The sequence below is a fragment of the Cryobacterium suzukii genome (genome assembly GCF_004403185.1).
In the GTDB taxonomy this organism is placed as follows: Bacteria; Actinomycetota; Actinomycetes; order Actinomycetales; family Microbacteriaceae; genus Cryobacterium; species Cryobacterium suzukii.
The window spans coordinates 228146-285209 of sequence record NZ_SOHJ01000011.1; the positions used below are offsets into that span (position 1 = coordinate 228146).

Sequence of the window (57064 nt, forward strand, 5' to 3'; positions counted from 1 at the left end):
CGATGTACACCGGGAGGAGGCTGTCCAAAACCGTTTCAACGTCGGGCTCGAACTCGTAGAGCGGAAGAACCTTGTTGTCGCCGGGTTCTTCCACCCCCTCAACGACCTCGAGGGGAAGCAGCCGAACAACTTCGGGGACCTGCGTGACCATGCTGACGAAACGGTTGTAAACGATGTGAATCTCGTCGACGCCGCCGTCGGAGTAGTCCGTGAGGAATGACTCCAGCAGTGCTTCGCCAATTTCCTTGGCCGTTTCAAACTGCGGCTGATCGGTTCCGCCGGTCCAGACTCGCTCCGACGTGCGGTTGCGAAAGCTGAAGTAGGCGATGGCCTTGCGGCCGATCAGGAAATAGGAGATCTCCTTGCCCTGGCCACGGAGCAGCTCGCTGAGCGACTCTGCCTCCCGCAAAACCTGTGAGCTGAACGCGCCGGCCAAACCTCGGTCGGAGGCGAAGATAACGACCGCTGCGCGCTCGATCTTCTCCGGCTCAGTGGTGAGCACGTGCTCAACGTTCGAGTACGTGGCCACCGCTGAGACGGCTCGCGTCACCGCTCGCGAATACGGGGTCGACGCAGCGACTCGCGCCTGCGCTTTCTGGATGCGCGAGGCGGAGATCAGCTCCATGGCCCGAGTGATCTTCTTGGTCGTCTGGGCAGACTTGATCTTCTGCCGGTAGACCCGAAGTTGCGCTCCCATGTGTCTGCTTCCTTGTCTTTCAGTTTGGTGTCGTCAGTTGTACTGCAGGTCGCAATCAGCGACTAGCGGCGGTGCTTGACGATCTTTTCCTGGTTGACGTCTTCAACGGCAATGGCTTCAAACTTTTCTTTGCCCACCGACGCGAGCGGCTTGCCCTCACCGGTCTGGAATTCGAGTTTGAACTTGTCCACGCCGGCGGTGAGAGCGGTAACGGTCTCATCGGAGAGGACGTTGGTCTCGCGCAGGGTCTTCAGGATTTCGGTGCTGCGCCCCAGGAAGTCGAGCAACTCGCGCTCGAAGCGCAGCACGTCGGCAACGGGAACCTCGTCGAGCTTGCCGTTGATGCCGGCCCAGATAGAGACGACCTGGTCCTCGACGGGGTACGGCGAGTACTGCGGCTGACGCAGCAGCTCAGTGAGGCGGGCTCCGCGGGCGAGCTGACGACGGCTGGCCGCGTCGAGGTCGGAGGCGAACATGGCGAAGGCTTCGAGTGAACGGTACTGGGCCAACTCGAGCTTCAGCGTGCCGGAAACCTTCTTGATCGACTTGACCTGCGCGTCGCCACCGACGCGGGAGACCGAGATACCAACGTCAACAGCGGGACGCTGGTTAGCGTTGAACAGGTCGGACTGCAGGAAGATCTGACCGTCGGTAATCGAAATCACGTTGGTCGGAATGTAGGCGGCAACGTCGTTGGCCTTGGTTTCGATGATCGGAAGACCGGTCATCGAGCCGGCGCCGAGCTCGTCGGAGAGCTTGGCACAACGCTCAAGCAGACGGGAGTGCAGGTAGAACACGTCTCCGGGGTACGCTTCGCGTCCCGGCGGGCGACGCAGCAGGAGTGACACGGCACGGTAGGCCTCGGCCTGCTTGGACAGGTCATCGAAGACGATGAGAACGTGCTTGCCGGCGTACATCCAGTGCTGGCCGATGGCCGAGCCGGTGTACGGGGCCAGGTACTTGAAGCCCGCCGGGTCAGAAGCGGGAGCGGCGACGATGGTGGTGTACTCCATCGCTCCGGCATCCTCGAGGGCACCCTTCACCGAAGCGATGGTGGAGCCCTTCTGTCCGATGGCGACGTAGATGCAACGAACCTGCTTGTTCGTGTCGCCGGACTCCCAGTTGGCCTTCTGGTTGATGATGGTGTCGATCGCGATCGCCGTCTTGCCGGTCTGGCGGTCACCGATGATCAGTTGACGCTGGCCACGGCCGATCGGGATCATGGCGTCGATGGCCTTGATGCCGGTCTGCATCGGCTCATGAACCGACTTGCGGCTCATGACGCCGGGCGCCTGCAGCTCGAGGGCACGACGGCCTTCGGTTGCGATGTCGCCGAGTCCGTCAATGGGCGCGCCGAGCGGGTCGACGACACGGCCGAGGTAGCCGTCACCAACGGGAACGGAGAGTACCTCGCCAGTGCGGTGCACCTCCATGCCCTCAACGATGCCGCCGAACTCGCCGAGCACGACGACGCCGATCTCATCCTCGTCGAGGTTCTGGGCCAGGCCCAGGGTGCCATCGGCAAACTTGATGAGTTCGTTTGCCATCACGCCGGGCAAGCCCTCAACGTGGGCGATACCGTCGCCGGCCGTGGTGACGTAGCCAACCTCGGTCGTTGATGTCTTGTTCGGCTCGTAGGACTTGACGAAGTCCTGGAGAGCGCCACGGATCTCATCGGGGCTGATCGTTAGTTCTGCCATCATCTTCCCTTTTCTGTACGGCTGTACAGGTTCTGTCTGTTCGAGGACGCTGCCGTCCTGAGTCATCTGGTACTGCTGGGTTTATGGTGCTGCTGAGGTGACTCAGCGAGCGAGCTGGAGTCTCAAGTCCGCCAGGCGGGTTGCAATGCTGCCGTCGATGACCAAATCACCGATTTGTACGCGAACGCCACCGACCAATTCCGGGTCAACGACCTGGTTGATGGTGAGTGCTCGTCCGTGACGCACTTGGAGGTTCTTCTGCAAGCGGGCGACCTGGTCGGCTGTGAGAACACTTGCCGACGTGATGGTAGCGATCGACGTGCCAGACTCGTCCGCGACGACGGCTGCTGCGTGTCGCAGCAGCTCACCGATGCGGCGGCCGCGAGGCTGCTGCACCAGGTGACGAACAATGGCGAGCGTCTGACCGGAGACTTTGCCCGCCAGAAGCTTTTCAACCAGGGCTGCTTTGGCGCCCGGCTTTCCGAGCTTGCTGGCCAGTGCCAGCTCGAGGTCAGCGTCGGAGGACACCGTCGTACCAAAGGCGAATAGTTCACCTTCGATCGACGTGCCGGCGAGTGAAGCCCCACCGGACGAAACAGACAGGGCCATAGCCCGCAGGCCCAATTCCTCGATCCCGGCTAGCAGGTCGTCGTGGCTGGACCAGCGTTCGGACACTGCCGCGGCGAGCAGGTCGAGCGCCCGAGGCGTCACACTTGCGCCGAAAACCGCGCGCACGAGGGTGACTTTGGCCGCAGCATCCGCCGACGCATCGCCGAGTGCCGACAACAGCTGGGACGACGAACCAATGACGCGACCGGCGCCGAATAGGCTTTCGCCCGTCGCCAGATCAGTCGTGCCGCCGGGAACGGACAATGCCGCCCTCGATGTGGCGAGTGCTTCTCTGGTGGCGCTTCCCATTTGCTAGATCTTTCCTGCTGCTGGAGCTGCTGCTTGAGCTGGTACTTCGCTGGCTTCGAGTTCGGCCAGGAAACGATCGACGATGGCACTGGCCTTCGCGTCGTCGGACAGGCTTTCACCGATGACACCCGAGGCGAGGTCAATGGCAAGGGTGCCGACCTCGCTGCGAAGAGACACGACGGCGGCCTGACGTTCGGCTTCGATCTGCGCCTTGGCACTGGCCGCGATGCGACCCGCTTCGGCAGCTGCTTGTTCCTTGTGCTCAGCGACAATGCGCTGGCCATCGGTGCGGGCCTGGTCACGAATCTGACCGGCTTCGGCGCGAGCGTCAGCAAGCTGGGCCGTGTACTGCACGAGTGCAGCTTCGGCCTTGCGCTGCGCGTCATCGGCCTTGGCGATGTTGCCCTCGATGGCTTCTGCACGATCGTCAAGAAGCTTCTGCATCTTGGGAAGCACAAGCTTCCAGAAGAAGAAGAAAATCACGACAAAGCAAACCGCCGACCAAATGATGTCGTACCACTCCGGAATGAGCGGGTTCTTAGCCGCTTCTTCAGTTGCGGCTGCAATTACTGCGTGAAGCATCATGCCTCCTAACTAGATAGTGAAGAGGTTTAGACGCCGGTGAAAATAAAGTACGTGGCGATGCCAATGAAGGCGAGCGCCTCGGTGAAGGCGATACCGATGTACATCAGCACCTGCAGGCGGCCGGCCAGTTCAGGCTGACGCGCGACACCTTCGATGGTCTTGCCAACGACGATACCGATACCAATTGCCGGGCCGATGGCTGCGAGGCCATAACCGACGGTCGCGATGTTTCCGTTGATTTCCGCGAGAACGGTTGTTGCGTCCACGTATGTTTCCTTCCGTGATGGTGAATTCGGCGAGTGCCGGATTCCTAAAGTGTCTAGTGTTCCTCAGCCAGCGCGAGCTGGATGTAGACGGCGGTGAGTAGGGCAAAAATGTAAGCCTGGAGGACGGCAATCAGCACTTCGAAGAGCGTGAAGGCGAAGCCGAAGACGAGGGTGCCAGCGCCGAAGAGCTTGAACCCGCCATCCGCAGTGAAGAAGAAGAACTGAGTTGCGCTGAAGAACAGCACGAGCAGAAGGTGTCCGACGATCATGTTCATCATCAGTCGGAGCGTGAGGGTGAAAGGTCGCACCAGGAACGTCGAGATGAACTCGATCGGCGTCACGATGATGTACAGGAATACCGGTACCCCGGGCGGGAACAGCGAGTTCCGGAAGAATTTCGCCGGGCTCTTCTTGACGCCGGCATAAATAAACGTTGCGTAGGCGATGACACCGAGAAGCAGCGGAACCCCGACCACCGAGGTACCGGCAATGTTGAGGAAGGGAATGATTCCCGTGAGGTTCATGAACAACACCATGAAGAAGATGGTGGTCAGAAGCGGCAGAAAACGCTTGCCATCTTTCTTACCGAGCAGGTCTTCAGCGATGTTGACGCGAACGAAGTCGAGTCCCATTTCGGCCAGACTCTGGCCGCGGGTCGGAATGATCTTCATTCGGCGAGTGCCAAGCCAGAAGACCAGCATCAGAACGGCGACCGCAATGAAGCGAATCAGAATTATGCGGTTGATCTCGAACGGAGTATTAGCAAAAAATATTACGTCGGGGAAGAACTCATTGATGGAGGGACCGTGGAATTCACCGTCGCCGGTGGCAGACGGGACCATCAGGTTTACGGCGATTTCTAGCAGCGCTTTCTCCTGTTTCGGGGCGGTGAGCTCTGCTCGCGCAACGACGAATGGGGCAGGTTTACGCCGCTGAAAAGCATGTGCAAACCGGGGTGGGATCGGTGTTTACTCTAGCAAAGATCAGGCGCGGAGCCGAATCGAGAGCAGGATCAGTGGGCGAATGGGTCGAAGGGTTACTCATCGACCGGGGCGGGGGGCAGTTTGACGTCGCCGACGTAGGGCATCCGGCTCTTCAGAACCACGACAGCGTCCACGACAAGGGAACCCACGACGCCGGCGACGATGCAGAAGAACAGCACCATCGGTTGAATCCACTCGCGATCCTGCAGCACCACGAGCAGCACCAGAAAGACGACGAATTTGAGCAACCAGCCGCCCATGATGATGCCGAAGAAGCCGCCGATGGCGGATTCGTTACCGGCGACGCGATTGGCCAGGAGGATACTGCCAGCCGTGATGCCCATGAAGGCTACCGACATGATCGTGCCGATCAGGGCACTGAGCACACCGGTGCCGCCGGCGACGAGGAAGCCGATGATCGAGCCCACCACGGCGATGGCGAGGGCGACATATCCCCCGTAGATCAGGATGCGGCGCAGCACGGGGATCGAGGTGGGCTGCGTGGAAACGGGTGGGGTGGCGCTGGTCATACGTTCTCCTCGGCAGGCGCCGCCGCGGAGGCGGTCGCTCGTGTCGTCGTTGGGGCTGATAGTTCTGTCGTGGGCGCAGCGGCCTCGTCCAGCGGGTCAAATTTGTCCAGCACTGCCATCTGCGCCGGTGCCGACTGGCTGATCCATTCACCGGTCTTGCGGCGGCCGAGCGGAGCGAGCGTGACGATGGTGCAGATCAGCAGCGACGTGACCACAAAGATGGTCGCGTACCAGGTCGGCAGCCCGAAGTAGACCGGCAGGATGTAGTAGAGCAGGCATCCGATGGATGCTGCTGCTGTCCACCCATAAAAGATCAGCACGGCGTGCAGGTGGGAGTGTCCCATGTCGAGCAGCCGGTGGTGCAGGTGTTTTCGGTCGGCGCTGAAAGGTGATTTGCCGGCGTGCACGCGACGGATCACGGCCAGCCCGAAGTCGAGCAGCGGGATGATCATGATCGCCACCGGCAGCAGGAGGGGGATGAAGGCCGGAAACAGCTGGGAGCGATTGATCGCCGTCAGATCGATCTGTCCGGTGATGGCGATCGCGCTCGTTGCCATGAGCAGGCCAACCAGAAGCGCACCGGCGTCACCCATGAACATCTTGGCCGGGTGCCAGTTCAAGGGGAGAAAACCGACACAGGCGCCGACCAGGATGGCGGCAATGAGCGAGGCAAGGTTGAAGTAGTTGGTCGGTGAGGTGTCTCGCACGAGCAGGTAGCTGTAGAGAAAGAAGACCCCGTTGGCGATCAGGGCCACGCCGGTGACGAGGCCGTCCAGGCCGTCGATGAAGTTGATCATGTTCATGACGACGACGATGGCGACGACCGTGACTATGATCGACGTCCGGCCGCTCCAGAGCGTCAGTCCGCCGATCGGCAGGGAATAGATTTGTACGCCTTGCCAAGCAACGAGCCCGGCGGCAATGAATTGCCCAGCGAGCTTCGTCATCCAGTCGAGGTCCCAGATGTCGTCGGCGACGCCGACCAGCACAATCAGAAGGGCAGCGCCGAGGATCGCGAGAATCTGTTGTGGATTGGCAAAGACCAGGCGGAGCGGGGCAAAGGGAGCCGAAATGAGATACGCGACGCCGAAAGCCACGAGAATTCCGAGGAACATGGCGATGCCGCCGAGGCGCGGGGTGGGCCGGGTGTGCACGTCGCGTTCGCGAATTTTCGGGTACAGGCGGTACTTGTGGCTGAGTTTGTAGACCACGATCGACAGCACGAAGGTGACGATCGCCGAAACGAGCGCGAGTAGAACGAAAAGGGTCATGGGCTACCGGCTGGCATCCGTTCCATCGTGCGCGCCGTCCGTGCTGTCATCCTGAGACGGGGCAACGATGGTTGGCGCAGCATCCGTTTCAGCCGGCTCCGCCGGTGTCCCGGGAATAACCGGCACGGCCGCGAGCACGTCACCCAGGACGTCCGCGATGGCCTCGCGAGAGATAACGCCGCTCCGCACGATGTGCAGAAAACCACCGTTGTTCTCGAAACCGGAGGCGTCCACGATCGTCGACGACACGTCGCTGGTCTGACTAAACACGCTGTCATAGGTGCTGCCGGCGGTTCCACCGTCGAGGTACATTTCGACGCTCTCGCCGAGCGCGGCTGCGGCAGCCTGGGCGTCGACGGTGGCCGGCATGCCGCTGAGGTTTGCGCTGGACACGGCGAGCGGGCCGGTCTCCGCGAGCAGGTCGAGGGCGACCTGGTTGCTCGGCATGCGCAGTGCCACGGTGCCACGGGTCTCACCGAGATCCCAGACCAGCGAGGGCTGGGCATTGACGATGACCGTGAGTCCGCCTGGCCAGAACGCCGCGACCAGGTCGCGTACCGGCTGCGGCACGTCCACGGCGAGAGCGTCGAGGGTGGGGATGCCCGGAATGAGCACCGGCGGCGGCGACTGCCGACTTCGGCCCTTCGCGTCGAGGAGCAGCTGAACCGCTTCGGCGTTGAATGCGTCAGCGGCAACGCCATAGACCGTGTCGGTCGGGATGACGACGAGCGCCCCGCGTCCGATGGCCGTGCGCGCCAGTGCAATGTGCGCTTGGTAGTCTTCGCTCGCGTGCGAGTCGCTCGTGCAATCGTAGATGCGTGTCATTTCCGGCAATTCTAACCCAGTGCGGTTGTGAAGAGCGGATTCGCGGGCTGTGCGTTTGAACGACGGTGTGGGCGCGTGCTCTTTAGGGCCGAAGTGCTGTCGTAGCCCGGTCTCGGCTGGTGTAGTCGCGGTGGGTGGCGGGGGCGCGCCACCCATCGAACGCCAGCAACTCCCTGATCGCGGCACCCTGCAGCTCGCCGTGCTCGATCACGAGCACCCCGCCGGGGCGTAGCAGCCGCAACCCGGTCGCCGACACGCTGCGCACAACGTCGAGGCCGTCCGGGCCGCCGAACAGGGCGTGGGCGGGGTCGAACAGACGCACCTCTGGGTCGCGGGGAATCGCATCGGCTGGAATGTACGGTGGATTGGAGATAACGACGGCAACCGTACCGTCGAGTTCCACGAACGCGTCCGCGAGATCACCGAAGGCGAGAACTGCGTTTTCGGCGGCCACTTCCGTAAAGTTTCGAGTGGTCCACGAAAATGCCTCCGGCGAGTTCTCAATCGCGAAGATGCGCGCGTGCGGCACCTCGGTGGCCAGAGCCAACGCGATCGCGCCGCTCCCTGTGCCCAGGTCGACGCCAATCGGCTCCGGATCGGGCATCGACCGCAGGGCGTCGATGGCGAACTGGGCGACCTGTTCGGTTTCGGGCCGTGGCACGAAGACACCTGGACCCACGTTCAACGACAACGACCGGAACGGGGCCCGCCCAGTGATGTGCTGCAGTGGTTCGCGCCTGCCACGGCGGGCGAGCATGGTCTCAATGGTGGCGGCATCCGCTTGGCTGACCGGTCGATTCAGGATGCTGCCGGCCTGCACTTCGCCGCGGCTCTGGCCGAGAACGTGGCCGATCAGCAGGTCGGCGTCAACTTCGGGGTCGGTGATGCCGGCCGCGGCGAGCAGGCTGATCGCTCGGTTACGCAGGGAGGTCAGGGTGGCAAGCGGGGCAGAATCTGAAGAAGGCACGTAGTGAAATGTAACGCACCCGGACGTTAGTAGCCGTGGGCCATAGGCTGGAGACGGCCCGCCCACCCAATTGCATGGGATTTAGCCGAATTTCACCGAACGAAAGTTGATCACGTGCCCAAGATCTATTCCGACATCACCGAAGCCGTCGGTGGGACCCCCCTCGTCAAGCTGAACCGTTTGACCGAGGGCCTCGGCGCCACCGTGCTTGCGAAGCTTGAGTTTTACAACCCCTCGAGCAGCGTGAAGGATCGCATCGGTGTTGCAATCATCAACGCAGCTGAGAAGGACGGTTCGCTCAAGCCGGGTGGAACCATCGTTGAAGCGACCAGCGGCAACACGGGCATCGCCCTCGCCATGGTCGGCGCGGCCCGCGGTTACACCGTCATTCTGGCCATGCCCGAAACGATGAGTAAGGAACGCCGCGTCATGATGCGGGCGTACGGCGCGGAGATCGTACTGACCGCCGGGGCCGACGGCATGCGCGGAGCGGTCGAAAAGGCCGCCGAGATCGTAGCGAACACCCCGGGCGCTGTACTGGCGAGCCAATTCACAAACCCGGCCAACCCGGCCGTCCACCGCGCGACCACCGGTGTGGAGATTTGGAACGACACCGAGGGTACGGTCGACATTCTCGTCGCTGGCATCGGTACCGGCGGCACTCTCTCGGGCGCTGGCGGCTACCTCAAGGAGCAGAAGCCGGGTCTCAAGGTCGTCGGCGTCGAGCCGATCGACTCCCCTATTCTCACCGGCGGCAAGCCTGGCCCGCACAAGATTCAGGGCCTCGGCGCCAACTTCGTTCCGGAAACCCTCGACCGCAGCGTTTACGACTCGATCACCGACGTGACCCTGGCCAACTCGCTCGCCACAGCGCGCTCACTCGGCACCGATGAGGGAATCCTCGGCGGCATCTCCGGCGGCGCCGCTGTCTGGGCTGCGCTCGAGCAGGCAAAACTCCCCGAGAACGCTGGTAAGACCATTGTCGTCATCGTTCCCGGCTTCGGCGAGCGGTACATCTCGACCGTGCTCTACGAAGACCTGCTGGACTAAGAGAACGCTGCCTGCCCTTCAATGAATTCTTTCCTGCGCCTACGCGAAGACGTCGCGGCTGCGCGCACCCACGACCCCGCCGCGCGCAGCAACACCGAGGTGTTCCTGGCCTACAGCGGGCTGCACGCGGTCTGGTCGTACCGGGTCGCCAATCGCCTGTGGCGTGCCGGGCTCCATCTGCCCGCACGCCTGCTGTCCCAGGTGACCCGATTTCTCACCGGAATTGAGATTCATCCGGGGGCTACGATCGGCCGCAGGCTGTTCATCGACCACGGCATGGGCGTTGTGATTGGGGAGACGGCCGTGCTCGGCGACGATGTAATGCTGTACCACGCCGTGACGCTGGGCGGCAAGAGCCGTCACGGGCATGCGCGGGGGGTGCGGCGGCATCCGTTTCTCGATGATGGCGTCACTGTGGGGGCGGGCGCCAAGGTGCTCGGCCCGATCACGATCGGGGCCTGGAGCACGATCGGCTCGAACGCCGTCGTGACCAAGGATTCCCCGCCGCGCTCCCTGCTGATCGGCGTACCGGCGACGATTCGTCCGCAAACCCCTGAAGCGGTCGAGTCCGCCCGCGGAGGGACCCTCGATCCCGAGTACTACCTCTAGCTGACCCTCCCGGGGCAGGTTCGGTTCACACCGCTCTATCTTGTTCCCTGGCTGGTGTTTCCAAGAAGGCACCGTCGTTTCCGATCGACGGTGCCTTCTTTTCGTGCCTGCTATGCGAGGTCAAGCCGATCCTTCGAGGACGTCAGCACCCGCCGCAGTTGTAATAGGTGATGTCCCAGTGGCTGCCCTCGTCGGCATAGATGTTGCCGGAACCAGACTTATACTGTGCGGCACCGTCGCTGCGGTTGGCGATTCTGGCGAACGAACCGGTGATGTAGGCACCGACGCAGCTGTACTTCGAAATGTCTATCTTGTATCCGTTGTAGTGGCTGTAGGTTCCGGATGCATGACCGACCTCGGTTCCGCCGGTGATGTTGATCGAACAACCACTCGCATTCTTCAGCGTGATCAGCCCAGACACCGAGGTTTGGTTCATCTGCTCGAAGGAGGTGCAGGTCGAGTTGGATCGTGTCGTGCATCCTCCACTCGAACTCCAGGTGATCCCGGCGGCAGAGAACTGAGACGCCGCCGAGGACTGCGAGACTTTGGTGGCGGCGTGGGCCGGCGCGCTGACCCCGAATACGGTGAGAGCGGCCAGGAGCGAACCGATCAGTACGGTGACGACTTTGTTTTTCATGATTACCCCCAGCAGCTTTGGCTCGAATACCACGGACCGAATCCTCCAGAAGAGACAAACAAGCTATGCGCCTTCTGGATGTTCGCCTGGTAGAACAACATGTCGTGAATGAATGTGGTTCGGTCGCTGCCAGCGTGGACGGTGTTCATTTGGAACACGCCGAGGTCGGACGAACCATTGGTGTTGTTGTTAACGGCAATCTCGTTCAGACCGCTCTCGCAGCTGGCGATCTTGCGCGCCGTCGGCGCGTTCGCCCCGAAGACCGCGTTGATGTAGTTCGTCACCGTCGTGGACGACACGCGGTTCAAATTGACCGAACCCGGATTATTGAGGTAACTGCGGGTGGTCGCGCCGACGATGCCGTCGAATCCGATCCGAGACCGGCCCTGAAAGGCCATAACGGCGTCTTCCGTGGCCGGCCCGAACGCACCGTCAACGGCGAGGGTCCCTCCAAGTTCATTTAGACGACCCTGCAAGGAAATTACGCAGGAGCCGTTGCTGCCCTCCTGCAGCGTCGTCGTGCACAGCGTCGTCGCGGCACTCGCCCCGGTTGCCGGGATGAGCGCGAAGCCCAAAGCCAGAAGAACGGCGGACACGGTGCTAAACCGCGTTCCCCGTTTGGATTTAGGCGCGCAGATAGATGGGTTTTGCATCAAATCTCCCCCTGTATGAACAGCGCTCGCCCCGGTCGACCGAGCGGCCACCACCTGTCAGGAGCGCCTTCAACGACTACGTTGCCATGACACTCGAAGGGGTGTCAAGGAGAACTTGAAGTATTCACCGTCAGTTCCGCGCCCAGTCGTGAATGCCCAATGGGCTACTCGGGGTCGCCCAACTCTGCCAGGCGGGTCTCCTCGTCGGCGTGGATGCAGGAGTCGATGACGGGGCCGAGGGCACCGTTCATAACGGCGTCAAGGTTGTATGCCTTGTAGCCGGTGCGGTGGTCGGCGATGCGGTTCTCCGGAAAGTTGTACGTGCGGATGCGCTCGGATCGATCCATGGTGCGAATCTGCCCCTTGCGCACGAGCGAGGCCGCCGCGTCGATCTCCTCTTGCTGGCGGGCCAGAACCCTGGCCCGCAAAACACGCATGCCGGCTTCCTTGTTCTGCAGCTGCGACTTCTCGTTTTGCATCGCGACGACGATTCCGGTGGGGAGGTGGGTGATGCGCACGGCGGAGTCGGTGGTGTTGACCGACTGACCACCAGGGCCACTCGAGCGGTACACGTCGATTTTGAGATCGTTCGGGTGCAGCTCGACCTCTTCGGGCTCGTCGACCTCGGGGAAGACGAGCACTCCGGCCGCGGAGGTGTGAATGCGCCCCTGAGACTCGGTCGCCGGCACCCGCTGCACGCGGTGCACGCCGCCCTCATACTTCAGGTGCGCCCACACGCCCTCGGCCGGGTCGCTTGAATTGCCCTTGATCGCCAGCTGAATGTCTTTGATGCCGCCGAGGTCGCTCGAGGTCTGCTCGATGATCTCGGTCTTCCAGCGATTCGACTCGGCGTAGTGCAGGTACATGCGCAGCAGATCGGCGGCGAACAGCGCCGATTCGGCACCGCCCTCCCCCATCTTGATCTCCATGATCACGTCGCGGGCGTCGAGTTCGTCGCGCGGAATCAGCAGGCGTCGCAGCTTCTCAGCCGTGACATCAAGCTGTTCCACCAGATCCGGAATTTCTTCGGCAAAGGCAGCATCTTCGTCGGCGAGCTCACGAGCGGCCTCGAGGTTATCGTCAACCTCTTTCCACTCGTGATACGCAGCGATGATGCGGCTCAACTCGGCATAGCGCCGGTTGACCTTCTTCGAACGGGCCGGATTCGCGTGCAGCTCCGGATCCGCCAACTGCGACTGCAGGTCATCGTGCTCGGCCAGCAGCGTGAGGACGGATTCGAACATTACTTGTCCTTGTCTGACCCGTTCAGGGTCGGCATCGACTTCTGAACCTGCATGAGGAATTCAACGTTCGACGTAGTCTCCTTGAGACGGCCGAGGATGAGTTCGAGAGCTTGCTGCTGCTCGAGCCCGGCGAGGGCGCGACGCAGCTTCCAGGTGACCTTTACTTCATCGGGGCTCATCAGCATTTCTTCGCGACGAGTGCCCGAGGCGTTCACATCGACGGCGGGGAAAATACGCTTGTCGGCCAACTGACGCGACAAACGCAGTTCCATGTTGCCGGTGCCCTTGAACTCTTCGAAGATGACCTCGTCCATCTTGGAACCGGTCTCAACGAGCGCGGAAGCGAGAATGGTGAGGGAGCCACCGTTCTCGATGTTGCGCGCCGCACCGAAGAAACGCTTCGGCGGATACAGAGCGGATGCGTCGACGCCGCCCGACAGAATTCGACCAGAGGCCGGGGCGACGAGGTTGTAGGCGCGGCCGAGGCGGGTGATCGAGTCGAGCAGCACGACGACATCGTGACCCAGTTCGACCAGACGCTTGGCACGCTCGATGGCGAGCTCGGCGACAACGGTGTGGTCTTCGGCAGGACGGTCGAAGGTCGAGGCGATGACCTCACCCTTCACCGTGCGCTGCATGTCGGTGACCTCTTCGGGGCGCTCATCGACCAGAACGACCATGAGGTGCACCTCGGGGTTATTGGTGGCGATGGCGTTGGCGATCTGCTGCATCACGATGGTCTTGCCTGCCTTGGGCGGTGCGACGATCAGGCCACGCTGGCCCTTGCCGATCGGGGCAACAAGGTCGATGATGCGCTGGGTCAGCTTGCCCGGCTCGGTCTCGAGGCGCAGGCGTTCCGTCGGGTACAACGGGGTGAGCTTGTGGAAGTCGACGCGGGTCGCGGCCTCCTCAACGGTTTGACCGTTGATCGAGTCGACCTTGACGATGGCGTTGTACTTCTGACGACCGGACTGGTCACCCTCGTGCGGCTGGCGGATGGAGCCGACAACGGCGTCACCCTTGCGCAAATTGTACTTCTTGACCTGACCGAGCGAGACGTAAACGTCGCTCGCACCGGGCAGATATCCCGAGGTGCGCACGAACGCATAGTTGTCGAGCACGTCCAGGATTCCGGCGACGGGAATCAGTACGTCGTCGTCGTTGACCTCGGGTTCGAAGTCATCGCCCTGGTTCGGGCCGCGACGTTTGCGGTCACGATACCGGTTGCGGTTGCCGCGACCGTTCAGGTCGTCGTCGAGCCGATCGGGACCCTGGTTGCGATCTTGGCCCTGGTTGCGATCCGGTCCACGGTCGTTCTGACCTTGGTTGCGGTCCTGGCCACGATCGTTCTGACCCTGATTGCGGTCGGCCTGGGCCTGGGCACGCTCCTGATTGCGTTCCTGATTGCGCTCGTTGCGAGCCTGACGCTGGCTCTGCGCCCGGGTCATGCCCTCGTCGTTAGTGCCGTTCTGGTTGCGGTCGTTCTGGTTGCGGTCGTTCTGGTTGCGGTCGTTCTGACCGCGGTCGTTCTGGTTCTGGGCGTTCTGGTTCTGGGTGCTTGGGTCACCCTGGTTGCGATCGGCACCCTGCGCACGGTCACCGCCGCGGCTCCGGCTCCGGCTCCGCCCTTGACGGGGTGCCGCGGAATCGTTTGTCTGGTCGATTGCCTCGTCGGCCGACTCGGCCGAGTCGGCGAAATCGTCAGCTTCAGGAGTATCGACGACGACATCGTTTGGCTCAGCGGCCGACTCATCGGCAACCACACCGGCTGCGCGCTGCGACGAAGCGCGGCGGGATGGACGGCGAGCGGACGGCGTGGCCTCGACGGGTGCATCGGCGGACGCATCCGCCGGGGCATCCGAGGACTCGACGACCGCGGCGGCCGCATCATCGCGGTGGACGGGTGATACTTGCACGCGCTTGCGTGCCTGCCGAACCGGCTTGTCGGTGTCGGATGCGGCGGTTGCAGCGTCGTCAACGGTGGGAGCGACGGCGCTGGATGCCGCCGCGCCACGAGCATTACGCGCGATCCGCGAGCCAGCCGCCGGAGCATCGGGCAGGATGATACCGAATCCGGTGCTGGCGTCGGCATTGACGTGGGACTTGGCGGGAGCGGCGGTAGCGGTACTGGCGCGACGCGGTGCACGCTTGCGCGGGACCGTTTCGAGTGCCTCAGCCAGGTTCGCGATCGGTGCGCTCTCGGGAGCAGGCTCGACCGGGGCAGACTCGACCGGGGCAGGCTCGACTACCGGAGCAGTCTCGACCGGAGCAGCGGCGCTCGTGTCGGCCTGAGCGGTTTCGATTGCGTTCACGAGTTCTCCTTTACGAAGTTTGGAGGCGCCGGGGATTTTCAATTCAAGCGCCAGAGCCTGAAGCTCAGACACGCGAAGGGTACTCAGGCGGGGAAGATCCGAGCCAGTGGCGCGGAGGTTGACATCAGTCACGAAAGGGGTTCCTTTCCCCTGCCGAACAAAAATTCAGGCCAGGAGATGTATGCAGCGACGAATGCGCTGCGGGTGATCCAATCCGACAAGTGGAGGGGATTGGTGTAAAGACACACAGCTACGCACGAATTCGCAATAGCAGTGAGGGAGGGAATGCACCGGAGAAGATGTCGCCGTAGGCGGTTTCTATCGGGTGCGCTTCAACCATAGCACTCCACCGCCAGACGGACCGACGCGCACGCGGCGCGCCGGTCCGTCGGAACGCTCGCTACGCAGCGCTCTCCTGGGTGAGCGGATGCACGGTAGCGCCCTGAACGTCGACGGCCAGCATCAGGGAACGCCACGGGGTATCGGATTTGCTCGCAACGAGTTCGGCCGCCACCAGGCGCTGGCCCGGATCGCTCGCCAGCACGAGAATAGATGGTCCAGCACCGGACACTACGGCCGCGAAGCCGGCGGCGCGCAGCAGGGTGATGAGTTTGTTTGTCTCCGGCATGGCGGCGGCGCGGTAGCTCTGGTGCAGCTTGTCTTCGGTCGCGGCGAGCAACAATTCGGGGCTCTGGATAAGCGCGGCGATGAGCAGCGCGGAGCGCGAGAGGTTGAAGACTGCATCCTCGTGCGGCACCGAGGCCGGCTGCAGGCTTCGCGCAAGCGCGGTGGACATTTCCTGCTCGGGTACGAACACCAGCGGCTTGACGCCCCGGTGCACCATGAGCTTCTTGTGACGCGGCCCCTCCGGGGTGGTCCAGGCAATGGTCAGGCCGCCGAACAGCGCCGGCGCTACGTTGTCGGGGTGTCCTTCCATCTCGGTGGCGAGCACGAGCAGCATTTCGGCATTGATATCGACGATGCCCTCGAGCAGGCCTTTCGCCGCCATGATGCCCGACACGATCGCAGCGCCCGACGAGCCCAGGCCTCGCCCGTGCGGGATAACGTTGTGCGCGACGATGTTGAGCCCTGGCATGGGCTGGCCGACGGCGGCGAAGGCGTGCGCGATGGCGCGCACGACCAGGTTGCTCTCGTCGGTGGGGACCACCCCGGCGCCGACACCGTGCACCTCGACGAACACACCGGGTTCGCTCCGCACGGTGACCTCGAGCTGGTCGTATTTGGCCAGCGCCAGGCCGAGAGTGTCGAAGCCGGGGCCGAGGTTGGCCGTCGTGGCCGGCACCTGCACCGAGACGGCGCGGCCGATCAGCGAGACGGGACTGGTCATGCCTTGGCCAGGCCGAGCACGCTGGCGATTTCGGCGGTGTCCACCGGAACGATGGTCGGTGCAACGTCGGAGCCGTCGGCGGTACGCAGCGCCCACTGCGGGTCTTTCAAACCGTGGCCGGTCACGGTGACGACCACGGTCGAGCCGCGGGGAATAAACCCAGCTTCGGCACGCTCCAGCAGGCCGGCGACACCGATAGCGGATGCCGGTTCCACGAAAATTCCGACCTCAGCAGAGAGAATGCGGTGAGCTTCGAGAATCTTCTCGTCGGTGATAGCGCCGAAATAGCCGTCGCTCTGCTCACGTGCGTTCAGCGCGAGGTCCCAGGATGCCGGGTTGCCGATGCGGATGGCGCTCGCAATGGTGTCGGGGTGTTCGACGCGGTGGCCGAGCACGATCGGTGCGCTGCCGGAGGCCTGGAAGCCGAACATGCGCGGCAGCTTGGTGGTCGCGCCGCGAGCGACCTCTTCGCTGTAACCACGAAAATAGGCCGTGTAGTTGCCGGCGTTGCCGACCGGAACGAATTGAAAGTCGGGGGCGTCACCGAGCACCTCGACGACCTCGAACGCGGCCGTCTTCTGGCCCTCGATGCGATCGGGGTTGACCGAGTTGACCAGGTGCACCGGGTAGTTGGTGGCGAGGTCACGGGCGATGTCGAGGCAGTCGTCGAAGTTGCCCTGCACCTGCAGCAGCTGCGCGTTGTGGGCGACAGCCTGGCTGAGCTTGCCCATGGCGATCTTGCCCTCTGGCACGAGCACGGCCGCGGTGATGCCGGCGTGGGTGGCATAGGCGGCAGCGGAGGCGCTGGTGTTGCCGGTCGAGGCGCAGATGACCGCCTTCGCGCCATCTTCCATGGCCTTGGAGATGGCCATGGTCATGCCGCGGTCCTTGAACGACCCGGTCGGGTTCATACCCTCGAACTTGATCCAGACCTTGGCGCCGGTGCGGGCGGAGAGTGCGGCGGCTGGAATGAGCGGTGTCCCGCCCTCACCCAGGGTGATGATCGGGGTCGCGGCGGAGATATTCAGCCGATCAGAGTATTCGTTCAGCACCCCGCGCCACTGACGGCTGACAATCGCGCCGGGCTTGGTCAGGTTGGCACTGGTCTCGCTTGGGCTAAACATCAGACTCCTTCAACTCTCAAAACGGATGCTACTTCGCTGACGACACTATTGGTGGCCAGATCCTGCACGGTGGCGGCGAGTGCGGCCTCCGTTGCGTCATGGGTCCCGATTACTAGGGTAGCCGTGGCTGAACGGGCTGCGCGACTCTGCGTTGCCATCACAGCCGGTGTCATGGATTGTTCCACGAGCGCCAACGAGACCATGCGTTTACTGAACACGCTCGCAATGGTCGCGAGTACGCCGGGTTCGTCAGTGACCTCGAGGGTGACCGCATAGCGTGTGGTCACCCGGCCGATGTCAAAGACGGGCAGGGCAGCGTAGCTCGATGCGGCGACTCCCGGTCCACCGGCGACGTGACGCCTGGCAATGGAGACGACGTCGCCGAGCACGGCCGAGGCCGTCTCCACTCCCCCGGCTCCGGCGCCGTAGAACATGAGGCTGCCGGCGGATTCCGCTTCGACGAAGACGGCATTGTTCGCACCGTGTACCGCGGCGAGCGGATGGTTGCGCGGCACCATCGCCGGGTAGACCCGTGCCGAAACCCCGTCCACGCCGTTCTCGTCTGTGACACGTTCACAGATGGCCAGCAGCTTCACAACATAACCGGCCTTGCGTGCCGATTCGATCTGCGCAGAGGTGACCGAGGTGATGCCCTCGCGATAAACGGATGACAGCGGAACCGTCGTGTGAAACGCCAGACTCGCCAGAATGGCCGCTTTCTGCGCCGCGTCGTAGCCCCCGATGTCGGCGGTCGGATCGGCCTCCGCGTAACCGAGCGCGGTCGCCTCGGCCAGCGCGTCTTCGAGACTGGACCCTTCGGTATCCATCCGGTCGAGAATGAAGTTGGTGGTGCCGTTGACGATGCCGAGGATTCGCTTGATCTGGTCTCCGGCGAGGCTTTCCCGCAGCGGACGCACGATGGGGATAGCCCCGGCGACCGCGGCCTCGTAGTTGATTTGGGCGCCGACCTGGTTCGCCGCCGCGAACAGTTCGGATCCGTGGAGAGCCAGGAGCGCCTTGTTGGCGGTGACAACATCCGCTCCACTGCTGATCGCGAGCAGAATGTGGCTGCGGGCCGGCTCGACGCCGCCCATCAGTTCGATGACGATATCGGCGCCGAGGATGAGTTCCTCAGCGTTGGTCGTGAACAGTTCTCGCGGCAGGTCGACAGAGCGTTCCGCGTTGACATCGCGAACCGCGATACCGACCAGTTCGAGCGTGGCCCCGACGCGGTTGGCGAGTTCTGGACCCTGTTCCAGCAGCAGGCGGGCGACCTGGGCGCCGACGGATCCACCGCCGAGGAGGGCTACGCGCAAATTGCGGTATTCGATCTTCAAGATTCTCCTCCGTTGGAGGGCTGCTGCGCCCCGGTGTCCCGCGCGAGCAAGTCGGCAATTGTTTCGCCACGCACGAGCACGCGTGCTGTGCCGTCGAGTACAGCGACGACGGGCGCACGGCCCTGAAAGTTGTAGTTGTTGGACAGTGCCCAGCAGTAAGCGCCGGTGGCAGGCACAGCGAGCAGGTCGCCGGGGGCCACATCATCGGGCAAATAGTCGGCATCGACCACGATGTCGCCGCTCTCGCAGTGTTTGCCGGCGATGCGCACGAGCACTGGCGGAGCGCTCGACGCACGATCAGCGAGGCGCACAGCATAATCGGCGCCGTACAGGGCGGGCCGCACGTTATCGCTCATTCCACCGTCGACGCTCACGTAGAGCCGTGAGGTGCCGGAGACATCGACGGCCTTGGTTGTGCCGACCCGGTAGAGGCTCACGCCGGCGCGACCGATGATGACGCGGCCGGGTTCGAACGCGACGATCGGCAGCGGAATGTTCAGCCGCGCGCACTCGGTGGCGACGATGTCGGCCAGGGCGACGGCCAGTTCGCGAATCGGGGTGGGTTCGTCGGCACTCGTGTAGGCAATGCCGAAGCCGCCGCCGAGGTTGAGCTCGGGTATCGGGCCATCGACGAGCAGTGCGGCGTGCAGATCGAGCAGTCGGGCGGCCGACTCGGCGAATCCGTCGGCACCGAAGATCTGGGAGCCGATGTGGCAGTGCAGGCCGACGAAATTGAGGGTGGGTTCGGCGCGAATACGTGCGACGAGCCTTGGAGCGTCGGTGAGCACGATGCCAAATTTCTGGTCTTCGTGGGAGGTGGCCAGAAAATCGTGGGTGTGCGCGTGCACGCCACTGTTTACGCGCAGGCGCACGTTCTGCACCCGACCGTTTCGGGCGGCTGCTTCGGCGACACGACCAATTTCGACCTCGCTGTCGATCACGATCGTTCCCACACCGACCCGGGTGGCTTGATCGAGTTCGGTCAGGGACTTGTTATTGCCGTGAAAGCCGAGCCGGGCCGGATCGGCGCCGCCGGCCAGAGCAACGGCCAGTTCGCCGCCGCTGCACACGTCGATGTTGAGCCCGGCAGCGATCATCCAACGCACTACCTCGGTCGAGAGAAAAGCCTTGCCGGCGTAATACACCTTGGCGCTCGTGCCGATGCGGGCGAACTCGGCTTGGAACACGGCCAGCAATTCGGCGGCGCTGGCGCGGGCATCCGCTTCGTCGATGACGTAGAGGGGGGTGCCGAATTCGGCGGCGAGGGCCGTGGCGCTCACGTTGCCGAGCACGAGCTCGCCGGTGCTGTTGCGGGTCGCCGACGAGGGCCACAGTCCGGGCGCGAGCTCATTGGCGTCAGCGGGTAGGCGCAGCCAGTCGGGCGCCAGCGGGTTTGCTGCAGGTTTCACGGGAAGTACCTCACGAGAGTCGAAGGGGAATCTCAGCGAGCGAACCCGGATTGGTCCCTGAAGCCGGAAAATGGGTAGCCCGAGGGAACGGGCGTGCCTGGCCGTATTCTACCGCCGCAGATAGTGGCGTTCTAATTAGCCGGCGCAGCTGCCGAGGGTGGTCAGCGACTGCGCGGTGAGCATAAGAGTGCTCGACTCCAGCGTAACGTGTGCCCGCTCTGGCGAAATAACGACGCCACTCAGATCTATTCCCTCGGGCAGATAACTTGCAACGCAGACCCCGATCGGTGCCTGCTGCAGGATCAGATTGACGAGGGGGGTTGCGTCAATGTCGCCGACGCCGCTCGTCACGGTGGCTTCGGTGGGGCTGAAGTTCAGCGTGTCTCCCGCGGCGCTTGCCGTGGCCGTCGCGCTATAGCCCACATTGAACTCGAACAACTTCACGGTGCCGGTATACGCCACCGTGCCGTCGCCGAGGGTCATCACAGCGTCGGCGGGAGCGGTGCCGGAGGCCTGAACCAGTTGATTGAGCGCGGCCTGATCGAGGTCGAGCGTGGCGCTCAGGGAGCCGATGGCCTTGGCCGTGTTGGTCGACACGTCACGGGCGATGACGTAAACGGAGGCTGGCACGCCGTCGACCGTCAGGTTCGGCGCGGTGAGTTCAATCTGGTCGAAGCTACCGCCGATGAACTGCGCAATGACGGAGGTGCCGCCGATGGCCACGGTGATGTCGCCGGTCACGGATGCGGGCATCCGATTGCTGATTTCGGTTTCGGCACGGTCCTGCGCGAACGCACGCACGCCGCTGTCGATGAGAAAATAGGCAACGACAAGCAGTGCGGCGAGCACGCCGACGATGATCAGCGGAACGAGGCCGCGACGTTTGGTTTTGGCCATGATTACATGCGCTCCGGGGCGGTGACGCCGAGCAGGCCCAAACCGTTGCGAATCACCTGGCCGGTGGCGTCGTTCAGCCACAGACGGGTGCGGTGCAGGTCAGTGACCGGTTCTTCACCGAGCGGAATGACGCGGCAGTTGTCGTACCAGCGGTGGTAGTAGCCGGCGACCTCTTCGATGTAGCGGGCCACTCGGTGGGGCTCCCGCAGTTCAGCGGCCTGCGCGACAACGCGGGGAAATTCCTGCAGTACGCCGAGCAGTGCGGATTCGCTGTCGTGCACGAGCAGTTCGGGGGCGAAGACGGTACGTTCGACGCCGCTGGCGGCAGCGTTGCGGGCGACCGAGCAGGTGCGTGCGTGGGCGTACTGCACGTAGAAGACGGGATTGTCGTTGGTGCGTTTGCCGAGCAGGTCGAGGTCGATGTCGAGCTGCGAGTCGCTGTTCGAGCGCACCAGCGCGTAGCGGCCGGCGTCGACCCCGACGGCGTCGACGAGGTCGTCAAGGGTGACGATGGTGCCGGCCCGCTTACTCATGCGCACCGGTTCGCCGTCCTTGAGCAGGTTGACCATCTGACCGATCAGAATCTGCAGGTTCACGCCGGGCTCATCACCGAACGCCGACACCATGGCCATCATGCGGCCGACATAGCCGTGGTGGTCGGCGCCGAGCATGATCAGGCACTGGTCGAATCCGCGCTCGCGCTTGTCGAGGTAGTACCCGAGGTCGCCCGAGATATAGGCGGGCTCGCCATTCGAACGGATGATCACCCGGTCACGATCATCACCGAATGTGGTCGTGCGCAGCCAGATCGCGCCATCCGCTTCGAAGATGTGGCCCTGTTCGCGCAAGCGATCGATGGCGCGGTTGACGGCGCCGGATTCGTGCAGCGAATCCTCGTGAAAGTACACGTCGAAGTCGACGCCGAAGCCGTGCAGTTTGTCTTTGATCTCGGTGAACATGAGGTCGACGCCGATCGAGCGAAACACCTCTTGTTGTTCCGCGCGCGGCAGGGCGGCGACGTCGCCGTCGTACTTGGCGAGCACGTTGGCGGCGATGTCGCCGATGTACGCTCCACCGTAGCCGTCTTCGGGGGTGGGTTCGCCGAGGTAACTGGCGAGCACGCTGCGGGCGAAGCGGTCGATCTGCGAACCGTGGTCGTTGAAGTAGTACTCGCGGGTCACGTCGGCGCCCTCAGCCGCCAGCACGCGGGCCAGGCTGTCGCCGACCGCGGCCCAGCGCACTCCGCCCATGTGGATCGGGCCGGTGGGGTTGGCCGACACGAATTCGAGGTTGATTTTGAGACCGTCATACAGGTGGCCGGTGCCGTAGACAGCGCCCTGGTCGACGATGGTCTTGGCGAGCGCGCCGGCGGCCGCAGCTTCGAGGCGAATGTTGATGAAGCCGGGGCCGGCGATTTCAACGGATGAGACGTCTTCCAGCTGTTCGAGACCAGCGGCCAGTTCGGCCGCGATTTCACGCGGGTTGGCGCCGAGGGGTTTGGCGATCTTCAGCGCGATGCTCGAGGCCCAGTCGCCGTGGTCGCGGTTGCGCGGGCGTTCGACAGCGACGTCGGCGAGGGTGAGTCCAAGGTCTACCCCTGCCGTGTCAGCCTCGCGTCGGCGTTCACTGACGCCCTGGATGAGGTTGAAAAGGGACTGGGAGAGTTCGGCAGGAGTCACTGAACAATCGTACCGGCCCCTCCTGTTGGTAAGGTCAACGCGTGACTGATACCCGCGTCTACCCCCTTTCTGTTCGTACCGCTACATCCTCCGACGGAGCTGCCACGCGCCGACGTGCCGGGCTGATGCTCGCGGGCGGAGCACTGCTCGCCCTCCTTTTGGCCGGCTGCAGCGCAGCAGACGAACCGACGCCAACGCAATCCGCGGCCGCGACGAGCGGGGCATCCGCTGACCCGACGACGCGCGCTGAACCGTCGTCGTCTCCAACCCCGACACCGGAAGCGACCGGTTCTCCAATTGCGCAGATCTGTGGCGACCTGCTCACCCTGCAGGATGTCTACGATTTCAACCCGAACTACGGCACCGCCCCGGATTACTCGCCCACCGCTGACGGTCTGGCCGAAACCGCCGCGACCTACAACGGGCTGACCTGCGGCTGGTCGAACCAGACCAGCGGCGAACTCATCGAGGTCTCGGTCGTCGCGCCCAACGCTGTGTTGATGACCACGCTCAAGCAGCAGGCGGATGCCGACAGCCAGGCCGTGCCGACGTACGGTACCCCGCCAACCGTTGACGGCTTCTTCACCAACTCCGGTGGCGTGGGCCAGGCCCAGGTGTTCACCGGAACCTACTGGGTCACCCTGAGCACCCCCGCGTTCGGTGAGCCCGGAGACGCTGAGAGTCTCCTCTCGGTGATACTCGCGCACCTCGGCTAGCGGATGCCGGCGGCTCGGCCCCGATGGGTCATCGCAACCGGCCCATGATGCTAACCTTGAACCACCCTGGCCCCCATAGCTCAGGGGATAGAGCACTGCCCTCCGGAGGCAGGGGCGGCAGTTCGAATCTGCCTGGGGGCACCGTGTCGTGTGACACGCAGGTCAGACTTCTTCCTCGGTGTTCGGACACACGGCCTCGCTTGGTCGCCCTGCACCAGGGGACGCCCCAATCCGAGGAGAACTAGATGTCGGTCGGCTTGCTCGCCGTAGTCGATGACATACTCACCGCCGCCCTCAAGGCCAGTGCCAAGACCGCCGGCGTTGTCATCGACGACGCGGCCGTCACCCCGCAATACGTGCAAGGGCTCTCACCGGCGCGCGAGCTGCACGTCGTCTGGCGGATCGCCCTGGGCAGTCTGTTCAACAAGTTCATCATCATCATCCCGCTCGCACTATTGCTTTCCGCATTCGCGCCGTGGGTGTTGCCGTATCTGCTGATCATCGGCGGCACCTACCTGTGTTTCGAGGGTGCGGAGAAAGTCACGGAATGGTTCGGCGCACATCACACCGCCGACGACACCGACAAGCGGGATGAGAAGAAGCTCATCTTCGGTGCTATTCGCACCGACCTCATCCTCAGCACGGAGATCATGCTGATCGCGCTGGCGGGTCTCGATCCCGACTTTGGGATCTGGATGACGCTCGCCGCTCTGGTCGTGATCGGCCTCGGCATGACGGTGCTCGTCTACGGCACGGTCGCCCTGCTGGTCAAGATCGACGATGTCGGACTGGCACTGAGTGAGAACGCAGCACAACGGGTGCGACGCATCGGCACCAGCATTGTGCAGGCAATGCCCACCGTGTTCCGTGTGATCGGCATCATCGGAACGGTCGCCATGCTGTGGGTTGGCGGCCACCTGGTGATCGCAAACCTGGCCGACACGTTCTGGCACGCCCCCTACGACGTGCTGCACGCCGTGACGAACGCGATTGAATCGGCCGGACCTATCGTCGTCTGGGTCACCGACACTGCACTGTCGGCCGTGTTCGGGCTCATCCTGGGCCTGGTCATAGTTGCGATTGTCCTCGCAGCATCCCGCCTGCTCAAGCGGAAGCGGCCAGCCGGTATGGCCTAAAGCGGCGAAGTGTCGGACGCCTATTGCGTGCGCAGCAACTCGAGGAACTCGTCCGCCATTTGTAGCTGGTCCTGCAGTTTCTGCCGACGCTCCATTGCCTGGGCAACGAACGCGTCAAGCTCCGCGCGCACACCCGCAGTGTTCGCACCGGCCACGCCACCCTGCATCGTATCGATGACCTTCAACAACGCCATCATCTCGTCGAGGGAGAATCCGAGCGGCTTCATCCGTCGAATCAGCATCAGCCGAGAATGGTCTTCCTGCGTGTACAGGCGAAATCCGCCTTCGGTGCGAGCGGATGCCTTCAGCAGGCCCACCTCGTCGTAGTGGCGAATGGTGCGCAGCGACAGCCCGGTTTTCTCCGCGAGCTCGCCGATGTGCATCGTGACCGCGGACCCTGTCGCGCTTGCTGTCACCGGAAGACCTCTTTCCCTAGAGTCGCAATCAACCCTTACGTTAGGGTAGTGTTGCAGGAGTCGGCTGACATTCATCTGTGAGCCCACTCTCCCACCATTGTCCTCGATGACCGGTGGAGGTGCGCACCGCGGCGCCCACCCAACTCTTCTCTATCCATTCCGGCCGCCCAGCCGGCCCAGCTTCTGGAGGCCTCATGGCCATTCTTCACAAATCCACCGTGCCCGACCGTTACCGGGCGGAACCCTCCGTCCTCACCGCTCTGCGCACGCCCCGCCTGCTCACCCGCGAGGTCCTCGCCGGCCTCGTCGTGGCTATGGCCCTCATTCCCGAGGCGATCGCCTTTTCGATCATCGCCGGCGTCGACCCCCGCGTCGGCCTGTTCTCCTCGTTCGTCATGGCTGTCACCATCGCCTTCGTCGGTGGACGCCCTGCCATGATCACCGCCGCCACCGGCGCCGTCGCCCTCGTCATCGCCCCCGTCGCTCGCGACTACGGCATGGAATACTTCATCGCAACGGTCATCCTCGCCGGCGTGTTTCAAATCGTGCTCAGCCTGATCGGCGTCGCCAAGCTCATGCGGTTCATTCCCCGAAGCGTCATGGTCGGCTTCGTCAACGCCCTCGCCATCCTCATTTTCGGCGCACAGCTGCCCCAGCTGCTCGGCGTACCCTTTCTGGTCTACCCACTCGTCGCAGCGGGCCTGATCATCATGGTCGTCATGCCCCGCATCACCAAGGTGGTTCCCGCGCCACTCGTGGCGATCGTCGTGCTCACCGTCGCGACCGTCGCCATCGCCATCAACGTGCCCACCATCGGCGACCAGGGCGAGCTGCCCAAGAGCCTTCCTGCGCTGTTCCTCCCGAACATTCCGCTCAGCTGGGAGACGTTCACCATCATCGCCCCCTACGCCCTCGGCATGGCCCTGGTCGGCATCCTTGAGTCGCTTATGACCGCGAAGTTCGTCGACGAGATCACCGACACCCACTCCAACAAGACCCGCGAAACCTGGGGCCAGGGCGTCGCCAACGTGCTATCCGGCCTGTTCGGCGGCATGGGCGGCTGCGCCATGATCGGCCAGACCATGATCAACGTCAAGGCTTCCGGCGCACGCACCCGCATCTCCACCTTCCTCGCCGGCATCTTCCTGCTCGTTCTGGTACTCGGCCTCGGCGACGTGCTCGCCGTCGTGCCCATGGCCGCCCTGGTCGCTGTGATGATCATCGTGTCGTATCTGACCTTCGACTGGCACAGCATCCGCTTGTCTACTCTCAAGCGGATGCCCAAGAGCGAGACCACCGTCATGGTCGCCACGGTCGTCATCATCGTCCTCACCCACAATCTGGCCATCGGTGTCGTCGCGGGCGTGATCGTGGCGATGGTCGCGTTCGCGCGCCGCGTCGCCCACCTCGCCCGGGTCGAACGCACCGTCGAACTCGACCAACCTGTGCCGACCGCCTATTACACGGTGACCGGGGCGCTGTTCTTCGCCTCGAGCAACGACCTGATGACCCAGTTCGAGTACGCCGACGACCCCGACCGCATCGTGATCGACCTCTCGGCCTCGCACATCTGGGATGCCTCGACCGTCGCCACGCTCGACGCCATCACCTACAAATACCAGCAGCACGATAAGCAGGTCGTCATCGAAGGCCTCGACGAGGCCAGCCACGAGCTACACAGCCGCCTCGCCGGTAACCTCGGCGGAGGCCACTAGCACCTAAACGAAAAAGCCCCAGTCAACCGACTGGGGCTTTTTCGTTACGCACTCCGTTGGAGTCAGTGGCTGCTCAGAGCCGGTTCGTCGAACTGGTTACTCGTGTTGTTGACGCCGCCAGCCTTCAGCGCGGCTTCGCCGGCGAAGTACTCCTTGTGGTTGTCACCGAGGTCAGAACCGGACATGTTCTGGTGCTTGACCGTGGCGATTCCCTCGCGGATTTCGCGACGCTGCACGCCCTTGACGTAGGCGAGCATGCCCTGGTCGGCGAAGTAACCCTTGGCCAGGTCATCCGTTGAGAGTGCGGCCGTGTGATACGTCGGCAGGGTGATGAGGTGGTGGAAGATACCAGCCTCTTTCGAGCTGTCGCGCTGGAAGGTACGGATCTTCTCGTCGGCGTTGAGGGCCAGTTCGGTCTCGTCGTAGTCGACGCTCATGAGCTTGGCGCGGTCGTAAGCGGAGACGTCCTTGCCCTCGGCGAGGAGTGCGTCGTAGGCCTGCTGACGGAAGTTCAAGGTCCAGTTGAACGACGGGCTGTTGTTGTAGACCAGCTTGGCGTTCGGGATGGCCTTGCGAACCTCGTTCATCATGGCCGCGATCTGACCGATGTGCGGCTTCTCGGTCTCGATCCAGAGCAGGTCGGCACCGTTCTGCAGCGACGTGATGCTGTCAAGCACGCAGCGCGCTTCGCCGGTTCCGGCGCGGAACTGGAACAGGTTGCTGGCCAGGCGCTTCGGGCGCAGCAGCTTGCCGTCACGCTTGATGACAACATCGCCGTTACCGAGGTCAGCCTCGGTGATCTCGTCCACGTCGAGGTAGGAGTTGTACTGGTCGCCCAGGTCGCCGGGCGTGTAGGTCACGGCGAGCTTCTGCGTGAGGCCGGCACCGAGCGAGTCAGTGCGGGACACGATGATGCCGTTTTCGATGCCGAGCTCAAGGAACGCGTACCGAACGGCGTTGATCTTGGCGATGAAGTCTTCGTGGGGAACCGTGACCTTGCCGTCCTGGTGACCGCACTGCTTCTCGTCCGACACCTGGTTCTCGATCTGGATGGCGCAGGCGCCGGCCTCGATCATTTTCTTGGCCAGGAGGTAGGTGGCTTCGGGGTTTCCGAAACCAGCGTCGATGTCGGCGATGATCGGTACGACGTGGGTCTCGAAGGCGTCGATCTGTGCCAGGAGGCGGGTGATCTTCTCGTCGTCTCCGACGATGCGGGCGTTGTCCAGAGCCGTGAAGAGCAGGTCGAGTTCGCGGGCGTCGGCCTGGCGAAGGAAGGTGTAGAGCTCCTCGACGAGCGCGGGTACGGCCGTCTTCTCGTGCATGGACTGGTCGGGGAGCGGACCGAATTCGCTGCGGAGCGCGGCAACCATCCAACCGGACAGGTACAGGTAGCGCTTGTTGGTGGTCTTGAGGTGCTTCTTGATCGAGATCATCTTCTGCTGGCCGATGAACCCGTGCCAGACGCCGAGCGACTGGGTGTAGATCGAGGAGTCAGCGTCGTACTCCCCCATGTCCTTGCGCATGATGTCTGCGGTGTACTGGGCAATCTCCAGGCCGGTCTTGAACCGGTTCTGGGCACGCATGCGGGCGACGGACTCGGGGTTGATAGCGTCCCAGGTGCTTCCAACCTGCTGCTTGAGGGCTTCGATGTCCTCGATGGCTTTCTGGTACACAGTCATGTTATTTCCTTCGACGTATGAGTTGGGCTGAGCCGGGACACTGACTCAACTGGCCGGTATCGGCTGCTAAACCCAGATTGGCGCAAGAACAACCGCTTTTCTCAGGAAAGGTGTGCAGAAGAAATGGGGTTCTTCTGCAAATGAAAAGTTATTCGTCAGGAATTCAACTATTCCGGCCACAGGCCGGGTACCAGGATGACCAGCCGGCATCGTGGGCACCGATGGCAGGATTCGAGACCTTCAGCGGTGTCGACGCCGTCTGCCATCATCTCGGTGCCGCAGGCGGGACACAGGGGGGATTCGTTCATCGTGCGGGCGATTTCAGGCCGGCACCGCACAACGGCACGACCACCGATCGGGCGGTGAGCAGGTTCGCCGCCACCGCCCAGGTGGGGCTGCCAGCGTCAAAAGTCTGGTCGACGGCGGCGCTCACGGCGGCGAACGAGACCGCCGAGGTCGGCTCGACGAAGAGCCCCTCGTCGGCCAGTTCCTGGCGCGCGGCCGCGATCTGCCGGTCGGTGACGGAAACGATCGTGCCGCCGGTGGCGCGCACGGCCGCCAGGATCTGTTTTCCCCGCGGCGGCGCCGCGATGGCGATGCCCTCCGCGATCGTGGCACCGTTCTGGACGGCCGAGGGCGCGTCAAACCCCTGCGCCATGGCCTGTTCGAGCGGTGAACAAGCGGATGCCTGCACCGCGCAGAGCCGCGGCATCCGCTCGGCAAGCCCCGCGGCCACCAGCTCGCTGAACGCGAGGTAACACCCGAGAACCATCGTGCCGTTGCCGACTGGAACCACCACCGTCTCGGGCAGCGAGCGCCCGCGCTGCTCCCAGATCTCGTAGCCGTACGTTTTCACGCCGTGTAGAAAGTACGGGTGGTAGACGTGGCTCGCGTACAGCACGCCGTCTTGCCCCGCGGCCTGCAGAGCAGCCGCGGAGGTGTCCGCCCGCGAACCGGGCACCAGCTCAACCGTCGCGCCGTGCGCGCGCATCTGCGCGAGCTTGCCAGGAGAGGTGGATTCGGGAACGTACACCGTGCAGCCGATGCCGGCCCGCCCGAAATAGGCGGCCATCGCCGTGCCGGCGTTTCCGCTGCTGTCAACCATGGCCCCTGTGACGCCCAACCGTTTGGCGAGGGTAGCGAGCACGACTGCGCCGCGATCTTTGAACGAAAGCGTCGGCAGCAGAAAGTCGAGCTTGAGCTGCACGTGAGGAAGCGCGCGGGAGGGCACGAGGGGCGAGAAGCCCTCCCCCAGGGTGACCGTAGGGTCTACCGCGATCGGCAGGGCTTCCGTGTACCGCCAGAGCGACGGGGCGCGGCCGGGCAGAGCCGCGGCATCCATCGTCAGCGCGAAATCGACCACGTCGAGGATGCCGCCGCACCTGCATCTCCAGATCAGGCTCTCCACCGGGTAGATTGCGGCGCACTCGGAGCAGACAAGGTCGGGTAAAGCTGGCATCGCCTCAGACTAACTTGCCCCGCCGTCAACTTCCCGCGCTGAAACTGGTCGTGCCGCTGCTTGTTCTTCAGCGTGAAAGTGCATGCGGCGACTCGACAAGGCCTCAGAAATCTGCGGAGTGCTCCCGCAGCCAATCCATCGCGACCGCGGAGGCGTCCAGAACGGCGATGTGCCCATCTCGAGGCCGCAGCCACAGCTCCGCCTCTGGCGTGTTCTGCAGCAGCCAGGTGGCGTGCGCGGGCGGCACCACACGATCCCGACCACCCTGTGCGTAGAGCACGGGGGTCACGATGTCGGAAACGCTGAAACCCCACGGCAGAACGAAGGCCAGGTCGTCATCGACGAGGCCCTCGGTTCCGGCGGCGGAAGCGAGGCCGACATCGCTTTCCAGGGACGCCCAGGTACCCGCCAGCGCCGCATAGTCGCGGTCGACAAAACTTTTAGAGTCGAATTCGGCCGTCAGCTCGTACTCTTCTCGCGCGGCCGAGCCGAGCAGCGCAGCGCGCAGCGACTCACCATCGGACGCCATCCCGTCGAACCAGTCGAAGCCGTCGGCTTGCAGCGGGGCCAGGCTCGCCAGGCACGCCGTGGCCAACACTCGCTCGGGCAGCAGGGCGGCGCAGGCCAGTGCGTGCGGTCCCCCGCCAGACGCCCCCATCACGGCGAATCGGTCGAGGCCGAGCTGATCGGCCAACTGCGCCACGTCGTCCGCTGCCGAGGCGACGGTGCGCCCGCGTTGCCCGGTCGATCCGCCGTAGCTGGGCCTCCCATACGCCAACAGACGGATGCCCCGCGCGGCCGCCGCCACCACCAACGGCTCGAGCAGTGCCCCGGTCTGGGGCGAGCCGTGATGCCAGAGCACTGTGAAGGCATCCGCTGGAGTGTGAGCATCGGCGCTGTCGTGCACTCGCAGCGTGCGTCCGTCGGCCAGGAGCAAATCGCGCGGGGAAACCATGTGACCAGACTAGGCCGCTCGGGCGCCGCAACGGGGTAACCAAAAAAGCGAATGCTGCGTCCACGGGAGCGGGATGCACACCGTGCTCCACCACGACAGTGGCTTGAATTCTGTTGCGAAAGTCATGGTCGGTTCAGGGACGAACGGATCGAACCCGCTGCACCGACTCGCACCAGAGCACGTCTAATGACCTCGGTTGTGCCGATAAGGTCGAAGGTAGAAAATCACTAATCGGGGGAACTATGGAATTTGCAGAACTAATAAGGGCGTTAGCTCTCAAAGTACGAAACCAGCGAGAAGCAATTCAGACTGAAGAAGCCACCAAAAACGCGTTTATCATGCCCTTCATCTCGACCATCTTGGGCTACGACGTTTTCAATCCGTTGGAAGTCGTTCCCGAATTCACCGCTGATGTCGGGGTGAAAAAAGGCGAAAAGGTCGACTATGCGATCATGCGCGACGGTGAAGTCCAGATCCTCGTCGAATGCAAGAAGTCAACAGAAGCGTTGAAGATTGAACACGCCTCACAATTGTTCCGCTACTTCGCAGTCACCAATGCGCGCATCGCCGTTCTCACAAATGGCGAAATTTACCAGTTCTACACGGACTTGGACGCACCAAATCGTATGGATGAAAAGCCGTTTTTGGTTCTCGATTTGATGGACATCGACGAAACACTGATTCCGGAACTGAGGAAGCTGACCAAGGATGTCTTTGACCTCGACTCCATCATCAACTCGGCTGAGGAGCTCAAGTACATCGGTCAGATAAAGCGCACCATCGCGGCCCAATTCACTGAGCCTGAAGATGACTGGATTCGATTCTTCACGACTCGAGTTTATGACGGTGCTTTTACGCAGAAGATCCGTGAGCAATTTACGTCTTTGGTGACGAAATCGACAAAGCAGTTTCTGAACGATCAGGTTAATGACCGATTGAAAACAGCGCTGGGCGGCTCGAATTTCTCCGGTGCAGCGTCAGAAGTGGGCGGCGATGTCATCAACAGCCAAGACATAGTTGAGATCGATCTCGCCAGAGACACCGAGATCGAGACGACCCTCGAAGAACTAGAGGGGTATCAAATCGTCAAAGCGATTGCCTGCAGCGAAGTGAAACCCCAGCGAGTCATGCATAGAGATTCGAAATCCTATTTCGCCGTACTTCTCGATGACAACAATCGCAAGCCGGTCGCGCGACTTCATTTCAATGGACGGAAGCAGAAGTATCTCGGAGTCTTCGACGCCGACAAGGTCGAGACTCGCCACCCCATTGACACTCTTGACGAGATCTACCTGTTCGCGAAGAACATCCGCGAAACGATTAAGAGTTACCAGGACTAAATAGTTTGAGGCCATGCCAAGCGACATAGGTTGGGAGCCATGATGATTCACCGGTACTGGCGCATCATGCTCATCGCGCCGGTAATCGGGTTTCTCCTGGGGGCGGGTGTGTTCGGGGTGATGGCCATGGGCGGAAATCCCCACACGCGAACCGGTCAGACCATCGGAGACGTCGTGCCCGCGATTCTGGCCTACGGCGCCCTCGGTTTGGCCGTTAGCATTGCCGCGCTGATCGGCGGCTTCGTTCTGGTCGGCTGCCTCGACCGGCACCTCACGAAATCATCGGACACTCGCACGGTCCTGACCGCTCTCGGTGCGGCCGGCGGCGTGATGATTGTGGGGATCGTGTTGGCGATTGTGCAGGAGACGACCGGAGACGACAGTTGGTCCTACCTGCTTCTCCTTTTCAGCGTGGTACTCGCTATCGTGGCGGGCATCGTGGCCGCGGTTCTGGTCTGCTGGGCCGAGCGACGCGAACGCACCGGCCCGGAACGAGTCGAGCATCCACTGCCCAGTGCCTGGGTGGACTTCTAGAACGTAGGGTGAGCACATGGTTATTCGGCGTTACTGGCGCATCGCGGTGTTTGCACCGTTCGTGGGGTTTCTCCTCGCGGCGGGCCTGGCGGTCGTGATGACCAACGCAGGCAGCGGAGAAACCGAATTTAGGTTCTGGTTCGTCGTGCGTTCGATGGCGAATTACGGGGTGATTGGCCTCGTCATCGGGGCTGTCGCACTGCTGGGCGGGCTCGCCGCAGTGGCGATCGCCGATCGGCACCTGGCTAAATCGCGGCGTCTGCGCGTCACCGTAGCCGCATTTGGCGCGATGGGCGGTGTGGTGTTGCTGTCTGTGGCCATCGCGGCTGTGCTCGCGCTGATGGACGACGAAGTGTATGCCGGCATCACCATTGCATTCGGTCTGGCGTTCGGTGCGGCGGCCACCGTCGTGGCGGCCGCCATGGTGCTCTATGCGGAACGGCTAAGCCGCTAAGCCGCAGCGAACCGCTTCTGCGAGCGCGCCTTGGCCTTCTCCGCCTCGACCTCCCGGTTTTTGGGCGGTGCGACGCTCACGAGGTCTTCGAGCAGGTGCTGGGAGATGTGAGTGATTTCGTGCACCGCGCGGTCGAAGGCTTCTTCATTGGCCTTCGACGGATGCGTCGACCCACTGATCTTGCGCACGTATTGCAACGCGGCCGCGTACACCTCGTCGTCGGTCGCTGCGGGTTCGAAATTACTCAAGACGTGAATGTTTCGGCACATGCCTTCAGGGTAATCAAGGCTTGCGCACCCTTCAAGACCCGGGCGTAGTATGCCTAGCTCAGCCGGCTTCGACAGGAGACGTCCATGCCAGCCCCCACCGCCGACCTGATCGCCCGGCTGCGCGCCGCCGGTTGTGTCTTCGCGGAGGAGGAGGCCGAGCTGCTCCTGGCGGTCAAGCAGTCGCCAACGCAGCTCAACGCCATGGTCAACCGGCGCGTCGCGGGACTACCGCTCGAGCAGGTTCTCGGTTGGGCCGAGTTCTACGGCCTGCATATTTTGCTCGATCCGGGTGTGTTCGTGCCGCGACGGCGCACCGAGTTCCTGGTCACACAGGCACTGGCACTCTGCCCACCGGGGGCGGTCATTGTGGATCTGTGCTGCGGATCGGGCGCGGTGGCCACGGCGCTGGCCACTGCATTGCCCGGCGCCCGGCTGTATGCCGTCGATATCGACCCGACGGCGGTTGCCTGTGCCCGCCGCAACGTGGCAAACCGCGGGGAGGTGTTCGAGGGAGACCTTTTCGCGCCGCTGCCCGCGGCACTCGTGGGTCGGGTCGACATCATCGTGGCGAACGCGCCATACGTGCCGACCAATGAGATCATGCTGATGCCGATGGAAGCCCGCGCCTACGAGCCGCGCGCATCGGCCGATGGCGGCGATGATGGTCTCGACGTTCAGCGGCGCATTGCCGCCGCCGCCTCACCGTGGCTGTCGCCAAGCGGATGTCTGCTCATCGAAACTGGGCAGCGCCAAGCCCCGCAGACGGCCGAGATCCTCGCCGGGAGCGGTCTGCTCCCCCGCATTCTGCGGAACGAGGATCTGGACTCGACGGTGGTGATCGGCCTGCCGCTGTCGTGAGCGGATAACCTCAGTGATCGGGTAAGTCTGTAATCGAGGGAGATACGCATGACGACCAGCACCACTCACACCGCACGCCCCGTTCGCGCCGCCCGCGGCACCGAACTGAGCGCGAAGAGCTGGCAGACCGAGGGGCCGCTGCGCATGCTCATGAACAACCTCGACCCGGAGGTTGCCGAGCGCCCCGACGACCTCGTGGTCTACGGCGGCACCGGCAAAGCCGCCCGCAACTGGGAGTGCTTCGACGCGATCGTACGCACCCTCGAAACGCTGGAGAAAGACGAAACCCTGCTCGTGCAGTCGGGCAAACCGGTCGGCGTGTTTCGCACTCACGAATGGGCGCCGCGCGTGCTGATCGCCAACTCCAATCTCGTCGGCGATTGGGCTACCTGGCCCGAGTTTCGTCGCCTCGAGCACCTCGGGCTGACCATGTACGGGCAGATGACCGCCGGATCGTGGATCTACATCGGTACCCAGGGCATTCTGCAGGGCACCTACGAGACCTTCGGCGCCGTCGCCACGAAACGATTCAACGGCACCCTGGCCGGCACCCTCACGTTGACCGGCGGCGCGGGCGGCATGGGAGGCGCGCAGCCGCTCGCCGTCACGATGAATGACGGTGTCGTGCTCATTGTCGACGTTGACCCGGCACGGCTGCAGCGCCGGGTCGACCACGGCTATCTCGACGAGATGACCGACGACATCGATGATGCGGTCGCCCGGGTGCTGGCAGCCAAGTCGGAACGCCGTGCCCTCTCGGTGGGCCTGGTCGGTAATGCTGCGACCGTGTTTGCCGAGCTGCTGGCCCGCAGGGTGCCGATTGATATCGTCACCGACCAGACCAGCGCGCACGATCCGCTCTCCTATCTGCCCGAGGGTGTCAGCGTCGAACAGTGGCACGCCTATGCGGCTGAGAACCCGGAGGAGTTCACCTTGCGTGCCCGCGCAGCGATGGCCAAACAGGTGCAAGCCATGGTCGAATTTCAGGATGCTGGTGCCGAGGTCTTCGACTACGGCAACTCCATTCGCGCCGAGGCGAAGCTCGGCGGCTACGAGCGGGCATTCGAGTTTCCCGGGTTTGTGCCCGCCTATATTCGCCCGCTGTTCGCCGAGGGTAAGGGCCCGTTCCGCTGGGTGGCGCTCTCGGGCGACCCGGCCGACATTCTGGCTACCGACAAGGCCATTCTGGAACTGTTTCCGCACGACACACAGCTGCACCGGTGGATCACCAAGGCCGAAGAGAAGGTGCAGTTCGAAGGGCTGCCGGCCCGAATTTGCTGGCTCGGCTACCAGGAACGGCACCTGGCCGGGCTCAAGTTCAACGAAATGGTCGCCTCCGGCGAGCTCAGCGCGCCCATTGTGATCGGCCGCGACCACCTCGACTCCGGCTCTGTTGCCTCGCCCTACCGCGAGACCGAGGACATGAAAGACGGCTCCGACGCGATCGCCGACTGGCCGCTGCTGAACGCGCTGCTGAACACCGCCTCCGGCGCGACCTGGGTGTCGATTCACCACGGCGGTGGCGTCGGAATCGGCCGCAGCATCCACGCCGGTCAGGTCATCGTCGCCGACGGCACCGCACTGGCCGCCGAAAAGATCGAACGCGTGCTCACCAACGACCCGGGCACCGGGGTCATGCGGCACGTCGATGCTGGCTACGAGCGGGCCGAAGAGGTGGCCCGCGAGCGCGGGCTGCGCGTGCCCATGTGGGAAGAGTAGGAATGCTGCTCGGAGGCCTCGCCGAGATCGCGGATGTCGGCCGCGATTCCCGTCGCGGCGGCTACTCACGCCACCTCTGGCAGGGCGCCGACCTCGAGCTGCGCTCCTGGTTCGTCGAGCGCGCCGAACGTCTCGGACTCGAGGTCGAAACCGACCGCAATGGCAATCTGTGGGCGTGGTGGGGCAGCCCCGGAGCGGATGCCGTCGTCATCGGGAGTCACCTCGACTCCGTTCCCGGCGGCGGCGCCTACGACGGGCCGCTCGGCGTGGTCTCCTCGCTTGACGCCATCGCGCGGCTTCAGGCGAGCGGCTTTGTTCCGACCCGGCCGTGCGCTGTGCTCGTGTTCGCCGAAGAAGAAGGTTCACGCTTCGGTATAGCCTGCCTCGGCTCGAGGCTGCTGGCCGGTGCGATCGACGCCGATCGGGCGCGCGCGCTCACCGACCGTGACGGCGTGACGCTCGCCGACGCTGCCCGGCAGGTCGGCGTTGACCCGGCCCACCTCGGCGTCGACCGCGTTACACTCGCCCGCATCGGGCTGTTCATCGAACTGCACGTCGAGCAGGGGCGCGGCCTGATCGATCTCGGCCAGCCGGTGGCTGTGGCGTCGTCGATTCTGGCCCACGGTCGCTGGCGACTGACCGTTACCGGCCAGGGCAATCACGCCGGCGCGACCACCATGGATGAGCGCCGCGATCCAATGGTCGCGACGGCCCAGGCGATCGTCGCCGTGCAGGCCGCCGCGAGGCAACACACCGGTGCCCGCGCGACGATTGGCCGCATCGAGGCCATTCCGGGCGGCACTAACGTCATCGCGAGCCGGGTGCACGCCTGGCTCGATGCTCGCGCCGAGACCGACGCTGAAACCCGCGTGCTCGTGGCCGACATTCAAGCCCGCGCCCAGCAGGCAGCTGAACAAAACGGATGCTTCATCACCCTCACCGAGGAATCGTGGGCGGGCGCCGTTCAGTTCAACCCGGGGCTGCGAGCGAGGTTCGCCGCGGTGCTCGGGCAGGTGCCGCAGTTGCCCACTGGCGCCGGCCACGACGCCGGCGTGCTCGCCGCCCAGGTGCCGAGCGCGATGCTGTTCGTGCGAAACCCGACCGGCATCTCGCACGCGCCCGAAGAATTCGCCGAGGTCGCGGACTGCGTAGCCGGCATTGACGCCCTGGAACTCGTTCTGAGGGACTTGCTGTGAGCAGCTTCTGGTGTGAGACCCTGCTGATCGACGGGGTCGCTCTCGTTGATGTTCGGCTGGAGGTCGATACGGCTGGTCGCATCGCACGGGTTCGGTCCGGCGTCGCGGCGGAGGCTACGGACATCCGCTTGGGAATGGTTGTGCCCGGCTTGGGCAATGCGCACTCCCACGTCTTCCACCGGGCGTTGCGCGGTCAGACGCACGGGGAGGGCGGTGATTTCTGGAGCTGGCGCGAGCGGATGTACCGGGTCGCCGCGCAGCTCGACCCGTCGAAGTACCAGGACCTGGCGACGGCGGTGTTCGCCGAGATGCTCGTGAGCGGCTATACCGCCGTCGGCGAGTTTCACTATGTGCATCACCGGTCGGATGGCGCTCCGTATGAGACCGAGCACGCCATGGAATTGGCGCTCGCTTCGGCGGCGCGATCCGTCGGCATCCGTTTGGTGCTGCTCGACACTGTGTATTTGCAGGGCGGTATTGGCCTCGACCTGGCAGCGGAGCAGCGGGCGTTTGGCGACGGCAGCGCTGCCGCCTGGCTGACCCGGTGGCGGTCGCTGCGATCTGCTCTCGATGGCGACGGTCTCGTGACGCTCGGGGCCGCCCTGCACTCGGTGCGCGCCGTGACGCCCGACGCGATCCGCGAGGTGCTCGACGGGCTGCCGCCGGAGATTCCCCTGCACATTCACCTGTCGGAGCAGCCGCAGGAGAACGCGGATTGCCTCGCCGCATATGGCGTGACGCCGACGGGCCTGCTCTATTCGCTGGGCGCTCTTGAACCACGACTGAGCGTGGTTCACGCGACGCACCTGAGCGATGACGACCGTACCCTGCTCGGCGACGCGGGAGTGACCGTCGTGATGTGCCCCACTACCGAGGCGGATCTCGGCGACGGCATCGGGCCGGCGTTGGCTTTGGCCACTGTGGGTTCGCCGATCGCGCTCGGTTCCGATCAGAACGCGGTCATCGACCCATTTCTCGAGATGCGGGGCCTGGAAATGGGTGAACGGCTCGCCTCACAAAAACGCGGACGTTTTGCCCCCGCCGAGTTGCTCCACGCAGCATCGACCGCGGGCTATGCCGCACTGGGGCTCGGACGTCACCGGCTGCAGGTGGGCGATCCGTGCGATCTCGTCGAGGTGAGTACGGTCGGCGTGCGCACGATCGGCTCGGCGCCGGCTCAGCTTCCGCTCACGGCGACAGCTGCGGATGTGCTGCGCGTCATTGTCGGGGGGCGATTAGCGGCCACAGACGGCCAGCTCGTTAGCGGTGAGCGTGCGGCCGCGCTCATGGCCGACGCCCTCGCTAGGCTCGGCAAATGACGGAACTGATCACGGGCATCGCGGAACTCACCACGAACGATGATTCCGGCGAACGGGCGCACAATATGGCGCTCGTGATCGGCGACGGCCGGATCCTCTGGATCGGTACCGCCGCCCAGGCGCCCGCCGCAGATCATCAAACGGATGTCGGCGGCCGCGCCGTTCTGCCCGGCTGGGTCGACGCCCACACCCATCTCGTATTCGGCGGCGACCGATCCGCCGAGTTCGAAGCCCGGATGGCCGGTCAGGCTTATGCTGCCGGCGGCATCCAGACCACCGTCAGAGCGACGCGTGCTGCGACCGAGGAGCAGCTCGTAGCCACCGCGCGGCGGCTGCGCAACGAAGCCGAAGCGCAGGGCACCACATTTCTCGAGACGAAGACCGGCTATGGACTCGATGTAGCGAGCGAGGAGCGTTCGGCGCGGGCCGCCGCTCAGGTAGCCGATGTGGTGACCTTTCTCGGGGCCCACCTCGTGCCAGTCGGCGTTGATCGTCGCGACTACCTCGATCTCGTGACCGGGCCGATGCTGGCTGCCGTGCGTCCCTATGTACAGTTCATCGACGCGTTTTGCGAGCAGGGCGCATTCGACGTCGAGGAGACCCGCGAGGTACTGATCGCCGGCCGCGCTGCCGGTTTGGGCTTGCGCGTGCATGGCAATCAGCTCGGCTTCAGCGGTGGTGTGCGCCTTGCCGCCGACCTCGGCGCTCACAGCGTCGACCACTGCAACTATCTGGATCCGGCCGACATCGACGCTTTGGCTGCCTCAAACACGGTCGCTACTCTGTTGCCGGCCTGCGATCTGTCGACCCGACAACCGTTTCCCCCGGCCCGACGGCTGCTCGACGCCGGTGTGACCATCGCCCTGGCGACGAACTGCAATCCGGGCACCTCGTACACGACGTCGATGCCATTTTGCGTCGCGACCGCCGTGCTGCAAATGGGTCTGACCGTCGGCGAAGCCGTCTGGGCGGCGACCCGTGGGGCAGCCCGGTCGCTGGGCCGCGACGAGGGAGCGGATGCCATCGGCTCCCTGTTTGTAGGCGGCCGCGCCGACTTGCAGGTTCTGAATGCACCGTCGATTTCGCACCTGGCCTACCGGCCGGGGGTTCCCCTGACCGCTGGAGTGTGGCGAGAGGGCGCGCGCATTGAATCCTGACGGCATCGCCGTCCTGGAGTCGTACCAGCTCATCGCCAGCTAATTCAGCTGCGCAAACTACGCTGGGGGGATGACCTCTGGCCCGATCACACCTCCCCTGGCAAACAAGAAGCCGCAGCGCCGCGAGCACCACGGCGACGTCTATATCGACGATTACGAGTGGCTGCGCGACAAGGACAGCCCCGCGGTCATCGCGCACCTCGAAGCTGAGAACAGCTATACGACGGCCCGCACCCAGAACCAGGAACCGCTCCGTCAGCGGATTTTCGACGAGATCAAATCCCGCACCCAGGAGACCGACCTGAGTGTTCCGGTGCGCCGTGGAAACTACTGGTACTACACCCGCACGGTCGAGGGCCGGGAGTACGGCATCCACTGTCGCGCGCCGATCAGCAGCCAGGACGACTGGGCTGCGCCCCTCATCAGCGGGGACCAGATCGGCCTGGCCGGCGAGCAGATCCTGCTCGATGACAACGTCGAAGCCGAAGGCCACGAATTCTTCTCGCTCGGCAGCTTCGACCTCAGCGACGACGGCACCCAACTGCTCTACGCCGTCGATATAGAGGGCGACGAACGCTATACGATCCGGGTACGCACCATCGCGACCGGCGAGAACCTGCCAGACATTATCCCGAACACGAGCGCCGGCGCCCTGTTCGACCCGAGTGGGCGCTACCTCTTCTACACCACCGTCGACGACGCCTGGCGCCCCGACACCGTCTGGCGGCACGAAATCGGCGCCGCACGAGACACCGACACCAGCATCTTTCACGAACCCGATGAACGGTTCTGGGTCGGCGTCGGCATCACTCGCAGCCGCAAATTCCTCATGATCGAGGCCGGCTCGAGCGTCACCACCGAATCCTGGCTGCTCGATGCGAGCGATCCCACCGGTGACTTCACCGTGGTCTGGCCCCGGCACGACAACACCGAATACGATGTTGAGCACGCCATCATCGACGGTGAAGACCGTCTGCTGATCGTGCACAACGGCGGCGGCGCGGTCAATTTCGAGCTGGTCAGCGTCGCAGCCCAAGATCCACAGGGCGAGAAGCGGATGCTGCTGCCGCACGACCCGCAGATCCGCCTCGAAAGCGTCGACGCCTTCTCTGACTTTCTCGTCGTGGAGTACCGCAGGGACGGCCTCACCCGCCTCGCCATCGACCGGCACGACGCGAGCGGACTGACCGAGCTCGACTTCGACGAGCCGTTGTTCGCCGTCGGCTCGGCCGGCAACCCGGAGTGGACGCAGCCGACCATTCGATTCGGCTTCACCAGCTTCGTCACCCCGTCAACGGTGTACGATCTCGTCGTGGCTACCGGCGAGCGCCGCCTGCTTAAGCAGCAGCCGGTGCTCGGCGGCTATGACCCCACGCTGTACGAACAGCGCCGAGAGTGGGCGACCGCCGAAGACGGCACCCGTGTTCCGATTTCACTGGTCTACCGCCGCGACCTCGTCACGCCAGGAACCCCGGCGCCGACGTTGCTCTACGGCTATGGATCGTACGAGCACAGCATCGATCCCGGATTCGGAATCGCCCGGCTCAGCCTGCTCGACCGCGGCATGATCTTCGCCATCGCGCACGTGCGCGGCGGCGGCGAACTCGGCCGAACCTGGTACGAAACCGGTAAAACCCTGACCAAGCGCAACACGTTCACCGACTTCGTGAGTTGCGCCCGGCACGTCATCGACGCGGGCTTCACGACCCCCGACCAACTGGTCGCCGAGGGCGGCAGCGCCGGTGGACTGCTCATGGGTGCCGTCGCGAACCTCGCACCCGAACTGTTCGCCGGCATTCTCGCCGAGGTTCCATTCGTCGACGCCCTCACCTCAATTCTTGACCCGTCACTACCGCTAACCGTGATCGAATGGGACGAGTGGGGCGATCCCCTGCACGATGCAGAGGTGTACGCCTATATGAAGTCGTACTCCCCGGTCGAGAACGTGCGCGCCGTCACCTACCCGGCGATTCTTGCCGTGACCAGCCTGAACGATACCCGCGTTCTCTACGTCGAACCGGCCAAATGGGTGGCCAAGCTGCGGGAAGTCGGAGCGGATGCCCTGCTCAAGACCGAAATGTCAGCCGGCCACGGCGGAGTCTCCGGTCGCTACAGCGCGTGGCACGAGCGCGCCTTCAACTACGCCTGGGTGCTCGGCGCCGCCGGCCTGAATCCGTCAGAGAGCGACAACTAGGGGAATGCCGAACGGCCCAGACCTGACCCCCGCGTGGAAGCGGCTGGTGCAGGCGCCAGAGCAGCCGGCATCCGCTCTGCCGCGGATCGGTAATTTCGGGCAACCGCGGCCACCGGCCACCGGCCCGAAAGTGCCGATGGGGCTGCAGTTTGAGCTGCGCGAGCAGACTCCGCGCACGAATGACCGCTGGCGTGGGCCGACCGCCAAACCGGTGAAAGCGCTCGAGTCCGCCCACGGCGAGTTTCGGCTCGGTGTGCGGCCGGTCATTCACAATGCGAACGGCAACTGGGTGCGCAGCAACGTCACCTGGAGTCACCTCACCTTTCAGCTGAACCGGTTCAACCTCGACCCCGAACACCACCGCTGGATCTCGCAGTTCGCCGCACTCTACAAGGCCGTGCGCGAGGTGTACACGAACCAGGAAACCGACTGGATCTACCTCGACAACTTCACCAGCCCACTGCTCTGGCCGCTACTGCGGGAGGCCGAACAGCTCGGCATCGGCTTCGTCGGCACCAGGAAGGACGTCGTCGTTCGGATCGGTTCGCTCGCCGAGATCAGCCTCGACGCCTCCCGAACGGATGCCGCCGGCCCGGTGACCCTGCAAGCCCGCCTGCACATCGACGGGGAGAACCACCCGCTCGGCGCCGCCGGAATCATCGCCGGCCACGGCATCTACAGTGTGAGGTTCGGCCTGCCGACCGTGTTCACGCTCGCACCGACCGCTGGCCCGCTCAGCAGCGAGCAGCGGCACCTGGTCGGGCAGGTCGATGCGGCCAGCATTCCAGCGGCCGACACGACCGAGTTTCTCGGCACCATCTACCCCACGCTGCAGCGCACGGTCGCCGTGACCAGCACGGATGCCTCGGTGCATTTTCCCGAGGTGCTGCCCGACAACTTCGAGCGCACCGAAACGCCGCACCTCGTGATCACGACGGTGGAGACCGACCAGCGCGACTGGTTCGACCTTGGCGTGATCGTCACCGTCGGCGCGATCACCGTGCCATTCGGCCCGCTGTTCAAGGCGCTTGCGAAGGGGCAGACCCGACTGAAACTGGTCGACAACAGCTATCTCTCCCTGCAGAGCCCCGAGTTCGAGCAGCTGCACGAGCTCATCAACGAAGCCCGCGCACTGCAGGAGTGGGAGACCGGCCTGCGCATCAGCCGCTACCAGGCCAGTTTATGGAGCGACTTCGAGGACCTCGCCGACGAGACAGTGCCGGCCGTCTCGTGGCGGGCGGCCGCTGCCGGGCTTAAAAATCTGGCCGGCATTGATCCGACTCCGCTTCCGGACGGCGTACGCGCCACCCTGCGCCCCTACCAGGAAGAGGGGTTCGCCTGGCTCGCATTTCTTTGGAAACACCAGCTGGGCGGGGTACTCGCCGACGACATGGGGCTCGGCAAAACACTGCAGACCCTGGCGCTGCTGGTGCACGCGAGTGCCGCAAAACCCGGGCCTTTCCTGGTCGTCGCGCCGACATCCGTTGTGGCGAACTGGCGCAACGAGGCGACTCGATTCACGCCAGGGCTGCGTGTGCGCACCCTCACGGCGACGGAGGTAAAAAGCGGCACGCTGATAGCGGATGCTGCCACCGACGTTGACGTGCTCATCACTTCGTACGCGTTGTTCCGTCTCGATTTCGAGGCGTACCAGGCGGTAGCCTGGGCCGGCCTCATTCTCGATGAGGCCCAATTCGTGAAGAACCGCACGAGCCGCGCCTATGCCTGCGCGAAGGAGCTGAATACGCCGTTCAAACTGGCCATCACGGGCACTCCGCTGGAGAACAATCTGATGGACCTGTGGTCGCTGTTCAGCATCGTCGCACCTGGCCTGTTTGCATCATCCCGCAAATTCCTCGAGGACTACGTGCGGCCGGTGACCCGGGGTGAGAACCCCGAGCGGCTCGCAAAGCTGCGACGACGCATCCGCCCGCTGATTTTGCGCCGGACCAAGGACGTCGTGGCCCGTGACCTGCCGCCCAAGCAGGAACAGGAGCTGCAGATCGCGCTGAACCCGGCGCACCAGAAGCTCTACGACACGTTTCTGCAGCGGGAACGGCAGAAGCTCTACGGTTTGATCGAGGAGCTCGACAAGAACCGGTTTATCATTTTTCGCTCGCTCACCCTGCTGCGGCTGCTGAGCCTCGACGCCTCGCTCGTCGACAAGAAGTATGCGGGCGTGCGGTCGAGCAAGCTCGACGCCCTGTTCGAACAGCTCGACGACGTCATCGCCGAGGGACACAAGGCACTCATCTTCAGCCAGTTCACGTCATTTTTGAAGCTCGCCGCCGCCCGACTCGACGCGCAGGGTGTTCCATATTGCTACCTCGACGGGTCGACACTGCGGCGCAGCGAAGTAATCGACCGGTTCAAAAACGGCGCGGCACCCGTATTCCTGATCAGCCTCAAGGCCGGCGGCTTCGGCCTCAACCTGACCGAAGCCGACTATGTTTTTCTGCTCGACCCGTGGTGGAACCCGCAAACCGAGGCGCAGGCCATCGACCGCACCCACCGCATCGGCCAGACCCGCAACGTCATGGTGTACCGGCTCGTCGCGACCGGCACCATCGAGGAGAAGGTCGTTGCGCTCCAGAAGCAAAAATCGCAACTGTTCAACGCTGTGCTCGACGACGACGCCATGTTCAGCACCGCGCTCACCGCCGACGACATTCGCGGCCTGCTGGAGCCGTGATCAGACCGCGCTCGACGCCGCCCACAGATTGATTCCGTTGTCGACGGCGTGCTCGTCGATGGCGGTCAGCTCCTCGGCGGTGAAGTCGAGGTTCTGCAGCGCCCCCACATTCGCCTCGAGCTGCGCCACCGACGACGCTCCAATCAGAGCGCTCGTCACCTCGGAATTGCGCAGCACCCAGGCCAGTGCCAGCTGCGCCAGTGACTGGCCACGACCGGAGGCGATCTCGGTCAAGGCGCGAATATGGGTCAGCGCCTCGGCGCTCACCATGGACTTTTTCGCCGAGCCCTCCCGCGCCACGCGCGAGTCCGCGGGGATACCGCCGAGGTAGCGGTCGGTGAGCAGCCCCTGGGCCAGCGGCGAGAACGCAATGCAGCCAGCGCCGATGTCATCGAGCGTGTTGAGCAGATCGTCCTCGACCCACCGGTTGAACATCGAGTAGGAAGGCTGGTGGATCAGCAGCGGAGTGCCGAGGTCGGCCAGGATCGCGGCCGCTTCTCGGGTGCGTTCGGGCGAGTACGACGAGATTCCGGCGTAAAGGGCGCGGCCGCTCGTGACAGCGGTGTGCAGCGCCCCCATCGTCTCTTCGAGCGGGGTGTCGGGGTCGGCGCGGTGGGAGTAGAAGATGTCGACATAGTCAACGCCCATGCGCGAGAGCGACTGGTCGAGGCTCGACAACAGGTATTTGCGGCTTCCAAAGTTGCCATATGGGCCAGGCCACATGTCGTAACCGGCCTTGGTCGAGAGCACGACCTCATCGCGGTGGGCAGCGAAGTCCTCGCGAAACAGCTGGCCGAAGTTCGTTTCGGCCGAACCATAGGGCGGGCCGTAGTTGTTGGCCAGGTCGAAGTGGGTGATGCCGAGGTCGAAGGCCCGGCGGAGAATAGCTCGCTGCGTTGCGAGCGGCTTGTCATCGCCGAAGTTTTGCCACAGACCGAGCGAAATGGCGGGCAGTTTGAGGCCACTGCGCCCGGCGCGACGGTAGGGCATCGACTCGTAACGGGAATCATTCGGAAGATAAGTCATCTGATCATGATCCCACTTTTATTTTCCGCATCGACGTGGTCGCGGAGATAACCGGCAAAGCCAGCCGGGGCACGTCCAATTCGCCGCCCGGACGTCAGCACCGGAATCAGCGCGGTGCGCGCCTCGCTGACACCGAGTTGGCGCAGCGCGGCCACCAGGAGCACGTCTTCATCGCGGTCCACTGGCGCAAATTCCCCAGCAGCTAGATAGCGGTCGGCCCGCACCCCAAGGTTGGCGCCGTGAACGTGCGGATGCCCCTCACCAATCGTGTGCAGCGCTTCCCAGCGCAGCAGCTCGTGGGCGGCCAGATCGTCGTCGGGCTGCACCGTTCCGAGTACGAGCTCGGCACCATTGCGGGCCAGGGCGAGCTGGGTGACGAGCCAGTGCGGCGGCACGGCCGAGTCAGCATCGGTCGTGGCGATCCAAATCTGCGACGCGGATGCCGCATCGTCGTTTCGCGTACGCACATGCCCCAGCGCTTGCCGAATGCCCTCGCGGCGAGCCACACCAACGGCACCGGCGTCAATCTCCCGGCGCCGGAAGGCACTCCAGTTCGCGGCGACCCGTGACGACAGGTCGGTGCAGTGATCGAGCACCAGAAGCACGCACACTCGCGGTCGTTCCGGCTCTGGAACGGCGCACAGGGCGTCGATCGCCGCAGTAAGCGCATTTAAACAGCGCGGCAACAGCACCTCTTCATCGCGTACGGGCACGACGATCACCACATCTTTGATCCGCGCAGCTTCGATGCGCGACGGACCGGTCACGGCACCAACCCGTCGCGCTGAGCCACCGACAGGGCTGGCCGCTGCTCGTAGACTTCGAGTACGAAATCGCGTTCCAGGTGACGCACGGTGCGCTGCAGCCCAACGACGTGGGTGAGCTGCGCGTGCACCGCGTCACCGGTGAGCGGATAATCCGCCACCGGATGCCGCCAGTGGCAGGCCACGAGTGCACCCCCCGGAGCGAGACTGGCTCTGCATTGTTCGAGCACGCGGCGCAGGTCAGCGGCCGAGCAGTAATATCCCACCTCCGACAGCACGATCAGCTCAAACTCTCCCTCCGGCCAATCCGCCGGCAGCGTTCGGCGTTCAAAACTCACTCCGGGCCAGCCCACCAGTCGTTGCCTGGCAATGCCGAGAGGCTGCTCCACCAGGTCGATTCCCAGCACGGTGTCACAACGGTCGGCCAGCTCGGCGGTCAGCACGCCGGTCGAGCATCCCAATTCGAGCGCTGCACCAAAGCGCTGCCGCGGCAGTGCCGCGAGGAGGGCCGACCGCTTGCGTTTCTCATACCACCGCGTCTCGAAACCCCACGGATCGGGACCGGACGAGTAGACGGTGTCGAAATACCCGGCTGCGAGGCTCTGCTGCGGGTCAGCGTGGGCATCCGCTGGCGGTTCCGGCCGAACACGCACCTCAATTAGCGTTTCGTAGTCTCGCGCGAAGTGCGCCCGAAAGCTGGCCGGAACGATGGCTTCATCGCCGGGGGATTCCGACAATGGGCGCACCTGGCTGCGATGCAGCGCGAGGGCTTGAGCCTTGGCCGCACGTTCGACCGGCTTCAGGTCGAAAACCCGCACGGTTTCGGCAGACCACACCGCGTCATCGGGGGTCGACCAGTGCCAGGCCCAAATCGGGTATTCGAACAGCCTTGCCCGATGGGTACGTACCGCCCGCTCCGCTGCCGAACTCGCCGCAGCATGATCCGGATGCCCGTCGGCTCGCCACGGCGCTACCACCCAGGTCGAGTCGCCCGCATCGCCGATCGCCTCAGCGATCGCTCCCTCGGCGATATCCACATTCTCCGTCAGTTTGCCGTCTGGCAGCTCCAACAGGTGAACGAGCGCGTTGGGGGCGAGGTGGGCGAGGGCATCCGTCACCTCAATGCGGCGAAGCTGTGCGAGGCGCGCCGGGTCGTGGGTCGGTGAGTTGGGGTGCGACGCCTCACCGTTGCTCAGCACAATGACAATGATCGGCAGCCCGAGCCCGGCCACGTGAGCGATGAGTCCGCCGACCCCGAGGCTCTCGTCGTCGGGATGCGCCGACACAACAATCAGGCGTTCCAGCGCGTCGAGGCCGAGCGAGTTGAACCGAACAGGCAAGTGGGCTGCCTGCCAGGCCTTTTCGGGCGTTCCGCCGTCGGAATGATTGAACGTCACCATGGTGCACTCCCCCTCGTTACGAGCATCCGGCCCAAGACGGCATCGTCCCGTTCGGCATGGTGCTGGCGCACATACAGTTGCAGGTCGGCCACCCGCTGGGCGTGCCGGGCATCGAGAGCGAGTGGCGCCGGCCCGAGCGCGTGCCCGATCTGAAATATGACGTCCTCAACCGTTCGGGCGACGATTCCCCGCACGCGCGCGGCGAGCAGGGAGCCGGCAGCATCGTCGGCCTCCCCGGCATCGATGGCGGAGGCGGCCGCCGCGAGCGCAGTCTGCGCCCCGGTCACTGCCAGATCGACAGCGCCGAGGAGGGCGAGGGCGATCTGGTCGGGGGCGCGGCCCTGAGTGGAGTCGTACAGCGTGCGGGCCAAACCGACTGCCCCACCCCACCACACGGCCGCCACCCCGACACCACCCCAGGAGAACCCTGGCCGGCGCAGGTACCAGCCGTCGTCGCCGACAGCATCGGCGGTGACCGCGGTGAAATCGACCGGACCGCTCAGCACCTGCGACAGTCCACGGGCCACCCAGATGTCCTCATGCACCGTGATGCCGGGTTGGCCCAGGTCGACGGCGAACAGCTGGCGGCCGGGGTCACCGTGTGGGCGAGCAACGTGCGCTGTTACGAGCGCGTGGCTGAGCAACCCGGCGAGGGAACACCACGGCTTGATGCCGTCGAGCCGCCATCCGCCATCCACTCTTGTGGCCGTGAGTGGCATCTCTGGCCCCTCCGCCGCGAAGACGCCCCACGTTTGGTCCGGTCTTGGCGCATGGCCCGCTTGGTGCAGAATCGCCAGAGCATCGAGGTGGGCCTCGGCCACCCGAGCCGCAGTGAGGTCGGCGGCACCAAGTGTCGACAGGGTGTCGAAGAGCTGCATCGTGTGTCCTTCCCCCGGTCGGGGAACACGTACCAGAGTCTTCGCCAGCGCCAGCGCCCGCCGCGCGTCACCGTTGACCGCGGCGGCAGCGGCAGCGAGATCACCACGCACACTGAAAAGTTCAGCCGACCGCAGGACAGCTTCACGCTTCATGGCAACCCCCTCCACTCAGGAAGACTTGTCGGGTCGAACGTGCGTCAGGAGGTTCGGTGCGCGGATTTCCCTGCGGAGCGCTTGCGCGGCTTACGATTCTCCGCGCTGACCATCCAGGAATACTGCTCGAGCTTTTCGATGAAAGCGTGAAGAAGATCCGCGCTGGTGGGGTCTTCCTCGTCGACCTCATCGTGGACCTTGCGCATGTTGTCGACCGTGGCGTCGAGCCGTTCGGTAATGAGGGTGACCGTCTCGGTCGTGTCGACTTCGCCGTCGGGAAACTTCGGCAGGTGGGTGGCTTTGGTGACCGTCTCGCTGCGGCCATCGGGCATCGCGTCGAGTGCGCGCATGCGCTCGGCAACTTGGTCGGAGAATTCACGGGCATCGAGGATGATCTCGTCGAGTTGCAGGTGCAGGTCGCGAAAGTTCTTTCCGACGACGCTCCAGTGCGCCTGCTTGCCCTGCACGTGCAACTCGATCAGGTCGACCAGAACGGACTGCAGGTTGTCGCTGAGTGTTTCGGAGGCTTGCATGGTGTCCTTCCAATCGGGGAATTTGCCTCCAGACCATATCATGGCCGCGTAATCTGGGCCACAATGCAATTACCCGACCGAGGGCCGCAGACCCGACGTGCGGCCCCCGGCACCCAGGCTTCTCGCGGGCGCAGCCCAAGGCACGCTCTGACCTCGCCCTTCTCAGGCGTCCTTGGGAGCACGTGGCGGGTGCGGCTTGCTGTACTTCTTGTGTGCGGTCTGCGGGGCGGTGCCGAGGATGCGTGCGATATCGGCCCAGGAACAGCCGCCGTCGCGCATGGCGTTGACCGCCGCGGTGACCCGCAGGTTCACTTCAACGCGATCACGCACCGCGCGTTCCAACTCGCGCTCCAGAGCCCGGTAGGGCCGGGCGATGTGCGGGGCTGATTCATCTGCCGGCGGTCGCACTGGTTCAGCGCTACCCGCATCGGTCTGGTCGTGACTGTCGGGGGCAACACTGGTCATCGGCAACCTTTCCACTGATGAAATGTAGGCCCAGCGTGCTGGTGCGTCAACCACCTGACGCAGACATTTTGACGTCTGCGCAGTCGGCGTTGTAGGCGTCTCCTCGAACGTGCGTGCGCTATGGCAGAATCGATGGCATGGCAATCGAGGGACGTCCCGGTGCGGTCGTCTCCGTCAGCCGCGATGACGCGCACCGGTTCAGCAAGCCGGTGGTCGCAAGCATCCGTTTGCTGGCTGGAATCGGTGTCGACGGTGATTCTCACGCGGGTGCCACGGTGCAGCACCGCTACGCAAAAAAACGTAATCCCACTGCGCCCAACCTTTGCCAGGTTCACTTCATGGCCGCAGAGTTGTTCGACGACCTCGTACCGACCGGGTATACGGTCGCACCGGGCGAGCTCGGTGAAAACGTGACGACCATCGGCATCGATCTGATGACCCTGCCGCTCGGAACCCGCCTGCACCTCGGCAGCGAGGCCGTGGTCTCGATCACCGGAATGCGCAGCCCGTGCTCGCTCATCAACGGCTACCAGAAAGGCCTGATGAAGCAGCTCATTAGAACGGATGCCGCCGGCGCAGTTCAGCGCCGCGGCGGAATCATGGGCGTCGTGGTGACCGGCGGCATCGTGGAACAAGGCGACCGGATCCGGGTGGAGCTGCCCGTCGGTGAGCATCTCCCGCTCGGGGTCGTCTAGGTCTGGATTCACGCCCAGGCCTGACCATGGGCCCAATCTCTGGGCCCATGCCCGAAAGCAAAGCGCTACTGGGGGTCAGCGGAGGTGTGGAACCACGGCGGGTAGACCGCAACCTTGGGCTTATACGAGCTCGCCTTCAGGATGCCGCGCACAGTTTCGCGCACATTGTCATTGCAGACGCCGATCAGCGTGATCAGGTCCATCGGCACGGCGTCGGGCACGAGCAGCTCGGCTTCGAGAATCATCGCGCCGTCTGCTTCGGCGCGAAGGGTCTGCAGCATACGCTCAGCGGTGGCCGGCGTGGCGCCGAACCTGGTCAACGCTCCGGCGGCGTCACCGTTGGTGACGGCGACCACGCCGGGAACGAACGGGACCGGTTCTTCGGCGAGGTCAGCATTCTGCGCGGTTTCAGCCTGGGCCTCTGTCGAAACAATTTCAGCTGCGGCACGCGCCGCAATCCCCTCGTTGATCTTCTTGACCGTAGTAACGAGCATGACGAAGTCAAAGGCCTCGGAGCCGTGGGCATCGAGCGCCAGGCGCGGGTCAACGGCTTCGGCGCGCACGCTCTCCCAGACGGTCGCGTTCGGCGACAGAAAGAAGGGTACGTACTCAGCAACACTGCGGCCGTCGCCGGAGACGTGGGCAACCCGGCGCAGGTCGCGAGTGGCCGGTGCGGAGATGTCGACGGCGGGCCGCTCGGTGAGCGCGTCGTTGGCGAGCAGGCGTCCGTCCTGCAAAATGGCGCTGAGGTTGCTGATGTGGGTGAGGTGGTACACGCGCTGCTCGTCGACGTTGTCGGTCGAGAGCGTCTCAGCTCGCACCGGGCGAGGTGCGCCGGCGACGCGAACCGGGCGAGCTGTGCGCGCCACGGGCATGGCCGCGGTCGGCAGTGGGTCGCGCAGCGAGGACAGTTTCGGCGCCCGGGTCTTCTTCACCGGCGTGAGGGGCTCAGTAAGGACTTTGGGAAAGCACAGAGCGCACAATTGGCCCTCGAGTCCGTGGATGCATTCGTCGTCCAAGAGGGAAAAACCTTTCGTTACGCGGCTCGCGCCACTCGGAAAAGCCGAACGCGCATACCGCCTTTCAACGTTACGTTCATTTGGGTGGCCGCGCTGACCGTTCTTTAGTTTTTCAGCAACTCGACCCAAACAATGAGTCCGTCGTCAGTGGATTCGATGCGCAGATGATCGAGCCCGGGCACGATCAGGTCGGCCTCGAGTTCGGTCGCCGGATAGGTTCCGGCGACTCCGATCGTGGTGCAGCCAGCGGCGCGGCCGGCCTGCAACCCGGCGGGCGCATCCTCGATCACCAGACACCGGCGCGGGTCGACGCCGAGCCGAGCGGCTCCCTCCAGAAACGGTTCAGGGAACGGCTTGCCTCGCGGGGTGTCATCGATGGTCACGATCACGCTCGGTGCTACCAAAGCGGATGCCGCCAGCCGGGCGACCGCCAGTGGCCGCGCGCAGGACGTGACGATGGCCCGTCGACTCTCCGGCAGGCTGTTCAGGAGCGCTGCGGCACCGGGCAGCACGGTGATGTCATCGGTGTCGGCGGTTTCGAGGGCGAGAATTCGGTCGATCGCCTCGTCGACGCGGGCGGCTGGCACTAGTTCTGCGATGATGTCGCGCGCCGGGCGACCGTGGGCGGTTTCGTCCTTGGCCACGCCCCATTCGCTTGCCCAAGCGGCCCACGAGCGGTTGACCGCCGGCGTGGAATCGATGAGGGTGCCGTCCATGTCGAACAATACGGCGTCGAAGGTGCGCCCCTGCAAAACGTTCGCGGTAGTAAAACTGGGGTCGGGCATGCGTTGTCCTTTCGTCGCGCCGGCTGGGTGCCGGTGTTTCAACGGTAGGCCACCCACCATCGCCCATGCCATTCGGTGCCGTGCGGGCAGGTATCGTGGACAGCAACAACCGAGCTGGGAGACCTTGACGTGTGGACGACCGTTCTGGTGATTGCGGCCGTGCTGGTGGGCTCGAGCATGCAGCGCATCACTGGCATGGGGTTCGCCCTGGTAGCGGCGCCCTTTCTGGTGTTACTGCTCGGACCGGTTGACGGCGTCATCGTGGTCAACGTGTGTGGGGCCCTCACGGCGAGCATCATCTTGATGCGAGTATTTCGACAGGTGGACTGGCGGCGCTACGGTGTTTTGGCGGTCTGCGCCGTCGTAGGCATCGTGCCCGGCTCTTACGTTTTGCAGTTCGTTTCGGTAGCCTGGCTCGAAATTTCGATCGGCGTACTCGTGGCGGCCGGTCTGACCATATCGGTGAATCTCGGCCGGGTCGTTGTGCGCGACCGTCTGGGTTTTCGCGTGATGGCCGGCATGACCAGCGGGTTCATGAACACGACGGCCGGCGTCGGCGGCCCAGCGGTGAGTATTTATGCGATTGCCACGGGGTGGCCGCAGCGGTCCTTTGCCGCGACCATGCAGCCGTACTTTCTCACGATCGGGCTGGCGTCCCTGGCCTCAAAATTCGCCCTGGGATCGGCCGACCTGCCCCAGTTGCCGGTGCTGGTCTGGGTGCTCATCGGGTGCGCCTGCATCGTGGGGCTCATCGTCGGTGACCGGCTGGCCACTGTGATCGAGCCGCACGTGGCCCGACGCCTGCTCGTAATCGTTGCCTATCTCGGGTCGTTCGCGACCATCGTGCGCGGAGTAGTCGAGCTGCTCGTCTAAGGCGGCCGGAGATTTGCCCATGACCTCAGATGGTGAAGTCGGCGCCCTCGACGGCAGCCGGGTTGGCAACGTGATGCGCGGCATCCGTCTGCATCCTGTGCTCGTCGGAATAGGTAGCCGTTACCAGGATGGGCATGTGATCTGAGGTGCCCTGCGGGAGGGTCTCGACATTGGAAATTTTTAGGCCCATCGAGGTCGCCAGATCGAAGTGTCCGCGAAAGAACTTATAACGGGTGTACGTGCGCGTATCGCTGAGCGTGAGATCGTAGCCGGCCTGATTCACCTTATTGCCGAGCTTGCCCTGAAAGATTGGATAGTTGTAATCGCCAACCATGAGGGTCGGCAGGCCGGGGCCCAGAACGCTCAACTCTTCGTGGGCGGTGCGAATCTGGTTGCGGCGCAGGGAATTGAGCGCGGTCAGCGGCGCGGCGTGAAAGGATGCGACGACGAGCTCCCGCTGCGCGACATTGTCGATCAGGCGGGTGGCGATCAGTCTCTCGTGTGCGGGCGCGGCGAGGTGATCGTGCAACGACTTCTTCAACGCAAAAGCCTGCGTCCTGACCGCCGTGAAACGGTCCTTGTTGTAGTAGATGGCGAGGCCTAGCCGGTTACGCTGGGTGGAGTCCGCCAGGTGCAGGTGGCCGACCTCGGCCGGCAAATCGATGGTGTTGCATTCCTGCAGGCAGAGAATGTTGGGACTGTAACGTTCGGCCAGGGCGACGAGTTCGCCGCTGGCACGGTTCTTTCGGAGGTTGTAACTAATGACCCTCATGGCACCCGTCTCAGACTTGATGGCTATGCCTCCAGCCTACGACTCTGAACGGGGTCGACATTAAACATCCGGGGTCAGTTGACACATGCGCAGGTGGCATCCAGCCTGCCGACTTCCCTGATCGGGGGTTAGCCGGCTCCAACGATGAACATGGTCGCGATGAAGACCAGGCCGGCCGCGAGAAAGGTGATCGTCGTGTAACCGAGAATGTCACGCATTTTCAGCCCGGCGATCGCCAACAACGGCAGCGCCCAGAACGGCTGGATCATGTTGGTCCATTGGTCTCCGTAGGAGACGGCCATGATGGCAACCGAAGGGTCGACGCCGAGGCGCTCGGCCGCGTCGAGCATGATCGGGCCCTGTACCGCGAACTGGCCGCCGCCGGAGGGCACGAAGAAATTCACCAGTCCGGCCGCGAGCAGCGCCATAACGCCGAAGGTCGCCGGGGTCGACACGTTCACGAAGAAGTCGGAGAAGACGCCGATCAGACCCGAGCCGACCATCATGCCGAGAATTCCCGCGTAGAGCGGAAACTGCAGCAGAATGTCGCCGACGTTCGACGCCGCGTCTTTGGTGAGCCGGATGAGTTCGAACGGGTTGCGAACGAGCAAAAAAATGAGCCCGAGAAACGACCAGTTGACGATGTCCAGGCTGAGCGTCCCCCCTTCGACAAAGTGGATGACGAGGTAAGCAATGAGCGCCAGCCCTACGATCAGGGTCAGGATGCGGCTGGCATCAAGCCGATCAGCGGGCGTCACCACCGCTTCTTCGGCGACCGTCTTCTCGCGTGCATCGACCTCGAGCACGAAGACCGCCGCGTTGCGCCGCGGGGCGACGAGCGCCAGGGCAAGCGCTACAACGACGATGGTGACTATGGCTGCCGTAATATTCCACGCGGAGAATGTCGTGTCGCTGAGCGGAATCGTGCGGCCCAGCTGCTCGGCCAGGAAGGAGCCCTCGGTGGCCGCGGTGAGCGGACCCGACCCCGAATAGCCCATGTGCCAGATCACGAAGCCGGAGTATCCGGCGGCCACCAGTAGTGGAAAGTGCACCGGCACGCCCTTGGCGCGCAGCTGAAAGGCAACCTCCTTGGCGAGTAATCCACCGACCACGAGCCCGAGGCCCCAGGTGATGAGGCAGGCCACCGCGGCGACCGTGAACACAAAGAGGTAAGCCTGCAGAGCCGTACGAGGAACGCCGCCCAGGCGCACGAGCAGCCGGTGCACCGGAGTGGTATTGGCCAGAACGTGACCGAGCAGCAGCACAAGCGCCATCTGCGTCATGAAGGCAAGCAGCCCGGCCAAGCCGTCACCCCAGCTGCGAACGACGTCGACCGGGCTGGAATCGGTGAGAATCAGTGCCAGGACGGCCACGATCACGGTCAGCGCGATAACAAACACAAGGGCGCTCGGAATGAACCGTTCGACGAGCGAGTTGATCGGGCGCATGAACGCGGCGGCCGGTCCGGTGGGGCGTTTATCAGTGGCAGTTGACACGAAGGGTCTCCCTGAGTTGCTACAACGTTGTGGCTCAGGGCGTCTGCACTGACCGTATAAAGCTAGCAGGCGGGTCGTCTACTCCCCCGCTCGAGGGCTGCCCCAATCGCACGAAACGTAGACTTGACGGGCCGCCGCGTTCCTGCGGCACACGCGAGGGAGCCGCATGACCCAGAACGACATCGTTCTTATTCGCCACGGACAAACCGAGTGGAGCATCTCCGGCCAGCACACCGGGCGCACCGACGTTCCGCTGACCGACTTCGGGCGCCAACAAGCGGATGCTCTCGGCGAGATGCTCGACGGTCAACACTTTGATCGGGTCTATTCGAGCCCGCTGGTGCGTGCCTGGGAGACCATGGAACGGGCGGGCTACGGCACCCAGGGCGTGGCCAACGACGATGTGCTGGAGTGGGATTATGGGGTGTATGAGGGACGCCGAACCGTGGACATCCGCTCGGAAATTGCGGGCTGGAGCGTGTGGGGCGATCCGATTGTGGGTGGTGAATCCGTCGAGGAAGTAGGCGCACGTGCCGATCTCGCCATCGACGCCTGCCTCGCAGCCGAGGGCCGAGTGGCCATTTTCGCCCACGGCCACTTTCTGCGCATCATGACAGCGCGCTGGATGGGATTGCCCGCCGTCGCCGGCAAGAGCCTAAGCCTCGGCACTGCAACCGTGTCAACGCTCGGCTGGGAACGCGAGAACCGGGTGCTCCAGATGTGGAACGATGCCTGTCACCTGAGTTCGATGGACCCGATCGTTTAGTTGCACCACAAACGGGTGAAGTACCCCTAGTATGGGGTTAGACAGATTCTATTCGTTGGAACCATTGTCGTGGGGGCGCACGAACGAATGTGCGAATTGCGCCCGGAGGGCACGACAGCGGGGGCTTGGGGGCGTCACCTACTCGCGAGCCCGGTCAACGGGAGAAGCCCGATGTGCAACATCGGCGACCATGCCAGCACGTGGTCCTGTCCCGACTCGCATCGTGCGTGTCTATGAAAAAGGGGAAATAACATGAGTTCGTTCACACAGCTTTCACCGTCGCGCAAGCGACTTCTCGGGGCACTACTTGCATTCGGCATCATCGGAGTGGGCGGCATTAGCGTCGGCGGAGCCGTCGCCGCTGAGCCCACCCCGCGCGCCGCGGTCGACCTCGGAGAAGCCGGCACCTTTGCCATCCTCTCGAAGTCGGGCATCACCGATGTCTACGCGTCCGCGGTCAGCGGAAACGTCGGCGCGAGCCCCATCTCGGGTGCCGCTATTCACCTCACCTGCCCGGAGGTCGACGGAACGATTTACAGCGTCGACGCCGAGGGCCCCTCCTGCATCGTGACCGATGCAACGTACCTCAC

The 57064-nt window shown here is 64.0% G+C and carries 54 protein-coding genes and 1 tRNA gene (2 of these 55 cut by a window edge); 20 read left to right on the forward strand and 35 right to left on the reverse strand.

The features are described 5' to 3' along the window. From E3T39_RS10840 to prmC, 10 genes are all read right to left on the reverse strand, one after another. A protein-coding gene (locus E3T39_RS10840; protein WP_134460102.1) for a F0F1 ATP synthase subunit gamma crosses the window boundary here: on the reverse strand, positions 1 to 697 show its 5' portion. Its footprint begins 206 nt before the window's first position; the window shows 697 of its 903 coding nt (coding positions 1–697); the start codon lies at positions 695 to 697; its stop codon lies off the left edge, out of view. A gap of 62 nt (positions 698 to 759) precedes the next feature. Beyond that, entirely contained in the window at positions 760 to 2397 is a 1638-nt protein-coding gene (atpA, locus tag E3T39_RS10845; RefSeq protein ID WP_105034528.1) for a F0F1 ATP synthase subunit alpha, read from the reverse strand. A 102-nt stretch (positions 2398 to 2499) separates the two neighbouring features. Continuing rightward, positions 2500 to 3315 (reverse strand): F0F1 ATP synthase subunit delta, encoded by an 816-nt coding sequence (locus E3T39_RS10850; RefSeq protein ID WP_134515175.1) that lies wholly within the window; start codon positions 3313 to 3315, stop codon positions 2500 to 2502. A gap of 3 nt (positions 3316 to 3318) precedes the next feature. After that, positions 3319 to 3897: a F0F1 ATP synthase subunit B gene (locus E3T39_RS10855; protein ID WP_134515783.1), complete on the reverse strand. Its 579-nt coding sequence runs from the start codon at positions 3895 to 3897 to the stop codon at positions 3319 to 3321. 29 nt (positions 3898 to 3926) lie between these two features. Then, positions 3927 to 4166, reverse strand: a complete 240-nt coding sequence (atpE, locus tag E3T39_RS10860; RefSeq protein ID WP_104197089.1) for an ATP synthase F0 subunit C — start codon at positions 4164 to 4166, stop codon at positions 3927 to 3929. A gap of 53 nt (positions 4167 to 4219) precedes the next feature. Then, a complete protein-coding gene (gene atpB / locus E3T39_RS10865; RefSeq protein ID WP_105034434.1) occupies positions 4220 to 5008 on the reverse strand; it encodes a F0F1 ATP synthase subunit A in 789 nt (262 codons plus the stop codon). 194 nt (positions 5009 to 5202) lie between these two features. Further along, positions 5203 to 5679 (reverse strand): Cg1360 family ATP-synthase-associated protein, encoded by a 477-nt coding sequence (locus E3T39_RS10870; RefSeq protein WP_134515177.1) that lies wholly within the window; start codon positions 5677 to 5679, stop codon positions 5203 to 5205. Further along, positions 5676 to 6950: an MraY family glycosyltransferase gene (locus E3T39_RS10875; protein WP_134515179.1), complete on the reverse strand. Its 1275-nt coding sequence runs from the start codon at positions 6948 to 6950 to the stop codon at positions 5676 to 5678. The genes E3T39_RS10870 and E3T39_RS10875 overlap by 4 nt, the downstream gene beginning before the upstream one ends. A gap of 3 nt (positions 6951 to 6953) precedes the next feature. After that, a complete protein-coding gene (locus tag E3T39_RS10880; protein ID WP_134515181.1) occupies positions 6954 to 7775 on the reverse strand; it encodes an L-threonylcarbamoyladenylate synthase in 822 nt (273 codons plus the stop codon). A gap of 82 nt (positions 7776 to 7857) precedes the next feature. Continuing rightward, on the reverse strand, positions 7858 to 8742 hold the full coding sequence (gene prmC, locus E3T39_RS10885; RefSeq protein ID WP_134515183.1) for a peptide chain release factor N(5)-glutamine methyltransferase: 885 nt from the start codon (positions 8740 to 8742) through the stop codon (positions 7858 to 7860). A gap of 114 nt (positions 8743 to 8856) precedes the next feature. Here prmC and cysK point away from each other — a divergent pair, with 114 nt between their 5' ends. After that, positions 8857 to 9792 (forward strand): cysteine synthase A, encoded by a 936-nt coding sequence (gene cysK, locus E3T39_RS10890; protein WP_134515185.1) that lies wholly within the window; start codon positions 8857 to 8859, stop codon positions 9790 to 9792. Between the two features lie 21 nt (positions 9793 to 9813). Next, positions 9814 to 10401, forward strand: a complete 588-nt coding sequence (epsC, locus tag E3T39_RS10895; RefSeq protein ID WP_134515187.1) for a serine O-acetyltransferase EpsC — start codon at positions 9814 to 9816, stop codon at positions 10399 to 10401. 142 nt (positions 10402 to 10543) lie between these two features. Here the strand turns inward: epsC and E3T39_RS10900 are convergent, their stop codons facing one another. The 10 genes from E3T39_RS10900 to argS form a co-directional block, all read right to left on the reverse strand. Beyond that, positions 10544 to 11038 (reverse strand): hypothetical protein, encoded by a 495-nt coding sequence (locus E3T39_RS10900; protein WP_134515189.1) that lies wholly within the window; start codon positions 11036 to 11038, stop codon positions 10544 to 10546. 2 nt (positions 11039 to 11040) lie between these two features. Further along, the gene (locus E3T39_RS10905; RefSeq protein WP_134515191.1) at positions 11041 to 11745 is read right to left on the reverse strand and encodes a peptidoglycan-binding protein; all 705 of its coding nucleotides are present in this window, start codon (positions 11743 to 11745) and stop codon (positions 11041 to 11043) included. 110 nt (positions 11746 to 11855) lie between these two features. Further along, on the reverse strand, positions 11856 to 12935 hold the full coding sequence (gene prfA, locus E3T39_RS10910) for a peptide chain release factor 1 (protein WP_092109373.1): 1080 nt from the start codon (positions 12933 to 12935) through the stop codon (positions 11856 to 11858). Beyond that, the gene (gene rho / locus E3T39_RS10915) at positions 12935 to 15379 is read right to left on the reverse strand and encodes a transcription termination factor Rho (protein WP_134515193.1); all 2445 of its coding nucleotides are present in this window, start codon (positions 15377 to 15379) and stop codon (positions 12935 to 12937) included. The genes prfA and rho overlap by 1 nt, the downstream gene beginning before the upstream one ends. Before the next feature lie 268 nt (positions 15380 to 15647). Beyond that, complete coding sequence (thrB, locus tag E3T39_RS10920; RefSeq protein WP_134515195.1) at positions 15648 to 16595, reverse strand: homoserine kinase; 948 nt, start codon at positions 16593 to 16595, stop codon at positions 15648 to 15650. After that, a complete protein-coding gene (thrC, locus tag E3T39_RS10925) occupies positions 16592 to 17719 on the reverse strand; it encodes a threonine synthase (protein WP_134515197.1) in 1128 nt (375 codons plus the stop codon). Before thrC ends, thrB begins: the two co-directional genes overlap by 4 nt. Further along, entirely contained in the window at positions 17719 to 19056 is a 1338-nt protein-coding gene (locus E3T39_RS10930; protein ID WP_241979657.1) for a homoserine dehydrogenase, read from the reverse strand. Before E3T39_RS10930 ends, thrC begins: the two co-directional genes overlap by 1 nt. Further along, entirely contained in the window at positions 19053 to 20465 is a 1413-nt protein-coding gene (gene lysA, locus E3T39_RS10935; RefSeq protein ID WP_134515199.1) for a diaminopimelate decarboxylase, read from the reverse strand. Before lysA ends, E3T39_RS10930 begins: the two co-directional genes overlap by 4 nt. A gap of 135 nt (positions 20466 to 20600) precedes the next feature. After that, positions 20601 to 21362 carry an LmeA family phospholipid-binding protein gene (locus tag E3T39_RS10940; protein ID WP_134515201.1) on the reverse strand — a complete coding sequence of 254 codons (762 nt, stop codon included), beginning with the start codon at positions 21360 to 21362 and terminating at the stop codon, positions 20601 to 20603. Between the two features lie 2 nt (positions 21363 to 21364). Beyond that, a complete protein-coding gene (gene argS / locus E3T39_RS10945; protein ID WP_134515203.1) occupies positions 21365 to 23041 on the reverse strand; it encodes an arginine--tRNA ligase in 1677 nt (558 codons plus the stop codon). Between the two features lie 41 nt (positions 23042 to 23082). Between argS and E3T39_RS10950 the strand changes: the two genes are divergently transcribed. The 3 genes from E3T39_RS10950 (at position 23083) to E3T39_RS10960 (ending at position 24893) form a co-directional block, all read left to right on the forward strand. Next, entirely contained in the window at positions 23083 to 23757 is a 675-nt protein-coding gene (locus E3T39_RS10950) for an iron ABC transporter ATP-binding protein (protein ID WP_134515205.1), read from the forward strand. Positions 23758 to 23826: 69 nt separating this feature from the next. Then, a tRNA-Arg gene (locus tag E3T39_RS10955) sits at positions 23827 to 23898 on the forward strand. Positions 23899 to 24002: 104 nt separating this feature from the next. Beyond that, positions 24003 to 24893, forward strand: coding sequence for a DUF808 domain-containing protein (locus E3T39_RS10960; protein ID WP_134515207.1), 891 nt, complete (start codon positions 24003 to 24005; stop codon positions 24891 to 24893). A gap of 20 nt (positions 24894 to 24913) precedes the next feature. Here the strand turns inward: E3T39_RS10960 and E3T39_RS10965 are convergent, their stop codons facing one another. Next, positions 24914 to 25276: a MerR family transcriptional regulator gene (locus tag E3T39_RS10965; protein ID WP_174845124.1), complete on the reverse strand. Its 363-nt coding sequence runs from the start codon at positions 25274 to 25276 to the stop codon at positions 24914 to 24916. 227 nt (positions 25277 to 25503) lie between these two features. Here E3T39_RS10965 and E3T39_RS10970 point away from each other — a divergent pair, with 227 nt between their 5' ends. Further along, positions 25504 to 27024 carry a SulP family inorganic anion transporter gene (locus E3T39_RS10970; RefSeq protein ID WP_134515211.1) on the forward strand — a complete coding sequence of 507 codons (1521 nt, stop codon included), beginning with the start codon at positions 25504 to 25506 and terminating at the stop codon, positions 27022 to 27024. 62 nt (positions 27025 to 27086) lie between these two features. Here the strand turns inward: E3T39_RS10970 and E3T39_RS10975 are convergent, their stop codons facing one another. From E3T39_RS10975 to E3T39_RS10985, 3 genes are all read right to left on the reverse strand, one after another. Next, a complete protein-coding gene (locus E3T39_RS10975; protein WP_134515213.1) occupies positions 27087 to 28703 on the reverse strand; it encodes an isocitrate lyase in 1617 nt (538 codons plus the stop codon). Between the two features lie 304 nt (positions 28704 to 29007). After that, positions 29008 to 30162: a threonine synthase gene (locus tag E3T39_RS10980; protein WP_134515215.1), complete on the reverse strand. Its 1155-nt coding sequence runs from the start codon at positions 30160 to 30162 to the stop codon at positions 29008 to 29010. 103 nt (positions 30163 to 30265) lie between these two features. Beyond that, entirely contained in the window at positions 30266 to 31117 is an 852-nt protein-coding gene (locus tag E3T39_RS10985; RefSeq protein ID WP_134515217.1) for an alpha/beta fold hydrolase, read from the reverse strand. A gap of 242 nt (positions 31118 to 31359) precedes the next feature. Here E3T39_RS10985 and E3T39_RS10990 point away from each other — a divergent pair, with 242 nt between their 5' ends. Genes E3T39_RS10990 through E3T39_RS11000 form a run of 3 tightly spaced genes read left to right on the forward strand, consistent with a single transcriptional unit; the run spans position 31360 to position 33445 of the window. Then, on the forward strand, positions 31360 to 32457 hold the full coding sequence (locus E3T39_RS10990) for a type I restriction endonuclease (protein WP_134515219.1): 1098 nt from the start codon (positions 31360 to 31362) through the stop codon (positions 32455 to 32457). Between the two features lie 39 nt (positions 32458 to 32496). Next, the gene (locus E3T39_RS10995; protein WP_134515221.1) at positions 32497 to 32991 is read left to right on the forward strand and encodes a hypothetical protein; all 495 of its coding nucleotides are present in this window, start codon (positions 32497 to 32499) and stop codon (positions 32989 to 32991) included. Between the two features lie 16 nt (positions 32992 to 33007). Then, a complete protein-coding gene (locus E3T39_RS11000; protein ID WP_134515223.1) occupies positions 33008 to 33445 on the forward strand; it encodes a hypothetical protein in 438 nt (145 codons plus the stop codon). On the opposite strand, the gene E3T39_RS11005 is transcribed toward E3T39_RS11000, so the two are convergent. Then, complete coding sequence (locus E3T39_RS11005) at positions 33442 to 33714, reverse strand: DUF2277 domain-containing protein (RefSeq protein ID WP_134515224.1); 273 nt, start codon at positions 33712 to 33714, stop codon at positions 33442 to 33444. The two genes, E3T39_RS11000 and E3T39_RS11005, sit on opposite strands and share 4 nt — an antisense overlap. 84 nt (positions 33715 to 33798) lie before the next feature. On the opposite strand from E3T39_RS11005, the gene E3T39_RS11010 reads away from it, so the two are divergent. The 7 genes from E3T39_RS11010 (at position 33799) to E3T39_RS11040 (ending at position 44849) form a co-directional block, all read left to right on the forward strand. Continuing rightward, the gene (locus tag E3T39_RS11010; protein WP_134515226.1) at positions 33799 to 34572 is read left to right on the forward strand and encodes a putative protein N(5)-glutamine methyltransferase; all 774 of its coding nucleotides are present in this window, start codon (positions 33799 to 33801) and stop codon (positions 34570 to 34572) included. A 48-nt stretch (positions 34573 to 34620) separates the two neighbouring features. Next, positions 34621 to 36291 (forward strand): urocanate hydratase, encoded by a 1671-nt coding sequence (gene hutU / locus E3T39_RS11015; protein WP_134515228.1) that lies wholly within the window; start codon positions 34621 to 34623, stop codon positions 36289 to 36291. A 2-nt stretch (positions 36292 to 36293) separates the two neighbouring features. Further along, positions 36294 to 37487 (forward strand): allantoate amidohydrolase, encoded by a 1194-nt coding sequence (locus E3T39_RS11020; protein WP_134515229.1) that lies wholly within the window; start codon positions 36294 to 36296, stop codon positions 37485 to 37487. Then, a complete protein-coding gene (locus tag E3T39_RS11025; protein WP_134515231.1) occupies positions 37484 to 38806 on the forward strand; it encodes a formimidoylglutamate deiminase in 1323 nt (440 codons plus the stop codon). Before E3T39_RS11020 ends, E3T39_RS11025 begins: the two co-directional genes overlap by 4 nt. After that, positions 38803 to 39963 carry an imidazolonepropionase gene (hutI, locus tag E3T39_RS11030; protein WP_134515233.1) on the forward strand — a complete coding sequence of 387 codons (1161 nt, stop codon included), beginning with the start codon at positions 38803 to 38805 and terminating at the stop codon, positions 39961 to 39963. The genes E3T39_RS11025 and hutI overlap by 4 nt, the downstream gene beginning before the upstream one ends. A 70-nt stretch (positions 39964 to 40033) precedes the next feature. After that, positions 40034 to 42157: a S9 family peptidase gene (locus tag E3T39_RS11035; RefSeq protein ID WP_134515234.1), complete on the forward strand. Its 2124-nt coding sequence runs from the start codon at positions 40034 to 40036 to the stop codon at positions 42155 to 42157. A 4-nt stretch (positions 42158 to 42161) separates the two neighbouring features. Beyond that, complete coding sequence (locus E3T39_RS11040; protein WP_134515236.1) at positions 42162 to 44849, forward strand: DEAD/DEAH box helicase; 2688 nt, start codon at positions 42162 to 42164, stop codon at positions 44847 to 44849. Here the strand turns inward: E3T39_RS11040 and mgrA are convergent, their stop codons facing one another. The 6 genes from mgrA to E3T39_RS11070 form a co-directional block, all read right to left on the reverse strand. Next, a complete protein-coding gene (gene mgrA / locus E3T39_RS11045; protein WP_134515238.1) occupies positions 44850 to 45875 on the reverse strand; it encodes an L-glyceraldehyde 3-phosphate reductase in 1026 nt (341 codons plus the stop codon). Continuing rightward, complete coding sequence (locus E3T39_RS11050) at positions 45872 to 46642, reverse strand: glycosyltransferase (protein WP_134515240.1); 771 nt, start codon at positions 46640 to 46642, stop codon at positions 45872 to 45874. The genes mgrA and E3T39_RS11050 overlap by 4 nt, the downstream gene beginning before the upstream one ends. After that, the gene (locus tag E3T39_RS11055) at positions 46639 to 48039 is read right to left on the reverse strand and encodes a PIG-L family deacetylase (protein ID WP_134515242.1); all 1401 of its coding nucleotides are present in this window, start codon (positions 48037 to 48039) and stop codon (positions 46639 to 46641) included. The genes E3T39_RS11050 and E3T39_RS11055 overlap by 4 nt, the downstream gene beginning before the upstream one ends. Continuing rightward, positions 48033 to 49070 (reverse strand): acyl-CoA dehydrogenase family protein, encoded by a 1038-nt coding sequence (locus E3T39_RS11060; protein WP_134515244.1) that lies wholly within the window; start codon positions 49068 to 49070, stop codon positions 48033 to 48035. The genes E3T39_RS11055 and E3T39_RS11060 overlap by 7 nt, the downstream gene beginning before the upstream one ends. Positions 49071 to 49114: 44 nt before the next feature. Beyond that, positions 49115 to 49603: a Dps family protein gene (locus tag E3T39_RS11065; RefSeq protein ID WP_134515246.1), complete on the reverse strand. Its 489-nt coding sequence runs from the start codon at positions 49601 to 49603 to the stop codon at positions 49115 to 49117. Positions 49604 to 49765: 162 nt separating this feature from the next. Then, the gene (locus E3T39_RS11070; RefSeq protein ID WP_134515248.1) at positions 49766 to 50068 is read right to left on the reverse strand and encodes a helix-turn-helix domain-containing protein; all 303 of its coding nucleotides are present in this window, start codon (positions 50066 to 50068) and stop codon (positions 49766 to 49768) included. A 137-nt stretch (positions 50069 to 50205) separates the two neighbouring features. Here E3T39_RS11070 and E3T39_RS11075 point away from each other — a divergent pair, with 137 nt between their 5' ends. Continuing rightward, a complete protein-coding gene (locus tag E3T39_RS11075) occupies positions 50206 to 50763 on the forward strand; it encodes an MOSC domain-containing protein (protein ID WP_134515250.1) in 558 nt (185 codons plus the stop codon). 65 nt (positions 50764 to 50828) lie between these two features. Here the strand turns inward: E3T39_RS11075 and E3T39_RS11080 are convergent, their stop codons facing one another. Both E3T39_RS11080 and E3T39_RS11085 read right to left on the reverse strand, forming a co-directional pair. Further along, complete coding sequence (locus E3T39_RS11080; RefSeq protein ID WP_134515252.1) at positions 50829 to 51782, reverse strand: DarT ssDNA thymidine ADP-ribosyltransferase family protein; 954 nt, start codon at positions 51780 to 51782, stop codon at positions 50829 to 50831. Between the two features lie 104 nt (positions 51783 to 51886). Next, complete coding sequence (locus E3T39_RS11085) at positions 51887 to 52567, reverse strand: HAD-IA family hydrolase (protein WP_134515254.1); 681 nt, start codon at positions 52565 to 52567, stop codon at positions 51887 to 51889. Between the two features lie 129 nt (positions 52568 to 52696). Here E3T39_RS11085 and E3T39_RS11090 point away from each other — a divergent pair, with 129 nt between their 5' ends. After that, the gene (locus tag E3T39_RS11090; RefSeq protein ID WP_134515256.1) at positions 52697 to 53440 is read left to right on the forward strand and encodes a sulfite exporter TauE/SafE family protein; all 744 of its coding nucleotides are present in this window, start codon (positions 52697 to 52699) and stop codon (positions 53438 to 53440) included. A gap of 25 nt (positions 53441 to 53465) precedes the next feature. On the opposite strand, the gene E3T39_RS11095 is transcribed toward E3T39_RS11090, so the two are convergent. Beyond that, complete coding sequence (locus E3T39_RS11095; protein WP_134515257.1) at positions 53466 to 54212, reverse strand: endonuclease/exonuclease/phosphatase family protein; 747 nt, start codon at positions 54210 to 54212, stop codon at positions 53466 to 53468. Positions 54213 to 54340: 128 nt separating this feature from the next. Continuing rightward, on the reverse strand, positions 54341 to 55660 hold the full coding sequence (locus E3T39_RS11100) for a short-chain fatty acid transporter (RefSeq protein ID WP_134515787.1): 1320 nt from the start codon (positions 55658 to 55660) through the stop codon (positions 54341 to 54343). A 214-nt stretch (positions 55661 to 55874) separates the two neighbouring features. Between E3T39_RS11100 and E3T39_RS11105 the strand changes: the two genes are divergently transcribed. Together E3T39_RS11105 and E3T39_RS11110 are read left to right on the forward strand one after the other, a co-directional pair. Then, positions 55875 to 56474, forward strand: coding sequence for a histidine phosphatase family protein (locus E3T39_RS11105; RefSeq protein ID WP_134515259.1), 600 nt, complete (start codon positions 55875 to 55877; stop codon positions 56472 to 56474). A gap of 252 nt (positions 56475 to 56726) precedes the next feature. After that, positions 56727 to 57064 carry the start of an ice-binding family protein gene (locus tag E3T39_RS11110; RefSeq protein WP_134515261.1) on the forward strand. Its footprint extends 436 nt past the window's final position, so only the first 338 of its 774 coding nucleotides appear in the window; its start codon is at positions 56727 to 56729; its stop codon lies beyond the right edge, outside the window.

Bases quoted from the DNA above. Each gene is read 5' to 3' on its own strand.
- atpA (WP_105034528.1), bottom strand. From the start codon at position 2,397: ATGGCAGAACTAACGATCAGCCCCGATGAGATCCGTGGCGCTCTCCAG.
- E3T39_RS10850 (WP_134515175.1), bottom strand. From the start codon at position 3,315: ATGGGAAGCGCCACCAGAGAAGCACTCGCCACATCGAGGGCGGCATTG.
- E3T39_RS10855 (WP_134515783.1), bottom strand. From the start codon at position 3,897: ATGCTTCACGCAGTAATTGCAGCCGCAACTGAAGAAGCGGCTAAGAAC.
- atpB (WP_105034434.1), bottom strand. From the start codon at position 5,008: ATGGTCCCGTCTGCCACCGGCGACGGTGAATTCCACGGTCCCTCCATC.
- E3T39_RS10870 (WP_134515177.1), bottom strand. From the start codon at position 5,679: ATGACCAGCGCCACCCCACCCGTTTCCACGCAGCCCACCTCGATCCCC.
- E3T39_RS10875 (WP_134515179.1), bottom strand. From the start codon at position 6,950: ATGACCCTTTTCGTTCTACTCGCGCTCGTTTCGGCGATCGTCACCTTC.
- E3T39_RS10880 (WP_134515181.1), bottom strand. From the start codon at position 7,775: ATGACACGCATCTACGATTGCACGAGCGACTCGCACGCGAGCGAAGAC.
- epsC (WP_134515187.1), top strand. From the start codon at position 9,814: ATGAATTCTTTCCTGCGCCTACGCGAAGACGTCGCGGCTGCGCGCACC.
- E3T39_RS10900 (WP_134515189.1), bottom strand. From the start codon at position 11,038: ATGAAAAACAAAGTCGTCACCGTACTGATCGGTTCGCTCCTGGCCGCT.
- prfA (WP_092109373.1), bottom strand. From the start codon at position 12,935: ATGTTCGAATCCGTCCTCACGCTGCTGGCCGAGCACGATGACCTGCAG.
- thrB (WP_134515195.1), bottom strand. From the start codon at position 16,595: ATGACCAGTCCCGTCTCGCTGATCGGCCGCGCCGTCTCGGTGCAGGTG.
- thrC (WP_134515197.1), bottom strand. From the start codon at position 17,719: ATGTTTAGCCCAAGCGAGACCAGTGCCAACCTGACCAAGCCCGGCGCG.
- E3T39_RS10940 (WP_134515201.1), bottom strand. From the start codon at position 21,362: ATGGCCAAAACCAAACGTCGCGGCCTCGTTCCGCTGATCATCGTCGGC.
- E3T39_RS10960 (WP_134515207.1), top strand. From the start codon at position 24,003: ATGTCGGTCGGCTTGCTCGCCGTAGTCGATGACATACTCACCGCCGCC.
- E3T39_RS10965 (WP_174845124.1), bottom strand. From the start codon at position 25,276: ATGCACATCGGCGAGCTCGCGGAGAAAACCGGGCTGTCGCTGCGCACC.
- E3T39_RS10970 (WP_134515211.1), top strand. From the start codon at position 25,504: ATGGCCATTCTTCACAAATCCACCGTGCCCGACCGTTACCGGGCGGAA.
- E3T39_RS10975 (WP_134515213.1), bottom strand. From the start codon at position 28,703: ATGACTGTGTACCAGAAAGCCATCGAGGACATCGAAGCCCTCAAGCAG.
- E3T39_RS10980 (WP_134515215.1), bottom strand. From the start codon at position 30,162: ATGCCAGCTTTACCCGACCTTGTCTGCTCCGAGTGCGCCGCAATCTAC.
- E3T39_RS10985 (WP_134515217.1), bottom strand. From the start codon at position 31,117: ATGGTTTCCCCGCGCGATTTGCTCCTGGCCGACGGACGCACGCTGCGA.
- E3T39_RS10990 (WP_134515219.1), top strand. From the start codon at position 31,360: ATGGAATTTGCAGAACTAATAAGGGCGTTAGCTCTCAAAGTACGAAAC.
- E3T39_RS10995 (WP_134515221.1), top strand. From the start codon at position 32,497: ATGATGATTCACCGGTACTGGCGCATCATGCTCATCGCGCCGGTAATC.
- E3T39_RS11000 (WP_134515223.1), top strand. From the start codon at position 33,008: ATGGTTATTCGGCGTTACTGGCGCATCGCGGTGTTTGCACCGTTCGTG.
- E3T39_RS11005 (WP_134515224.1), bottom strand. From the start codon at position 33,714: ATGTGCCGAAACATTCACGTCTTGAGTAATTTCGAACCCGCAGCGACC.
- E3T39_RS11010 (WP_134515226.1), top strand. From the start codon at position 33,799: ATGCCAGCCCCCACCGCCGACCTGATCGCCCGGCTGCGCGCCGCCGGT.
- hutU (WP_134515228.1), top strand. From the start codon at position 34,621: ATGACGACCAGCACCACTCACACCGCACGCCCCGTTCGCGCCGCCCGC.
- E3T39_RS11020 (WP_134515229.1), top strand. From the start codon at position 36,294: ATGCTGCTCGGAGGCCTCGCCGAGATCGCGGATGTCGGCCGCGATTCC.
- hutI (WP_134515233.1), top strand. From the start codon at position 38,803: ATGACGGAACTGATCACGGGCATCGCGGAACTCACCACGAACGATGAT.
- E3T39_RS11035 (WP_134515234.1), top strand. From the start codon at position 40,034: ATGACCTCTGGCCCGATCACACCTCCCCTGGCAAACAAGAAGCCGCAG.
- E3T39_RS11040 (WP_134515236.1), top strand. From the start codon at position 42,162: ATGCCGAACGGCCCAGACCTGACCCCCGCGTGGAAGCGGCTGGTGCAG.
- mgrA (WP_134515238.1), bottom strand. From the start codon at position 45,875: ATGACTTATCTTCCGAATGATTCCCGTTACGAGTCGATGCCCTACCGT.
- E3T39_RS11055 (WP_134515242.1), bottom strand. From the start codon at position 48,039: ATGGTGACGTTCAATCATTCCGACGGCGGAACGCCCGAAAAGGCCTGG.
- E3T39_RS11060 (WP_134515244.1), bottom strand. From the start codon at position 49,070: ATGAAGCGTGAAGCTGTCCTGCGGTCGGCTGAACTTTTCAGTGTGCGT.
- E3T39_RS11065 (WP_134515246.1), bottom strand. From the start codon at position 49,603: ATGCAAGCCTCCGAAACACTCAGCGACAACCTGCAGTCCGTTCTGGTC.
- E3T39_RS11070 (WP_134515248.1), bottom strand. From the start codon at position 50,068: ATGACCAGTGTTGCCCCCGACAGTCACGACCAGACCGATGCGGGTAGC.
- E3T39_RS11075 (WP_134515250.1), top strand. From the start codon at position 50,206: ATGGCAATCGAGGGACGTCCCGGTGCGGTCGTCTCCGTCAGCCGCGAT.
- E3T39_RS11085 (WP_134515254.1), bottom strand. From the start codon at position 52,567: ATGCCCGACCCCAGTTTTACTACCGCGAACGTTTTGCAGGGGCGCACC.
- E3T39_RS11095 (WP_134515257.1), bottom strand. From the start codon at position 54,212: ATGAGGGTCATTAGTTACAACCTCCGAAAGAACCGTGCCAGCGGCGAA.
- E3T39_RS11100 (WP_134515787.1), bottom strand. From the start codon at position 55,660: ATGCGCCCGATCAACTCGCTCGTCGAACGGTTCATTCCGAGCGCCCTT.
- E3T39_RS11105 (WP_134515259.1), top strand. From the start codon at position 55,875: ATGACCCAGAACGACATCGTTCTTATTCGCCACGGACAAACCGAGTGG.